Source organism: Fibrisoma montanum (assembly GCF_003583365.1).
Lineage (GTDB): Bacteria > Bacteroidota > Bacteroidia > Cytophagales > Spirosomataceae > Fibrisoma > Fibrisoma montanum.
Genome location: NZ_QXED01000019.1, coordinates 1 through 57,671, shown reverse-complemented (window position 1 = coordinate 57,671; position 57,671 = coordinate 1). Strand labels below are relative to the sequence as shown.

At 55.3% G+C, this 57,671-nt stretch carries 44 protein-coding genes (1 of these 44 running past the window's edge); 4 read left to right on the top strand and 40 right to left on the bottom strand.

All coding sequences use genetic code 11. The features are described 5' to 3' along the window. Both DYU11_RS32395 and DYU11_RS32390 read left to right on the top strand, forming a co-directional pair. A protein-coding gene (locus tag DYU11_RS32395) for a hypothetical protein (RefSeq protein ID WP_119671908.1) crosses the window boundary here: on the top strand, window positions 1-19 show its 3' end. It extends 683 nt beyond the left edge of the window; the window shows 19 of its 702 coding nt (coding positions 684-702); its start codon lies beyond the left edge, outside the window; the stop codon is at window positions 17-19. Between the two features lie 18 nt (window positions 20-37). Next, a complete protein-coding gene (locus DYU11_RS32390; RefSeq protein ID WP_119671907.1) occupies window positions 38-3,433 on the top strand; it encodes a VCBS repeat-containing protein in 3,396 nt (1,131 codons plus the stop codon). A 12-nt stretch (window positions 3,434-3,445) separates the two neighbouring features. Here the strand turns inward: DYU11_RS32390 and DYU11_RS32385 are convergent, their stop codons facing one another. The 9 genes from DYU11_RS32385 to DYU11_RS32345 all read right to left on the bottom strand — a co-directional run bounded on the left by DYU11_RS32385 (window position 3,446) and on the right by DYU11_RS32345 (window position 7,663). Beyond that, on the bottom strand, window positions 3,446-3,796 hold the full coding sequence (locus DYU11_RS32385) for a hypothetical protein (RefSeq protein ID WP_119671906.1): 351 nt from the start codon (window positions 3,794-3,796) through the stop codon (window positions 3,446-3,448). 6 nt (window positions 3,797-3,802) lie between these two features. Next, complete coding sequence (locus DYU11_RS32380) at window positions 3,803-4,156, bottom strand: hypothetical protein (protein WP_119671905.1); 354 nt, start codon at window positions 4,154-4,156, stop codon at window positions 3,803-3,805. Between the two features lie 4 nt (window positions 4,157-4,160). Then, window positions 4,161-4,508, bottom strand: a complete 348-nt coding sequence (locus tag DYU11_RS32375) for a hypothetical protein (RefSeq protein WP_119671904.1) — start codon at window positions 4,506-4,508, stop codon at window positions 4,161-4,163. Between the two features lie 145 nt (window positions 4,509-4,653). Beyond that, window positions 4,654-5,004, bottom strand: a complete 351-nt coding sequence (locus tag DYU11_RS32370) for a hypothetical protein (RefSeq protein WP_119671903.1) — start codon at window positions 5,002-5,004, stop codon at window positions 4,654-4,656. A gap of 43 nt (window positions 5,005-5,047) precedes the next feature. Beyond that, window positions 5,048-5,410, bottom strand: a complete 363-nt coding sequence (locus DYU11_RS32365; protein ID WP_229366171.1) for a hypothetical protein — start codon at window positions 5,408-5,410, stop codon at window positions 5,048-5,050. A gap of 115 nt (window positions 5,411-5,525) precedes the next feature. Then, window positions 5,526-6,290, bottom strand: a complete 765-nt coding sequence (locus DYU11_RS32360; protein WP_119671901.1) for a hypothetical protein — start codon at window positions 6,288-6,290, stop codon at window positions 5,526-5,528. A 54-nt stretch (window positions 6,291-6,344) separates the two neighbouring features. After that, on the bottom strand, window positions 6,345-6,731 hold the full coding sequence (locus DYU11_RS32355; RefSeq protein WP_119671900.1) for a hypothetical protein: 387 nt from the start codon (window positions 6,729-6,731) through the stop codon (window positions 6,345-6,347). Between the two features lie 143 nt (window positions 6,732-6,874). Next, complete coding sequence (locus DYU11_RS32350) at window positions 6,875-7,216, bottom strand: hypothetical protein (RefSeq protein ID WP_119671899.1); 342 nt, start codon at window positions 7,214-7,216, stop codon at window positions 6,875-6,877. Window positions 7,217-7,327: 111 nt separating this feature from the next. Next, entirely contained in the window at window positions 7,328-7,663 is a 336-nt protein-coding gene (locus DYU11_RS32345; RefSeq protein ID WP_147368096.1) for a hypothetical protein, read from the bottom strand. Between the two features lie 103 nt (window positions 7,664-7,766). Between DYU11_RS32345 and arfB the strand changes: the two genes are divergently transcribed. Then, entirely contained in the window at window positions 7,767-8,168 is a 402-nt protein-coding gene (arfB, locus tag DYU11_RS32340; RefSeq protein WP_119671897.1) for an alternative ribosome rescue aminoacyl-tRNA hydrolase ArfB, read from the top strand. Between the two features lie 91 nt (window positions 8,169-8,259). On the opposite strand, the gene DYU11_RS32335 is transcribed toward arfB, so the two are convergent. The 15 genes from DYU11_RS32335 to DYU11_RS32265 form a co-directional block, all read right to left on the bottom strand. Further along, a complete protein-coding gene (locus tag DYU11_RS32335; RefSeq protein WP_119671896.1) occupies window positions 8,260-8,943 on the bottom strand; it encodes a TlpA disulfide reductase family protein in 684 nt (227 codons plus the stop codon). Window positions 8,944-9,360: 417 nt separating this feature from the next. Continuing rightward, window positions 9,361-10,545 carry a carboxypeptidase-like regulatory domain-containing protein gene (locus tag DYU11_RS32330; protein ID WP_119671895.1) on the bottom strand — a complete coding sequence of 395 codons (1,185 nt, stop codon included), beginning with the start codon at window positions 10,543-10,545 and terminating at the stop codon, window positions 9,361-9,363. A 232-nt stretch (window positions 10,546-10,777) separates the two neighbouring features. Then, on the bottom strand, window positions 10,778-11,491 hold the full coding sequence (locus DYU11_RS32325; RefSeq protein ID WP_119671894.1) for a 3-keto-disaccharide hydrolase: 714 nt from the start codon (window positions 11,489-11,491) through the stop codon (window positions 10,778-10,780). A gap of 51 nt (window positions 11,492-11,542) precedes the next feature. Continuing rightward, a complete protein-coding gene (locus tag DYU11_RS32320; protein ID WP_119671893.1) occupies window positions 11,543-12,943 on the bottom strand; it encodes a Gfo/Idh/MocA family protein in 1,401 nt (466 codons plus the stop codon). A gap of 298 nt (window positions 12,944-13,241) precedes the next feature. Further along, entirely contained in the window at window positions 13,242-14,330 is a 1,089-nt protein-coding gene (locus tag DYU11_RS32315; protein WP_119671892.1) for a hypothetical protein, read from the bottom strand. A 96-nt stretch (window positions 14,331-14,426) separates the two neighbouring features. Next, a complete protein-coding gene (locus DYU11_RS32310) occupies window positions 14,427-17,510 on the bottom strand; it encodes an FAD-binding and (Fe-S)-binding domain-containing protein (protein ID WP_119671891.1) in 3,084 nt (1,027 codons plus the stop codon). Window positions 17,511-17,546: 36 nt separating this feature from the next. Further along, window positions 17,547-19,769 (bottom strand): xanthine dehydrogenase family protein molybdopterin-binding subunit, encoded by a 2,223-nt coding sequence (locus DYU11_RS32305; protein WP_119671890.1) that lies wholly within the window; start codon window positions 19,767-19,769, stop codon window positions 17,547-17,549. A gap of 8 nt (window positions 19,770-19,777) precedes the next feature. Then, a complete protein-coding gene (locus DYU11_RS32300; protein WP_119671889.1) occupies window positions 19,778-20,776 on the bottom strand; it encodes an FAD binding domain-containing protein in 999 nt (332 codons plus the stop codon). Next, window positions 20,773-21,420, bottom strand: a complete 648-nt coding sequence (locus DYU11_RS32295) for a (2Fe-2S)-binding protein (RefSeq protein ID WP_119671888.1) — start codon at window positions 21,418-21,420, stop codon at window positions 20,773-20,775. Before DYU11_RS32295 ends, DYU11_RS32300 begins: the two co-directional genes overlap by 4 nt. A gap of 116 nt (window positions 21,421-21,536) precedes the next feature. Continuing rightward, on the bottom strand, window positions 21,537-22,112 hold the full coding sequence (locus DYU11_RS32290; protein WP_119671887.1) for a LytR/AlgR family response regulator transcription factor: 576 nt from the start codon (window positions 22,110-22,112) through the stop codon (window positions 21,537-21,539). 356 nt (window positions 22,113-22,468) lie between these two features. Next, entirely contained in the window at window positions 22,469-23,548 is a 1,080-nt protein-coding gene (locus tag DYU11_RS32285) for a DUF4097 family beta strand repeat-containing protein (protein ID WP_119671886.1), read from the bottom strand. 206 nt (window positions 23,549-23,754) lie between these two features. Continuing rightward, complete coding sequence (locus tag DYU11_RS32280; protein ID WP_119671885.1) at window positions 23,755-25,512, bottom strand: S41 family peptidase; 1,758 nt, start codon at window positions 25,510-25,512, stop codon at window positions 23,755-23,757. A gap of 59 nt (window positions 25,513-25,571) precedes the next feature. Beyond that, a complete protein-coding gene (locus DYU11_RS32275) occupies window positions 25,572-26,699 on the bottom strand; it encodes a PA14 domain-containing protein (protein ID WP_119671884.1) in 1,128 nt (375 codons plus the stop codon). A gap of 129 nt (window positions 26,700-26,828) precedes the next feature. Next, window positions 26,829-27,926, bottom strand: coding sequence for a PA14 domain-containing protein (locus DYU11_RS32270; protein ID WP_119671883.1), 1,098 nt, complete (start codon window positions 27,924-27,926; stop codon window positions 26,829-26,831). A 135-nt stretch (window positions 27,927-28,061) separates the two neighbouring features. Further along, entirely contained in the window at window positions 28,062-29,813 is a 1,752-nt protein-coding gene (locus tag DYU11_RS32265) for a T9SS type B sorting domain-containing protein (protein WP_119671882.1), read from the bottom strand. A gap of 159 nt (window positions 29,814-29,972) precedes the next feature. On the opposite strand from DYU11_RS32265, the gene DYU11_RS32260 reads away from it, so the two are divergent. Next, window positions 29,973-30,461 carry a Uma2 family endonuclease gene (locus tag DYU11_RS32260; RefSeq protein ID WP_119671881.1) on the top strand — a complete coding sequence of 163 codons (489 nt, stop codon included), beginning with the start codon at window positions 29,973-29,975 and terminating at the stop codon, window positions 30,459-30,461. Here DYU11_RS32260 and DYU11_RS32255 read toward each other — a convergent pair whose 3' ends face one another. The 16 genes from DYU11_RS32255 to DYU11_RS32180 all read right to left on the bottom strand — a co-directional run bounded on the left by DYU11_RS32255 (window position 30,462) and on the right by DYU11_RS32180 (window position 57,549). Next, entirely contained in the window at window positions 30,462-32,846 is a 2,385-nt protein-coding gene (locus DYU11_RS32255) for an ABC transporter permease (RefSeq protein ID WP_119671880.1), read from the bottom strand. Window positions 32,847-32,891: 45 nt separating this feature from the next. Further along, window positions 32,892-33,647, bottom strand: a complete 756-nt coding sequence (locus tag DYU11_RS32250; protein WP_119671879.1) for a head GIN domain-containing protein — start codon at window positions 33,645-33,647, stop codon at window positions 32,892-32,894. A 36-nt stretch (window positions 33,648-33,683) separates the two neighbouring features. Further along, window positions 33,684-36,053, bottom strand: coding sequence for an ABC transporter permease (locus DYU11_RS32245; protein ID WP_119671878.1), 2,370 nt, complete (start codon window positions 36,051-36,053; stop codon window positions 33,684-33,686). Between the two features lie 180 nt (window positions 36,054-36,233). Then, entirely contained in the window at window positions 36,234-37,655 is a 1,422-nt protein-coding gene (locus tag DYU11_RS32240) for a SusD/RagB family nutrient-binding outer membrane lipoprotein (protein WP_119671877.1), read from the bottom strand. A gap of 23 nt (window positions 37,656-37,678) precedes the next feature. Further along, window positions 37,679-40,798: a SusC/RagA family TonB-linked outer membrane protein gene (locus tag DYU11_RS32235; RefSeq protein WP_119671876.1), complete on the bottom strand. Its 3,120-nt coding sequence runs from the start codon at window positions 40,796-40,798 to the stop codon at window positions 37,679-37,681. Window positions 40,799-40,948: 150 nt separating this feature from the next. Beyond that, window positions 40,949-43,330, bottom strand: coding sequence for an ABC transporter permease (locus DYU11_RS32230; protein ID WP_119671875.1), 2,382 nt, complete (start codon window positions 43,328-43,330; stop codon window positions 40,949-40,951). Between the two features lie 75 nt (window positions 43,331-43,405). Continuing rightward, window positions 43,406-44,299 (bottom strand): PD40 domain-containing protein, encoded by an 894-nt coding sequence (locus tag DYU11_RS32225; RefSeq protein ID WP_119671874.1) that lies wholly within the window; start codon window positions 44,297-44,299, stop codon window positions 43,406-43,408. Window positions 44,300-44,379: 80 nt separating this feature from the next. Beyond that, a complete protein-coding gene (locus tag DYU11_RS32220; RefSeq protein ID WP_119671873.1) occupies window positions 44,380-46,827 on the bottom strand; it encodes an ABC transporter permease in 2,448 nt (815 codons plus the stop codon). Between the two features lie 8 nt (window positions 46,828-46,835). Further along, window positions 46,836-47,480, bottom strand: coding sequence for a hypothetical protein (locus DYU11_RS32215; RefSeq protein ID WP_119671872.1), 645 nt, complete (start codon window positions 47,478-47,480; stop codon window positions 46,836-46,838). 35 nt (window positions 47,481-47,515) lie between these two features. Further along, window positions 47,516-47,980 carry a nuclear transport factor 2 family protein gene (locus DYU11_RS32210; RefSeq protein WP_119671871.1) on the bottom strand — a complete coding sequence of 155 codons (465 nt, stop codon included), beginning with the start codon at window positions 47,978-47,980 and terminating at the stop codon, window positions 47,516-47,518. A gap of 167 nt (window positions 47,981-48,147) precedes the next feature. Further along, the gene (locus tag DYU11_RS32205; RefSeq protein WP_119671870.1) at window positions 48,148-50,538 is read right to left on the bottom strand and encodes an ABC transporter permease; all 2,391 of its coding nucleotides are present in this window, start codon (window positions 50,536-50,538) and stop codon (window positions 48,148-48,150) included. Between the two features lie 116 nt (window positions 50,539-50,654). Beyond that, window positions 50,655-53,036, bottom strand: coding sequence for an ABC transporter permease (locus DYU11_RS32200; protein ID WP_119671869.1), 2,382 nt, complete (start codon window positions 53,034-53,036; stop codon window positions 50,655-50,657). Between the two features lie 117 nt (window positions 53,037-53,153). Beyond that, a complete protein-coding gene (locus DYU11_RS32195) occupies window positions 53,154-55,541 on the bottom strand; it encodes an ABC transporter permease (protein WP_119671868.1) in 2,388 nt (795 codons plus the stop codon). A gap of 173 nt (window positions 55,542-55,714) precedes the next feature. After that, window positions 55,715-56,644 carry a winged helix-turn-helix domain-containing protein gene (locus DYU11_RS32190; RefSeq protein ID WP_119671867.1) on the bottom strand — a complete coding sequence of 310 codons (930 nt, stop codon included), beginning with the start codon at window positions 56,642-56,644 and terminating at the stop codon, window positions 55,715-55,717. 42 nt (window positions 56,645-56,686) lie between these two features. Then, on the bottom strand, window positions 56,687-57,142 hold the full coding sequence (locus DYU11_RS32185; protein WP_119671866.1) for a hypothetical protein: 456 nt from the start codon (window positions 57,140-57,142) through the stop codon (window positions 56,687-56,689). Beyond that, on the bottom strand, window positions 57,139-57,549 hold the full coding sequence (locus tag DYU11_RS32180; protein WP_119671865.1) for a hypothetical protein: 411 nt from the start codon (window positions 57,547-57,549) through the stop codon (window positions 57,139-57,141). Before DYU11_RS32180 ends, DYU11_RS32185 begins: the two co-directional genes overlap by 4 nt. Window positions 57,550-57,671: the final 122 nt, after the last annotated feature.

The following is a 57,671-nucleotide window of genomic DNA, read 5'->3' as shown; positions in this document are numbered from 1 at the left end:
TTGTAGTAACTTGCTGTAGTTTCCGTTCGTATTTCTCATGAAATTTTTCGTTTTCGCTGTCTTTTCCTGCTTCCTTTTAGCCATGCTCTGGGCGCTGTCCGGCTGCGGCAATGCGTCGTCATCGACCGGGCAAACGGCCGCTTCGGATACCATTCCCCCGCTGTTTACGCTGCTTTCTCCCGACCAGACCCACATCGATTTCTCCAATAATCTGACCGAAGGCCCGAATACGAACGTTCTGATGTACGAGTACTTCTACAACGGCGGGGGCGTAGCCGTGGGCGACGTCAACGGCGATGGGCTGGAAGACCTGTATTTTACGGCCAACATGACGCCGAACCGCCTGTACCTGAACAAAGGGAATATGCAGTTTGCCGACGTGACGGCTGCCGCCGGGGTAGCCGGCCGCGAAAGCCCCTGGAAAACTGGGGTAACTATGGCCGACGTGAACGGCGACGGACGACTCGATATCTATGTAAGTTACTCCGGCACGATTCGGGCCGAGAACCGCATTCCCGAACTCTTTATCAACGACGGCCCCGATGCCAATGGGGTGCCGCACTTTACGAACCGCACGGCTGAGTACGGCCTTGATCGCCCGGCGCAGAGCACACAGACCGTCTTTTTTGACTACGACCTCGATGGGGACCTGGACCTGTTTCAGCTCAACCACAATCCGCGCCTGCTGCCCGTGCTCGAACCAGCCGCTACGGCCGCTCTGCTGAAGCAGACCAGCCCCGAAATTGGCGTCCGGCTGTTCAGAAACACCCGCAACCGCTTCGAAGACGTAACCGACCGCTCGGGCCTGAGCAGCTCCGTACTGACGTATGGTCTGGGCGTGGGCGTATCGGACCTGAACAACGACGGCTGGCCCGACCTCTACGTATCGAACGACTACGGCGTACCCGATTACCTGTACCTCAACAACCACAACGGTACGTTTACGGACGCCCTCAAACGCAGCGTTGGGCATACGTCGAACTTTTCGATGGGCAACACCGTGGCCGACCTGAATAACGACGCCCGGCCCGATATCCTGACGCTCGATATGCTGCCGGAAGACAACCGGCGGCAGAAACTGCTGCTGGCTCCCGACAACTACGAAAAATACGAGTTGGCAGTAGCATCGGGATTTCACCACCAGAACATGCGCAATATGCTGCAGATCAGCAACGGCGCGGACCGGGATGGCGTACCGTCATTCCGGGAAATTGGCCAGCTGGCGGGCATTTCCAATACCGACTGGAGCTGGGCACCCCTCGCGGCCGATTATGACAACGATGGCTGGAAAGATCTGTTCATCACGAACGGCTACGTCCGGGATTACACGAATCAGGACTTCCTGAAGTACATGAACGACTTCATGCAGAATCGCCCGACGAACCCGAGTCGGGAGGAGGTGCTGCAACTGGTGCATCAGATGCCGGCGTCGAACGTGATCAACTACATGTTCAGGAACCGGGGTGGCCGGGCTGACGAAGTGCGCTTCGACAATGTAGGCGCGGCCTGGGGACTAGCGCAGGCGTCGAACAGTACCGGCGCGGTCTACGCGGACCTCGACAACGACGGCGACCTGGATCTGGTGACCAACAACACGAATCAACCCGCGTTCATTTACCGCAACGACGTCGAAAACCGCCTGAAACATCACTACCTGACCGTGAGTCTGGCAGGCGCTGGTGCCAACACGCAGGGGCTGGGTGCCAAAGTGACGCTGTACCGGGCCGGTCGGCAGCAGTTTCGGGAGCAGATGCCGACGCAGGGCTATCAATCGAGCGTATCGCCCCGGCTGCACTTCGGGCTGGGTACGGATCCGGTCATTGATTCGCTGCGGGTGGTCTGGCCGGGCGGTAAACAGCAGGTGCTGACGAACGTAAAGGCCGATCAGGTGCTGACCCTGAAAGCCGCCGACGCCCGGTCAACGTACCGGCCGGTGGTTGCGGACCCCACGGTTTTCCGCGAGGTGAAATCGCCGGTTGTGCATACGTTTCCTGCCGCGCCGATCAATGATTTCAAACGGCAGCCACTGCTGGTTAATGCCGTCTCGCACAGTGGTCCGTGTATGGCCAAAGCCGATGTGAACGGCGACGGCCGTGAGGATGTGTTTGTAGGGGGCACCAGTGGACAGCCCGGAACGGTATACGTGCAACAGGCCGATGGGCAGTTCAGCCGGCAGCCGCAGCCGGGGTTTGAGGGCGACAAAGCCAGTGAGGATACCGACGCGGTCTTTTTCGATGCCAACGGCGATGGCTTCCCCGATCTGTACGTTTGCAGCGGGGGGTATCATAATTTTGACGCGGACAAATCCCCGGAGCTGCAGGACCGCCTGTATCTGAACAACGGCCAGGGGCAGTTTACCAGGAGCCCGAATGCCCTGCCGGTCATGCTGACGAGTACGAGCTGCGCGCGGGTAGGGGACCTGAACGGCGACGGTCGGCCCGATCTGTTCGTGGGCGGGCGTGTGATTCCTGGTCGATACCCCGAAACGCCCCGCAGCTACCTGCTTATCAACGCGGGCAATGGTACGTTTACTGACCAGACGGCGAAGCTGGCGCCAAATCTCGAACGGATCGGTATGGTGACCGACGCGGCCTGGACTGACCTCAACGGCGACCGCAAACCGGAACTGGTGGTAGTAGGGGAGTGGATGCCCATTACGGTGCTGGGCTGGCAATCGAACCAGTTGATGGATCGGACAAAAGACTTTCTGGAAAAAGAGTACCGGGGCTGGTGGAATAAACTGCTGGTCGATGACCTCAACGGCGATGGTCGGCCGGATCTGGTGGTGGGTAATCAGGGATTGAACACCCAATGCCGCGCCAGTGACAAGGAGCCGGCCGAACTGGTGTACAAAGATTTTGACAACAACGGAAAAATTGATCCGGTGCTGTGTCTGTACGTACAGGGCCGGAGCTACCCCCACGCCACCCGCGACGAACTGCTTGATCAGCTGGCGATGCTGCGCCCGCGGTTTACAACCTACGACAAATACGCCAATGCTACGTTGTCGGACGTATTCACCGCCGATGAACTTGACGGTGCTCAGCGACTGACGGCGAATCAGTTACAGACGACCTGTCTGCTGAGCAGCCCATCGGGTAAACTGGCCGAAAAAGCCCTTCCCCTGGCGGCTCAGGTAGCGCCGGTGTTCACGCTGACGCCCCTCGACTTCGACCAGGACGGCCACAAAGACCTGTTGCTGTGCGGCAATACGACACACGCCCGGCTGCGGTTCGGGCGGGCCGATGCCAACTATGGCGTTCTGCTGCGGGGCGACGGAAAAGGCGGTTTTGCACCCGTACCACAGGCACAGTCCGGCTTTCGGCTGACGGGCGATGTACGGACTGTGCTGCCGGTCGGCAATACGCTATTGTTCGGCATTAATCAGCAGCCAATCCGGGCGTACCAGCGCCAGGGCAAGGCGGTACAGTGAAGCCAGTCAGTCTCAGTGATTTCTGAGTTGGCCGGCAGCCGTTTGCAGGGCCGAAGACAGCGCCACAAGTCGGGTCACTACGTCGCCTTCCGGTCCCAGGCGGGTGCTTAGATTCTGCGTTTTTGTGGACAGATCCGTCAGCAGCTGCGCCAGTTTTCCGGTGTCAATCTGTCCGCTTTTCAGTTGGTTCTTCACCTGTTCGAGCAGATCCACAATGTCGACGGTGTTATCAGCCTGGCGAAGCTGCTCCAGCCATTCGTCGATGATGCCCGTGCCACTCTGGGGTGTCGCGTTGGCAATATCCCCTTCGAGGGTGCTCATCGTAGCGTCGAGCAGGTCGGTTGAACGTTCGTGTGAGGTCATAATTGGTTAAAATTGGCTACCGAGATTACGTAGGGAATCGACCAGTTGCTTGAGCTGACTACCCGTTTGCGGATCAACTGCCGGATCTTTGGTGATCCGGTCCGTATGGCCCGCCAGGTTCATCAGCAACTGACGGATGCGATCCTGATCGGGACGCTCCGACCGAAGGTGCGTCCGGAGTTCGGCGAGTTCGGCACTGATGGCACTCGTTGGCCCATCGCCACGCAGGGCGTTCAGCCAGCCTTCGATCAGCAACAGGCCCTGGTCGGGCGATTGGGTAAGGGCGCTGGCATCACGACCTGAGCCAAACAGCCCCAGCGTATCGGCCAGCATTCGTTTTTCCAGTGGGTACGTTTCCATTGTATTAAAGCTTTTCACTGAAGTTCCGTAATACTTTCGACAGACTGATCAGTTTACCCGTCCAGGTGCCTTCAGACGTAGGAGCCTGGGCGGCCTGCTCCGCCTGGTCGGCAAGGCCGGACAGCAGCTGCCGGATATGACCACCGTTGGGCTGGGCTGCCTGAAGCTCCGTACGGAGTTCGTTGAGGTGACTCTGGAGCTGGTCCAGATTCGGGTCGCCGTGCAGTGCCTGCAGCCAGCCATCGATAAGCATGACACCCTGCGCCGGCGATACGCCTGCCTGGTTGCCGTCGCGGAAAAGGCCGAGCGTATCTTCGAGCATCCGCTCTTCCAGAATATTTGATCCTAACATGAGGTTTGTGGTTTGACAGTTTTCGGGTTTCGGTTTTCAGTTTGTGGTTTACGGTTTTCGGAGTTGGTACCGGAGTGCTTCGCGGCCAAGCCCAAAAACCGTAAACTGAATACTACAAACCACAAACCGTAACCCGAAAACCGATTTAAAACTGACTGCTGAAGTTCTGCAAGCGCAGAGCCAGGTCAGCGAGTTTGTTGATCGTTGGCTCCTGCAAATCGGAACCCTGCGCGATCTGATTCGTATGCTCGGCCAGCGACATCAGCAGTTCCCGGACGCGGTCAGCATCTGGGTTAGTAAACTGCAGCTGACCGCGCAATTCTTTCAACTTCTCTTCAATGTTGACCGTCTTGCGGGAGTTGTCGGCTTCTAGAACCGTCAACCATTTATTGATGAGCTGGACGCCATCCGTGGGCGAGGCCGTAGCCGAACTACCTTCGCCGAACATCGTTTGCATTTGCTCGAATAAACGCTGATCCAATGCGTGTGAAGCCATGTTTTTGTCAGGGGTTTGGGGGTGTCAGTTAACCGTAAACCGTCTAAACGGCCGTTGAAAATTGACCCGCAAAGTTACGAAGTGCCGTTGCCAGGGTATTCAGGCGGGACGGGACATCGCCCTCCGTTTCGGCAGCCAGGCGCTCGGTTTGGTCGGCCAGCTGGTTGAGTAACTGCTTCATCCGCCCAGCATTCGGTGAGCCGGTTTGCAGCTCGTCGCGCAGTTCGGTGAGCGGCTGCATGATTTTGCCGGCTTCGTGGTTGTTTTTGACGGACGAGAACCAGTCGGTAATGAGTGAGATGCCTTCCTGAAGTGAAACGGCCTGGCCCTGGTCGAAGGCGCGAACGGTTTCGTCAATAAGCGTTGTTGCTTTCGATCCTTCCGTTTGAGAATGTTGATTTGCCATAAGTTGAGTCATTAATCGTTCTTCTAAAACCCGACCATCGCCGGTTTGTTTTGGCCGTAAAAAAAGAGATGCTTCCACTGGATGGAAGCATCTCGTTAACAGGTTTGTGTGGGGCCTAGCTCGAACGGCCGCCTGAGGAACCGGTCTCCGAATCGCTCTGACCACCGCTGATGGAACTGCCGCCTACTGAGCCGCTGTGCATGTCGCGGTCGGTACCTGAGTTGGAAGTACCCTTTTCGGCCGTCGAACCGGTTCCGTAGCCGGAGCCATAGGAGCCACCCCCCTGGGTGTTGCCGGCGTCGGGCACTCCCGACTGACCGTAGTTGTCGCCCCCAACGCTCTCCGACCCGGTCTGGCGGGCGCTGGTAGCGTCATTGGTGGTGTTGCGGGGTTCCATTCCACCGTCGCTGCCGGTCGGATCATCCATGTAGGATTGAGTTGATCCCGAGGTCGTAGTGCCGGCGCCACTGGTCGACGAGTTGCCGCCAACGGTGCTGGACATAGGGGCCTGTCCACCCGTATTGGCCGGACCGGCCTGGCCCGTGAGTTGCTGCTGGAAACTGCCCAGAGCGTCGACCAGGGCGTTTACCCGGGTTTGCACGCCCGTATCGGCAGAATTGGCAGCGTCGCGGGCCTGATCCGTAAGCGCCTTCAGAATTGTCGAAATCTCGGATGTGCTCGGATTGCCTTTCTGCAACTCCGTTTTCAGGGCGCTGAGGCTGTCCGAAATCGGATTCGCCTGTTCGTCCGTCGACCGGAATGCACTAATCCAACTGTCGATCAGCGTAATGCCATCCTGCGGAGAGACCGCCGTTACGTTGCCGTTGAATGCCTGAATGGTTTGGTCAATCAGACCAGATGCTTGTTGTTCGAATGCCATGGGTTTGTTGGTTTAGACTATCGTATTGAAATAGGGCGAAACAGAGCCGCCCGTTTACTGCTCATTGGCCGAGGTATCGGCAAGCTGCCGGTGCAGGCTTTCCAGCGTGGCAATAAGCTGCTGGAGCTCTACTTCTTCAGCGCTGGCTTCGGCCGAACGGGCTACCTGCTGCGTCTGGTCGATCAGGTCCTGCAGCAGCGACGTGATGCGGCCGGTATTGGGTTGTTCAACGGCCTGCGGATCAAGCTGCGCCCGCAGTTCTTCCAGAATATCAACGATCGCGTCGGTGCTGTCGAGTCCGTTGTTTTCCAGTACGTTGAGCCACTCGTCAATGAGTTGGACGCCCTCCTTGGGCGTGGTTTCGTGAATGTCGCTGTCGAGCACATCGTCCATGCGTTCGATCAGGGCTACCGTTTCCGGATTTTTTGATGTAAGTGCCATGTTGTTGTGAAATGTCTTTGGTTGATGGTTCGTGGTTAGTGGTTCGTGGTTTGTGGTTTGTGGTTTGTTCTTAAACTGTCGAACTACGAACTACAAACCACGAACCACTAACCACGAACCAACTACAAACCACGAACTACAAACTATTTAGCCATTCCCTGCGCGAAGTCCCGGAGGGCCGTAGCGAGGTTGCGCAGTTCCTGTTTGTTTTGTCCTTCGGCCGCATTGTTGGCCAGGTCTTCGGTCTGGCCGGCCAGATCGCGCATCACCCGTTCCACTTCGCGCATGTTGTTGGAGTCGAGCGCATCGCGTAGCTTCGCCAGCGGCTCGGCCACCCACTGCGTATTGACGTTCGTGCGGACGATCGCAATCCAGTCTTCTACCAGATTGACGCCGTGTTCGGGCGAGGTAGCCGGAGCGCCCCCGCCGAGGGTGTGCAGGGTGTCGTCAATCATGGTGGCTATTTTCTGATCGTGATGTGCCATGTTTCTAGTTGAGTTTGACGTTTGTTGAGTACTAGTTTTTAGGTTACGCCGGCCTTTGGCGTCAGTTTACCGGAGCGCCAATCGCCGTACGCCGAATAGAGAAAACCGGAACTAAAGTCGGTTAAGGTCGAGGGCGAACGAACGGAGCGATCCCGCGAGTTGATTAAGCGAGTCCGCGTAAGACGAGCCGACGGTGCGCGACAGGGATTCGGTTTGCTGAGCCACCTGATTGAGCAGGTCGCGGGTGCGGGCTGTGTCGGGCTGCGGGTTACTCAGTTCGTCGTAAAGTGCCTGCAAACTCTGGGCAGCAGGTTGGGCACCTTCCGTATGATTCAGTACGGAGAGCCAGTCTTTGATCAAGTCTGCGCCGGTGCTGGGTTCGAGATCGCGTTGCTGCAGGGTCTGCAGGGTGTCGTCCAGCATGTTAATTGGATGCGCGTGTGCCATAACGTTGAATGGTAATGTTTGTAGGGAACAAACTTGACCATTCAGCGATTGTTCGCATAGAGAATCTGTTTTTCCTGAAAACCTATTGAATGACTAGAGAGTAATGGATGCGACTCGTTTACAACCCGAATTGCAGTACCAGTTTGCCCGCAGTGGCGGCAAAGGCGGGCAGAACGTCAACAAAGTGGCGACGAAGGCCGAGCTGCGGTTCAGCGTTCGGGAGTCGGCCCTGCTGACGGAAGAGGAGCGGGCTATACTGCTGGAAAAGCTGGCTGCCAAGCTGACCACCGAGGGCGAACTGGTGCTGAGCCATCAGACCGAACGGACACAGCTGGCCAACAAAGAGAAGGTGACCAAGAAGTTTTACCGGCTCATCGAAAAGGCGTTCGAGCAGCAGAAACCCCGCAAGGCTACCAGGCCCACGAAGGCATCCGTAGCGGAGCGCCGGGCCGAGAAACAGCGCAAAGGCGAGGTGAAGGCAGGCAGGAAGAAAGTCGAGTATTAGCCCGTCAACGAGCAAAGTCGTGATCGGCTGGTTGACTTTGTTTGTTCATAAGCAATCGATCACTGGAACACCCCGCTGGGTAATTGTGGGCTCACTTACCATCGGCTCCCAGCAAGTTATCAATGGTCACTTTGGCTTTATAATAAGGGTCCAACTTGCTCACTCCCGTGTCTGAAAAGCCCATCCACGCCTGGCGAATAATCCCTTGCTGGTCGACAACGTAGGTAGTGGGATAGCCCATGACATAAAACGAGCGGGCGAGGCCACGAGCGTCGGCGACAATTTTAAAGTTGAAGGGAGATTTCTCAAAAAAAGCGGGTGTTAGCCGGTCTGCTTTGTCCGTTGAGAAACCAAGAAAAAGAACGTTTTTTCCCTTATACTTCTCTACCAGCTTATTGAGAGCGGGCATTTCAGCCACACAGGGTGCGCAGCCCATGAACCAGAAGTTTATTACGAGAATCTTTCCAGCTAACGAAGTGGTATCGTAGGTTTCTCCAGTCAGCGTTTTAAATGATGACAAAGGCGCTTTTTGGCCTTTCATACAGTCTGACCAATCCTGATAGCTTTGTTGAAGCGTCTGAGCAGCGGGGCTGAAGAGTGTAAACGATGCGGATTGATTGGCCCGTCTGCTATCGGATACTGCCTGCCTAGCTTTCTGAAACGTTTCAGAACAGAGCTTCAGCGAATGGATTTGAGCATAGAGGCTTTCTGCGTGAAGCAGGTAAATCAACGTAAATCCGTATACGAGTAAGGGCTTGACCGGTGAGGAGTTCATTGGTCGTGAGGTTCGGGGTAAACGTATCTGGATAACGACGTCTAAGGGGTATTCTTTTACTCAGGCCCGTGTATCTATTGACCGTATGGTTCATGGTGCTGAATAGCGTTAAGCGACTACGTATCAACCGGCTGACGCATTATAGCAAAGAACTAATTTTGTGTTCTGTAGTGCTTATCTCCTAAAACGTTAACCGTTTGTAAAACGACACGATTCGCTTGGTCGCCATGATAATCGGTATCAGGCGGCACTAATAACTCCCCGTTTTGATGATCCCGTAGAGAGAAAACAACCGGTAATATGTAATGTCCAACGTAGTTTGGGTTCAGCGGAGGAAGTCGATTAAGGGTTGATTGTACGACGGCATCATAGAATTTGTGGTGTGCCCCGTGAAGCCACTACACTCACGAAGGCAAGCTACTTTAACCGAGTAATGCCTTCTTTAGGGTCGTAATCGAACGGTAACTCATCCGCCATTAATTCCCAAGCCCAATATCCCTGATTACGAATACCGCGAGGAGGCCAGAACTGTCCATTCGCTTCCACAGTGACGTTGGACGCCAGCATTCGCATCAAGGTCTTTTGAAAAGCGTCAGGATTGTCATATAGCGTTGAACGGTGCGTTCGCTGATACTCATAGGGTTCTTTCTCTTTGGTATAGATCACTTGAATCAAATCACTGAAGGCCACAACGGACTGAAGAGCCGTTGACCGAACCGTGTCTAACAAGTGCCTGTAGGCGGCCATTGGTAAAGAAACCCATCGCTTCGGGTTCGTCAACGATTTGACAGATACGGTTGTATCACCGGCTACCCCAAGTAGTCCTATCTCCCCTTGCCTGCTCGTTCGTTCAATAACTTTTTGAATCGTAAATCCTTCCTGAGCTAACTGGCGTCGATACAAAGCCCGGCCAAAATGCATCAATGATCCAAAGTAAGCTTTTTGTCGGTTCGCCTGCCAACGTTTAGCTTCTGGCTCAGTAGCAGGGGTCAAGGGCTCAAAAACGGGATCGCCCTGGTAGGAAAGAAGAGCGGATGAATCCGTATAGGCGAAGTGCTCCAGCTGAAATTTAATCCGGTACCCCAACGCTCGATTTTCAACCAATAAAGGTTCCTGAGCGGAAGCTCTGAGCGTGTCACCTCGCTGAGAGAACGACAGTACCTGTGGATTGAGTAATTGGCAGTATCGCGCGTTTTGACTCCTTCCAATGAATAGTTCGGTAAACAGACTGAGCTGTTTAGCCCAGTTGGCATCTCTTCGACGGCGGGCTGTAATGGTAATGCCATCCAATTGATTAGCCAGCGGTTTGAGTATAAATCGATACTGCTTTTGTTCCTGCGTCTGAATCGTTGTTTTAAGGGTAGCGAAACCAACGTAGGAGACGATCAAGTCAAATTTGCCGGAAGGAACGTTAAGTAACGTGAATGAACCGTTTTGATCGGTCATTGTCCCTTTGGTCGTGCCGGAAAGAAAAACGTTGGCGAATGGTAATGCTTCCTGATTGTTACCATTTTGAACCTGCCCTCGAATCGTCGTTTGAGCCCAGTTAAACTGGGTCAATAGCAATGTGACAGAAATCGTCAGAACCGCTTTAAGCAGCATACTCTTATAAATGGGATGGGTTGTTGTACAAGTGCATTTCGGTTAGCTGACAGTAAAATAAAGGCGTATACGGCATTCAGCCAGTGCCCAAGAACAAGCAGTCATTGATGTATTCTACGACGTCGTCAAATAAAAAGAAAAAGTCAGCCGGGAGAATGAGTACCATGGCTCAACTGCTTTAAAACAAATAACCCAGCTCTTCACAAGCTGGGTCAAAACAGAAAAGAACTTTCTACAACTCCCGAATCCGGATGTTCCGGTACCAGACTTTCTCGTCCGGGCTGTGGTTCTGCAAGGCAATCTTACCTTTGGCGTGGGGCGTCGCGTAGGCCCAGTTGGCAAACTTGCTCTTAGCCACCATCGCTTTCCACTCGTCGGTGCCATACTGGTAATCGACCACTTTTTTGCCGTTCAGGTAGTGTTCGACGTGGTTGTTGTTGACCACAATCCGGCCTTTGTTCCACTCGCCGGCGGGTTTCACGGCGGTCGGGTCGTTGGGAGCTATCATGTCGTAATTAGCACCCGTCAACTGGCTGCCTTTTAGCTTGGTGCTGTTGCCCTGGGCGTCTTTGATCCGGTAGAACTCGTCGTCGATCACCTGGTATTCCGGCCCCGACATATACGTCGTTTTATTGTCGGGGCTTTCGATGATTTTGTACACAACTCCGCTGTTGCTGCCTTTCGGAATCTTGAACTCAAACTCCAGGTCAAAATTCTCGTAGTCCTTGTCGGTTACCAGGTCGCCACCCGTCCCGTCGGGCGTCAACGTACCGTCTTCCACGTTCCAGCCGATGGCGCGGTCTTTCAGGTAGCTGTGCCAGCCTTTTACTTCTTTGCCGTTGAACAGCGTGACCCACTTACCGGGGGCGTCGTAGGTGGTTCGGAAACCGGGCAGGGCAACGGCCCCGGCCAGTAAGCCGACCAGAATAAGGGTTGTCTTTTTCATGGTACAGAATGGTTTGCGTTGGTTTTGTCGTCGTTTACAAATATGTACTTCCTACGTTGCGTTCATAATCTTCATTGCGTTCGGATCCCAGCCGACAAGCTTCTTCTCAAAATAACTCATGTTGCCGCACTGAGTCGGTCCGCAGGCGCGCAGGCCGAACGTAGCGTCCTCGATGTTCGGTGTTTTGTCGCGGATCGAGTTGAAGAAGTTCACAAAGTGCTCGTAGCGGTCGCCTTTGTAGTCTTTCGGCACCATGTACTTGAACTCTTTCGGACCTTCCATCTCGGGCCGCTGCGGGTACAGTTTAGTGTACTCGGCAACAAACAGTTCTTTCTGATCCTTAGGAAAATTGTCGATCGACATGCCCGGGGCTTTTGGAAACTTGTTCCGCCGGACCGTCAGGCTATCCCAGCCGATGGACAGATCGCCCTCCGTGCCAACCAGCCGTACCAGGTAACCGCCCCCGCCCCCGTCGACGAAGTTTGAGCGGGTTGTCAGGTTAAACTCGGGGTGCTCGGCGGTTTTGGGGTAATCGTAGATACTCAACTGAATGTCGGGTACGTCGCGGCCGTCTTTCCAGTAGCGCAGCCCACCGCTCGAATACACCCGGTTAGGTCCCTTGGAGCCGGTGATGGTATGCAGCGTCGTCAGCAGGTGAACGTAGAGGTCGCCCGCGATCCCGGTACCGTAGTCCCGGTAGTTCCGCCAGCGGAAGAAACGGAGCGGGTCCCAGGGGCGTTTGGGCGCACTGCCCAGGTACGTATCCCAGTCGACGGTCTGCGGAGAGGCATCGGGCGGAATCGAATATTGCCAGGCACCCATGGCGCTGTGGCGGTCATACTGCGCTTCGGCAAACACCAGCTCGCCGATGTCGCCGGCTTTCAGCAGTTCTTTGGCTTTGGAGATAATGATCGAACTGGCAAACTGACTACCGACCTGAAACACCTTGCCTGTGTCTTTCGAAACCTTGATCAGCGTGTGGCCATCCTCGACTTTCTGAACCATCGGTTTTTCGCAGTACACGTGCTTGCCTTTCCGCATGGCGTCGGAGGATATTTTCTCGTGCCAGTGGTCGGTGGTGGCGTTGATCACCGCGTCGATATCGGAGCGGTCCAGCAGTTCGCGGTAATCGCGGGTGGTTGTCAACTGGTCTCCCCAGAGTTCCTTGGCCCGGCGCAGACGGCCGTCGTAGAGGTCGCAGGCGGCTACCATCTCGACACCGTCGACCATCAGGGCGGTCTGCGTATCGCCGATGCCCATGCCGCCCGTACCGATCAGCGCAATACGTACCTTGCTGTTGGCGGCCGTGCTGTTGTGACTTTTGATGAGGTTGAGATACTGGGCCGATGAACCCGTCGAAGCGGCCAGCGTTTCAGGGGCTGCCGCAGCCGCCGTACCGGCCAGGCCGAGGGTTTTCAGAAACGATCGGCGCGAAGAATTGTCATGCTGCATAGGTTGTTCGATTTACTATAACCCGAACGCTCGTTGACGTTGAGGATTGTATTCGTAAAAGGGTCGGAACCGCCGTAGCTACTGAATAGTATCAATTTCATTATTACCCCAAACCCCTGAAGGGGCTTAGCTCCGCTTACCATGGACTCTTGAAATTAGCAGCGCTAAGCCCCCTCAGGGCGGTCCGGCGTACCGGTTTGACTGATACGCCAACGCTATTCTGAAGTGGCACGAACGCAAAAAAGCCGGGGACTTTTGTCCCCGGCTGCGAACAGTCTGTTGATGGTTGGTAAGGTAATTAGATAACGTCCTGCCGTGCGGCTTCCGGATCGTTGTATTTCAGGTCCAGACCCTCGGTCGATTTCTGATCAGACCGATCAGAACCCGTAATCATATCGTCAGCCTTGACGCTGCTCTCGTCCATCGATGCGCGGGGTTGCTCGCGCATCTCCTCAGCTTCCTGAGGCCGTTCGCCGGGCTTGTACGTATCCGTGTCCTTCGCGTCAACGTCGTACGGACGCGCCGATTCACCGGTGTCGGGTTCGTCTTTCATGCCTTCTTCCGGCCCGGCCGACATCCCTTCGTACTGGTTGCCCGGCACGATCTCACCCGGGGTTACACCCGCAGGCGTTACTCCATCCGGTACTACGTCGTTCCGTTCGACCCCGTCGGCCGCAATTTTGCCCGGCATATCCGTACCAGCGGTCGGATCGGCCGAAAACGAGGACGTGAACGTAACAAAATTAGTTGCGTTGATGTCCGGCAGCGGTTCCGTACCCGGCTCCTGAATGGGCGGGTTTACGGGCGGTACTTCCGGCAACGGCGGATACTCCGGTACCGGGCCGTTCGGCGTTGGGGGCTGCGGGGTATCGGGCGCGGGAGGCACCGGGTTATTAGGATCGGGCGTTCCTGGGGTTGGCGGAATCATATCGCCTGTCGGAACCGCCCAGCCACCGAATGAACTGGTGGGCGTCGCGTTCGGGTCTGTTTCCGTCCGGTCGTTGGCCGCTTCGTTTTCCGAAGGCAGACCAGCGTTCACCGACGAACCTGCATCCGGATTACCCGTAATTTCGGCCGTGGCAATCGGATCATCAGGCACAGCATTGCTGTCCGTAACAAAACCGCCCGCCCGCAGAGCCGCTTCCGACGTTTCGTATTTTTTCTTGTCATCACCGGTTAGTGCCCGCTCTTCGTCGCTTCCCAGGCGAATACGCGGCATATCTTCGGAGACATCACCGGTGGTCTTCGCGGTTGGTTCGAGCTTGCCGTCTACCAGTTTGACCATATTTGTTTCGGCTTGATCAACCCCAAACATCGTTTCCGCGTCATCGCTGGATACCTGATTGGCTTCTCGTGCGCCATCAGAAAGATTTGCTGATTGTGCCATGGTTGTTCGTGTTAATGGTCTATAAACAACCACCGGCCGCGCAAAAGGTTTTACGTAGCCTGGATGCAAACGCTGGAACACCGGCCCGGTCCCGGGCTACCTGAGGGCGTCGAACAGAATCTCGGCCGGGTGCTGGGCGTGGCGACCGGTACCGTCTTTGATCTGATGGCGGCAGCTGGTGCCGGCTGCTGAGATGATAACGTCACTGGTCGTCTGTCGGATAGCCGGGAATAGCACCAGTTCGCCAATCTGCATCGAGATGTCGTAGTGTTCGGTTTCGTAGCCAAACGAGCCCGCCATCCCACAGCATCCCGACGGAATAAGCTGCACGCTGTAATTTGGCGGCAGGGACAGAATCTTTTTGACCGGTACCATCGACGACAGGGCCTTCTGATGACAATGGCCGTGGATTTTCACCTGTCGGGCTTCCGTCGTAAACTGGCTTCGGTCGATACGTTTGGCATCGGCCTCCCGGGCGAGCCACTCTTCAAACAGAAATGTATGCCGGGCGATGCGCTGGGCGTCGGCTTTCAGATCGGCCGGCACCAGATCCGGGTATTCGTCGCGGAACGTCAGGATGGCCGAGGGTTCCAGCCCAACCAGCGGGCTGTTTTCCTTGACCTTGTCTTTCAGCAGCGTAACGTTGCGGATGGCAATCGCCCGGGCGTCGTCCACCAGACCTTTCGATAGGTACGTCCGGCCGCTTTCGACATGCTCGGGAATGCTTACGTCATACCCTAAACGTTGCAGCAACTGAATGGCTTTCTGGCCTACTTCAACGTCGTTGTAGTTCGTAAACTCGTCGGCGAAGAGAAGGGGGCGGGGGGCCTGGGGCGAGGGGCGTGGAGCATGGATACCAGCATCCGCTCCCTGCCCTAAGCCCCCTGCCCCAAGCCCCCTGCTCTTCGCCCACTGACGTAGCGTCGTTCCCGCCAGCCGGGGCATGGTACGCTCGGGGTGAAAGCCGACGGTGCGGTTGGCAATCCGGCGCAGGGCCGGGCTGTCGTAGATGGCGTTGTAGGCCCAGGGAGCCAGGCTCGCCAGCGACATGAGCCGGGTGAAATTGCCCACCAGTCGGGCCCGCATCGGCACGCCTTTTTCGGCGTAATACTGCTGCGTAAACTCGGCTTTCATGCGGGTCATGTCCACGCTCGACGGGCACTCGGCTTTGCAGGCTTTACACGACAGGCACAGGTCCAGTACGTCCTTCACGGCTTCGTAGTCGTGCTGGGCCGGTTTGTCCTGACTGGTATAAAAATGCCGCAGGATGTTGGCCCGGGCGCGGGTGGTGTCGTGTTCGCTGCGGGTGGCCATGTAGCTCGGGCACATCGTTCCGCCCGAGATGTGGGTTTTGCGGCAGTCGCCGGAGCCGGAACATTTTTCGGCCAGTTCGAGCAGGCCACCGTCTTTCGAGAAATCAAAAATAGTTGTTGGCTGCGGAACGGGCTTGTCGGCTTCGTAGCGCAGAAACTCATTCATCGGGGGCGTATCGACCACCTTGCCGGGGTTGAAGAGCCGGTGCGGGTCCCAGAGCGCCTTAATGTCCTTGCACAACTGGTAGTTTTCGGGCCCGAGCATGAAAGCAATGCATTCGCCCCGCAGCCGCCCGTCGCCGTGTTCGCCCGAGAGCGATCCACCATAGCGTTTAACGAGCTGGGCCGTGTCCATCAGCAGCGACCGGAATTTCTGCCGCCCTTCCGACGATTTGAGGTTGATCAGGGGCAATACGTGCAGCTCACCGGCGCCGGCATGGGCCGAATACTCCAGCTTCAGGCCGTGATGCTCCCAGGCCATCCGGTCCAGTTCGTCGATGTAGTCGGGCAGGTCGCGGACGTCCACGGCCGTGTCCTCGATCACGTTCGCCGGTTTATCGTCGCCGGGAATGTTGTACATAATGCTCAGCCCGGCTTTGCGGAGCGCCCACGGTTTTTTGGTGTCGTCGCCGAAGAGAACGGGGTAGGCGTACCCCAGTCCTTTTGCCTGTAGTTCAGCTATAAAGTCGGTAGCTTTCTGGGCAACGCCCTCCGCCGTGTCGTCAAAAAACTCAACCATCAGAATGGCTTTTGGATCGCCTTCTGCGGGGTGGGGTTCCACGAACGTACGGTTGCGGGTTTGGTCGATGTTGGTTTTGGTCAGCTCCAGAATGTAGTCATCAACCAGTTCGGAAGCGGCACAGTGGTGGTCGAGGGCCACGAGGTTGGCTTCGAGCGATTGCCGGATGCTCAGGAAATGCCCGCAGACCAACGCCACTTCTTTAGGCGGCAGAGGGAGCAGGTTCAGCTTTGCTTCGGTGATGAAGCAGAGCGTCCCCTCCGAGCCGGCGATAAGATGGGCAAAGTTGAACGTAGAGGTTGGCGCGGACGGGTCGAAGAGTGTATTGCGTCCCTCAAAAAACGGCACCAGCGCATCGACCGCGTAGCCCGTGTTCCGGCGGGAAACGGTCGGTTTTGGGTAGCCTTCGTGGATGTGCTGCCGGGTGGCCGGGTTCGACAGCCACGTATTGACTTGCTGGTACAACTGCTGTTCCAGCGGGCTCACTGTAGATTCACCCGGTGTGGATTCACCCGGTGTGGACTCACCTCGGCATTTGGCGTCAAACTGCGCGTCAGTCAACGGGCCGAACGTCACCTCGGCCCCGTCGCTCAGCAGGGCTTTGACTTCGAGCAGATGGTCGCGGGTCGTGCCCCAGACGATGGAGTGCAGACCGCAGGAGTTGTTGCCGATCATCCCGCCGATCATGGCCCGGCTGGCGGTGGAGGTCTCCGGCCCGAACATCAGTCCGTAGGGTTTCAGATACGCATTGAGATCGTCGCGGATGACGCCCGGCTGTACTCGTACCCAGCGCTGTTCAGCGTTTACCTCCAGAATGTTGCCGAAATACTTTGAAATATCCACCACAATGCCGTTGCCCACGACCTGACCCGCCAGCGACGTACCGGCTGCACGGGGAATCAGCCCGATTGAGGCACCGTTGTGACCCTGCTGCGCAAACCGAATCAGTTGTTTAATATCGGCAACGGATTTTGGAATGGCCACGGCAACCGGCATCTCCTGATACACGGAGGCATCGGTCGCGTAGAGAATACGCTGGGCAGTATGTTCGGGGGATTCGTCAAAGTACAGTTCGCCCTCGAACGACGAGCGCAGGTCAGCAAATCGGGTAGGTGCTATTCGGAACATACCCTAAAGATACAACAAAACAGCCATTCGCGATGTCTACACCAGCTTATCGGGCGTAATGGGCAGCTCGCGGATGCGTTTGCCCGTGGCATGGAATACGGCATTGGCCACGGCCGCGGCAAAGCCCACCATACCGATCTCACCAATGCCTTTCGCACCGGTCGGGCTGACAATCGGATCGGGTTTGTCGATCAGAATTACGTCCATGTCGGGCGTGTCGGCGCAAACCGGTACGTGGTATTCGGCCAGGTCTTTATTCATGTAGCGGCCAAACCGGTGGTCGATTACGCCTTCTTCCATCAGGGCCATGCCAATGCCCCAGATCGTTGAACTGAGTATCTGGCTGCGGGCCGTTTTGAGGTTCATAATCCTGCCCGCATCGACGGCCGAGACCACCCGCCTGACCTGCACCATGCCCGTTACCGGATGGACGTGCACTTCGATGAACGTAGCGCAGAACGATTTGGTCGAAAATTTCTCTTTTTCCGGGCCGCTCTTCGATTCCTTCGTTACTTCCAGCTCCGGCAGGTTGTTCAGCTTCAGAATCTCGGTGTACGACAGCCCGTTCGACCGGCCCTTGAGCCGGATGGCGTTGTCGGCAAACACCAGATCGTCGGCGCTGGCCTGGTAAAGGGCCGACCCCTGTTTATTGACGGCCAGTTCCTGCAACCGCTGTTTCAGGGCGACGCACACATCATGCACCGCCGAGCCGACCGACGCCGTGGTGTGGGAGCCGTATTGCGGGGGAGCCTGCGGAAAAGACGAGTCGCCCAGCTCGAACCGGACCTTGCTGACGTCAAGGCCCATCGTATCGGCGGCAATCTGCGTCATGATCGTGTACGTACCGGGACCAACGTCGGCGGCTGCGCTCTGCACCACCAGCAACCCGTCGGACCGGAGTTTGGCGCGGGCTGAGGCTGTGGTACGTTCGGCTTTATAAATGCCGGCGCTCATGCCCATACCGACCAGCATGTCGCCGGACCGCATCGAGCGGGGTTTGGGATTCCGTTTCGACCAGCCGAATCGCTCGGCACCGCGTTCGTAGCAGGCCCGGAGGTAGTTGCTCGACCAGGGTTTGTCGTTTTCCGGGTCCTTGTCGGCGAAGTTTTTGAGCCGTAGCGCCAGCGGATCCATGTTCAGAGCATAGGCCAGTTCATCCATGGCCGATTCCAGCGCAAACGAACCGCTGCTTTCGCCGGGACCGCGGGTCCAGCAGGGGGTACTCAGATCCAGCGGAACGAGCTTGTACACCGCGTTGAGGTTCGGTGATCTGTACAGCGACTTGGTTGGGTGAACGATCCGTTCGGTAAACTGCTCGTAGGTCGAGGTCAGGCCCATCGCTTCGTGGGTGACGCCGATCAGTTTGCCGTCGGCCGTAGCGCCCAGCCCCACTTTCTGGATCGACCGGGGGCGGTAGCCGACCATGTTGAAGACCTGATCGCGTTTCAGCACAACCTTTACCGGCCGACCTACTTTTTTAGCCCCCAGAATGGCGGCCATTTCCTGCGGCCAGATGCGCGACGAACTCCCAAAGGCGCCCCCCACGAAGGGCGAATGAACCCGGACGTTTTCTTCCTTGAGATCGAACGACTTCATAATGTCTTTCTGCGCCAGTTTCACCCCCTGCGCCTTGTTGTAGATGATCACCTTGTCGTCGGCCTCCCAGACCGCCGTGGCTGCGTGGGGTTCCATCGGGTTGTGGACGTGAATGGGGGTGTGGTATTCCCGCTCGATCCGAACCGGCGCTGTTTTGTAGGCGTCTGCTTCGCCCCGGGCGTAGTCCTCCGGCCGTTCAGGTTTGAACGCTTTTTCGGTCTGCGTTTTGATGTTGGTCTGGTGCTTGTCCTCGTTGTAAGTCACGGATACGAGCGAAGCCGCGTACGTGGCCCGTTCCAGCGTATCGGCGATGACGAGCGCCACCGGCTGGTTGTTGTAGTAGATCCGGTCGTCGTAGAACACGCGGAACTCCTGCCCATGCACCCGCGACTGCGCATTGTCCGTCCCCGCTTCGTAGCCCGGAACTTTGGGTGAGTTTTTATGCGTCACCACGGCCAGTACGCCGGGCGCTTTTTCGGCGGCTTTGGTATCGATAGCCCGGATGCGGCCTTTCGTGATGGTGCTGGTGGTCAGAACGCCAAACGTAATGCCGGGCAGGTTATACTCGGCCGCGTAGCGGGCACCCCCCGTTACCTTCAGTCGGCCGTCGACCCGGTTGAGGGGGTCGCCAATCTGGCCGGTTTTTACTGCTGATTCTTCCATGGGTTGTTTCAGGCTGGGCGAGCCGCGGTTTTAAGAGCCTCTACGATGGCACCGGGAGACATTCTGAGTTTGAAGGCATTGTGCTCATAGGCTTTGGCACCCTGCATGGCCAGGTCGGCGGCCTGCCGGAACGTAGTCTCGGTAGCGGGTTTGCCAATCAGTGCTTTCTCGGCGTCCAGCAACCGCCAGGGCTTGTGAGCCACGCCCCCCATGGCCAGTCGTGCGTTGCGAATGGTGCCGTTGCTGAGGTCCAGCGCAGCCGCCACCGACACCAGCGCAAACGCATACGAATTCCGGTCGCGTACCTTCAGGTAGTGCACATGCCGGGCGAAGCCATTGTCAGGAATGTCGAGGGCCAGGATAAGCTCACCGCGTTCGAGGTTGGTATCCCGCTCGGGCGTGTTGCCCGGCAGCCGGTGAAAATCGATGAACGGGATCCGGCGTTCGCCGGTTGGGCCCGTTACCAGCACCGTGGCATCCAGAGCTACCAGTGCCACGCACATATCACTGGGATGTACGGCAATGCAGGCCTGCTTCGGATCGCGGTCGTTGGTGCCGAAAATGGCGTGGATGCGGTTGAAGCCCGCCAACGCCCCGCAGCCCGAGCCGGGTTCGCGTTTGTTGCAGGGCAGCGCCGTGTCGTAGAAGTAATGACAGCGGGTCCGTTGCAGCATGTTGCCGCCCATGGTCGCCATGTTCCGGATCTGCGCCGATGCCCCCGCGTTGAGCGCCTGCGTCAGCAACGGCTGTTGCCGGCGGATGAGCGGATGGTCGGCTACGGCGCTGTTCAGGGCCAGCGCCCCGATGCGGATACCGTTACCCTGCCTGTCAATGCTTCGGAGCGGCAGGGCGTTGATGTCGACTACCGTTTCGGGAGCCGTTACGCCCCGCTTCATCAGGTCGATGAGGTTCGTACCACCGGCGATGAACTGGGCAGTCGGGTTGCCAGTTAAGGCCGCTACGCTGGCCTGCTGGGTGGTCGGGCGGACGTACTGAAAATTGATCATACCTTCGCCCCGCCTTTTTTGACCTCCTCAATGGCCGCGATGATATTGGAATAGGCCCCGCACCGGCAGAGGTTACCGCTCATGTATTCGCGGATTTCCGCTGCGGAGTCGGCGTGTCCTTCGCGAATGCAACCCACCGCCGACATGATCTGACCGGGTGTGCAGTAGCCGCACTGAAACCCGTCGTGCCTGATAAATGCTTCCTGCATGGGGTGGAGCTGCTCAGGGTTTTCGGCCAGCCCTTCGATGGTCGTTACCTGCCTTCCCTGCATCATCACCGCCAGACTCAGGCAGGCCAGCACCCGCTGCCCGTCTACGTGGACCGTGCAGGCTCCGCACTGGCCGTAATCGCAGCCCTTTTTAGTGCCCGTCATGTCCAGTTGCTCCCGGAGCAGATCCAGCAGCGTAACGCGGGGTTCGACGGACAACGAACGCGACGTTCCGTTGATCTCGATGACCACCGGAATCGGTTCGGCGGCCGACGAAGCACGACCGCCGAATACGGTTTCGGCGGCTTGTACGACCGATGAGGGCGCGAGGGCCAGGGCGGTTAACAGCGACGACTGCTTCAGAAAATCGCGTCGGGCCGTATGCGGTGGTTCCTGCTCGTTGCCGAACAGGACGCTGAAGGTTCTATGTTTCATCCCCGTTGAGTTACTTGCCTGTATAACCGCAGAGCGGGCAGAAGGTTAGGTAAAAGAAAAAGACCAGTGGTGTACTGGTCCTGGCAAGCGGGGTGAACGAATCGCTGGTCGGCTAATCAGCAGTTGTGGAAATGCTCAAAGAAACTGGTTCTGTAGGTTCGGCCCAATGGTACCGCCTGGCCCTGGACCTGCACCTGATAATCACTGAATGATTCTACCCAGGCCAGATTGACCGCAAACGAGCGATGTACCCGAATGAGCGTCAGGCCCGTCAGGCGTTCGAGCAGCGTGCTGAGGGGAAGCCGCAGCACGAATTTGCGACCGGACGTAACTACCGTCGAATACTTGTCGTCAGCCTCCACGTAGATAACGTCGCTCAGATAAATTCGGACAAACTGGTAATTCTGCTTAATGAAAATGTAATCGCCTTTCTGCAGAATGGCTTCTCCCTGATGGCCCGGAGAGGAGGGCCGTTTGCCGGTTTTTTTCTGAACGACTATCGGTGGCGCAAACGGAATGGCGGGAATGTGGGTAGAAGCGGGCTCTTGGTAAAGTAATGCGGACGGCTGGCCAGTCAGCAACGGGTCGGCAAGGGAATAAACTTTGGCCTCAGACGAAGTGCTTAGTTCGGGCCCTACCTGTGGTGAACCAGACTCGTCCGGGGAAATTGATGATGTAGTGCGCGCAGACATGGGGTTGAAATAGTGGGTCTATGGGTAAATCAATGCAAGTAAACCGTCAATAATGCGCTGAGTATGGCAAAGCAGGGTAATGGTTTTTTAGTGAAAATACAGATCGATTACCTGGTGAAAAGCATCACCCGTTTTATGTCTTCTAGTCAAATAAATACTTGAATAATTAAAATTTCGAATTTTGTTAGTAAGCGTAGTCTTTTGACGGATTATCAATGCAATTCCCGGGTAACAGAGCATTTACGTACCGGTTGGTGAGGGAAAGGAATCGAACAAAGAAGGCCGGCCAGTGTACACTGGCCGGCCTCACACCTGTTCACCCGTCTGATACGTAGAATTCAGTAAATGCTTTTAAGTCAGCGATTCAGATAGACGCTGCCACTGCTGGCTGCAATCTCGACCGGAACCCCACCTCCGTTAATCTTGCCGCGCACACGGTCTTTCTCGTGCGATCCGCTGAAGTTAGTCAACGTACCCACTTCAACGCGGTTGCCGCTCAGATCGAGGTCGAGCCCTTTGTTCATCGGCATTTTGACGCGCACACTTCCGGCCGTGGTGCTCAGCCGGACGTAGTCGCCCAGTTTGGTCAGGCTTACCTCGATGCTGCCGGCGCTGGTGCTGGCGTCGAGACTGCCCGATACGTTGGCCAGCCGAACCGACCCGCCCGACGTACCGGCCTTGAGCGTACCGGCGATGTCGCTGCCGCGAACACTGCCTCCGCTCGTCCGGGCGTCGATGGTGCCCTGCAGGTCATTCAGTTCGATGCTGCCGCCCGAGGTGTGCAGCCGCATTTTTCCTTCCGACGCCTGGGCGTGGATGGAGCCCCCGGACGTTTGCAGGTCGATGCGCCCATCCCGGTCGTTCCTGCAGCGGTCGAGGTGGATGCTGCCGCCCGATGTCTGGCCGCTGATGTCGCCCTCGACTTTGGTCAGGTGCAGGCTGCCCCCGCTGGTCCGGAAATCCTGGTTGCCGGCGATGTCGCTGAGCCGGATGCTGCCGCCCGACGTGCGCAGGGTCGTCGATACGGTACGGGGCGTGTAGATTTTAAAACCGATGCTGAGCGAGCGTTTCCAGTTGTTGTCGTTTGACCGGCGTTTGGCCGTGGCGATGATCGTGCTGCCTTCCTGACGGATGTTGACATCGTACTCTTTCAGGCGCTCTTCAATCTCGGCTTTATCCAGTTCGTTGCGGCCGTTCCAGTTGTTGGGCCGGACGTACAGTTCGACTTTGGCACCACTGCCGGAGGTGCCTTCGACCGTCAGGCTACCTCCCGAGGTTTCGGCGCGTACGGCGCTGATGGTACCCGTGAATGTTTTGGTGTCGTAGGGCTTCGTATCGTCGTCCAGGCGTAGCGTCAGGCTGGGGTCAGTAGTAAAAGCGCTGAACGTAATGGCGCCGGCGCCGAGGAGGGAAAGGATAAACTGGTTGCGTTTCATGGCGTATTTAGTAAGTACACGACTTGGTTTGGTTGAAAGATGCAAAAGCAGGACAGTTCGTTGCGTCCTTACCCCTATGCGTCCTGCATTATTTTGGTACAAGGGGCATGCCAGCTCCCGAAAACCCTGTTATTGAACAGCATGGCGCTATCTGTCAACCCCTGTTGTTCAAAAATGGACATGTTGTGTACGCTTTCGAACAGCCGTTATCGCGATGATTTTGTTTTTCTGGCCGGTTTGGTGGCCACCGGAGGAGCCAGCTCGCGGAGAGCCGCGTCAAGCGCCGGGTCGCGACCGGCCAGTACGTCGGCTGCGGTCGGGCGGATCAGGATGTCGGGCTGAATGCCTTTGCCGACCCACTCGGTGCCGTCGGGGAAGGCGTCTCGTTTAGTGCAGACCCGGGCCATGATGCCGCCCGGCAGCGAAAAGCCCAGCGGCTGACCGGTACTGCCACCGGTTGGTTCGCCAATCAGCTTACCGCGTTTCATAGCGGCAAACGCCACTGTGAAGTCTTCGGCGGCCGAGAAGGTCATGCCGCCGATGAGGACCGCCACCGGTTTGCTGAACAGCTTTTCGCGATTGGCCGCCCACGTATTGCCCGTGTCGACCGGTTCGAACAGGACGTTTTCGCCCCGGGCCCGCCGAACCGGGCTGTACACACGCGAACGGTAGCTACCCGTAGCGAAGGGTTTATCCGTCAGGTAGCTGAGGATATTCCAGCCGTTGCCCGAATCACCACCGCCATTTTGCCGAACGTCCAGAATCAGCGCGTTGGCAGCCGCAATCGTGTCGAAAGCCGCCACGAAGCGTTTAAATCCCCTGTTACTTTCAAACTCGTTGAGCTGGACGTAGGCGACGTTCCCCGGCAGGTACTTAATGATCACCGATTCGACCGGGGTTAGTGTTGAATAGCCACTACGGGGTAACGCGCGACTGAACGTCTTTCCCCTGGCGTCGCGGAACATTACCGTCACCGGCCGATCTTTAGGACCTCGCAGCAGCTGATAGCCGTACGTCTGTACATCGATGTTCTGGGGTGTTGAGCCGCTCTGATACGGCCGAACGTAGCGGTCGGCATAGTCACGAACCGGTAAGCCGTCGATCTGCACAATCTCCAGACCCGGAATAATGCCGGAACGCATCAGGCTGTCGTGCCGGACCTGCTGCACAAATACCCGGCCTTCGACCAACTGAGCCACTACGGGTGGCCGGAACGCCACCGAGTCGGCCAGTGGACCGCTTGGCGCCCAGACATCCGTATGGCCGTCGCGGAGTTGGGCGTAGAACTGCTTCAGCACCCGGTAGTAGGCCACCGTATTAGGCGTGGCGCGCACTTTGGGCAGGTATTCCAGATATAGCCTGTCCCAGTCAACATCGGGGATATGATCGAAATACGCGAAGTTGTACTTGGCTTCCGCCCACATCTTTGACAGCCCGGCTACCTTCTCGTCGTCGCTGAGGTTGGGTTGATAGGGTGTTGTCAGCGCTTTCGACCGGAACGTGTTGATCCCAGCAGCGGCCTTGTCCAGAATTGGTTTAAGGGCTGGGTCCTGCCGAACTGAAGTTAGGTAAGAGTCGTCGAGAATCCAGGGGGCGTACACATCGGCAAACTCCGGTGTCAGCAACTGCTGGAGTGAAGCCACTGCCGCCGGTTGATCGTTGAGCCGACTCTGTATGCGTGATAAGTCGTACAGGATGTCGGTCTTACGGTAATACAACGATTTGTTAGTTTTGGTCAGCGCCAGAATATCGGGGCGTTGGTAGTAAGCCAGGGCTTCCTGCAACACCTGAGCCCCCTTTTTGAGGCTGTCGGTTAGGGGTGTGGTACTGGTACCGATGATCTGGCGAACCCGGGCCCGTTCGTTCTGAAGGTACTGATACGCCTGATTGGCCGTTGGGGTGGTCTGAGCGGTGCTTACCAGCGGCCATAACAGCAGCAGGCAGGCGCATCGACATAAAAACATTGAGTAAAGGAGGTTTAGGTTTTAGGCAGGTGAAAATACGGCTTTTTTCGACCTACGTATCAATGCACATGAATTTCCACGCGCCGGTTTTTCGACCGATCAGATTCGGTGTCGTTGCCCGCTACCGGTCGGGTGCAGCCGTAGCCTTTGGCACTCAGCCGACTCTCCTCGATGCCGTGCCGAACCAGGTAGCTCATCACCACTTTGGCCCGGTACTCCGACAGCGACTGGTTGAGCCGCGGATCGCCTACGTTGTCGGTATGCCCACTGATCACAAGCTGCACCGCTGGATGGCTGCGCAGGGCCTGCACCAGTTTGTTCAGTTCGAGGTACGATTCGGGCAGCAGGATGTAGCTGCTCTGCTGGAACATGACGTTCTGAAGAACGAGCGTCTGCCCCGACTCCAGCCGGGTGAACGTAACGGGCGGTTGTTCGGCTACGGCGGGCGGATCTGCCTGAGCGGTGGTCGTCGGGATTGGTTTACTGGTAACTACCGCTGGTGTACTCGCCGGCGATACGTTGGGTTTGGGCGTTGGGGGCGTCGTCTTGCCGGCTGCCGATACGGCTGGTTTAGTCGGGGTTAGCTTCTTCGTGGTAGGCCGGGGCGTGGTAGCGGTCACCGTCGGCGTAGTGGTCACTGGCTGCGGTTTGGGGGTCGGTCTGGCGGCTACGGCCGGCTTGGGTCGGGGCGGCATGATCAGATATTGGGTAGCAATCAGTTGTTTGGGGCCGATGGGTGTATTGTCGGCTCCGATCATTTGCCAGTACAGTTTGATTTCACCCTCCAGAATATCGTTGTAATAGTCAATGCGCAGGTCGTACAGACCACCCCCTCTCAGCTTCACCTTACCCGTAAACGTCACGTTGTCGTGCAGCCCCCAGGCATCGATGATGGTCCGGTTGCCTACCCACAGCCGGATGCCGTCGTCGACTTCGGCTGTAAACTGATACGTCGCGTCGGTGGGGGGGCGAAGCAGACCCGTCCAGCGAATCGAGTAAAATTCCGTGCCGATGCCCCGACCGGGACTCGTGCCCCGCCAGTTGAAGTTGATCTGCCGGTCGTTGCGGATAAACACCTTCCGGTTAAAGTTCGGGCCGTCGTAGTATTCACCCCGCAGCCCCTGCTGCTGGGCGTTGACGCCGTGAACCAGCAGGGCCAGCAGCGCCATCAGGGTAAAGGTTTTCATAACAGGAGGAAGCATTTGACCAGAAGAAGGTAGGCAGAAAAACGACGCGGCCGGCTGGATTTACACCGGTGGTAAAAGTGCCACCCTGAGCTGCCTGACGGGTGTCCGGTCGGTTAACGGCCCGACGGTCTACCGGACCTGAATTTCGACCCGTCGGTTTCTGGCCCGGTCCGATTCGGTGTTGTTGCCGGCCACCGGACGGGTACCGCCGAAGCCTTTCGCGTCGAGCCGGTCTTCGGCAATGCCGCGACGGATCAGGTAGTTCGCTACAACTTTGGCCCGGTTCTCCGACAGGGCGAGATTGAGCCGCGGGTCGCCTACGTTGTCGGTATGGCCGCTGATGTCAAGCCGGGCTGCCGGGTGTTTTTGAAGCGCCTTCAGCAGCCGGTTCAATTCCGCGTAGGATTCGGGTCGCAGTACGTAGCTGCTCTGCTCAAACAGGACCTGCTGCAACACCACCGTCGTACCGGCGGTCAGCGTTTCGAACGTATTGATGGGGTTGCTGCTTTCGGCCGTAGGTGTGTTGAGCGTTTTGGCTGCCACCGGTTGACCAACACCGGCTGTTTTGGGGGGAGTGGGGCGCAGCGACCGCGTAGCCGTCGCCACGGATTTGCTGGTCTTGGCCGCTACGTTGTTTTTGGCCGCAACGGGTTTAGGTGCCGCTACCGCCGGACTGGCTTTAGGTTTAGCCGGTAATGACGGAACAAGAAAATTGGCTGGAATAATATCCGGAAACGCCGTCGATGCAATTCGCTTGTCTACAGGTAATTTCCAGAACAGGTTGATGATGCTGCCTTTCCAGTCATTGTAGTACTCAACTTTCAGATCATAGTAGTTGCCGGCTTTGAGGATGATTTCACCCACGAATTGAGTGTCATCCTGCTTGCGCCACTCATCGATTACCTTTTTGCCGCCAACCCAGACCCGTACGCCATCGTCGACCGTCGCGCTGAACTGGTATTTGCCCGACCGCGGGGCGTAGAGCTTACCGGTCCAGCGCACCGAAAAATACTCGCGTGGCACGCCCGGGCCGGGCATCTGCCAGTTCCAGTCAAAACTTACCTGCGGATCAATTCGGGTGAGCACTTTTCGCTCAAAGTTTGGTCCGTTGAAATACTCACCTTTCAGGCCGTGCGTAGCCGCCTGTCGGTTGGATGGCGACTGTGCTGAACTACTTCCCGAAACCACAACCCAAAGCACAACCAGAAAACCACAAGCGCGACACATAGCAAGGCTGTTTACGTGATACCTGAAAGGTAACGATCCTGATGCTGAACTCCTTCCCGGTGGCTAAGTTGTGTTGCCTTCTGCGGGAAGTATCCTTGGCGCGAAGTATATGATTAAAGAAATCAAGGGTGTGCATCACCGAAGCAGTAACAACGCTCCACTATGTTTACGAACACCGCCCACCGGCGATTCGAAAAGGATTTGATATGGATAGACGCCAACGTCGGCCGCTTCGCCCCGAAAGGTTCCGTCCCAGCTTACCGAGGAGTTCTGGTTTGACTCGTTAGTTCCGTAAAAGATAACCTGACCCCATCGGTTGTATACGATCAACAGCCTGACTTGCTTTACGCAGGGGCTTGATAAGATGGTAAACTGGTCATTGATACCATCGCCGTTCGGTGAAAAAGAATTGGGGACATTAATAGTGCACGGAACTACCTGAACACGCATGGTTTGAGACGCTTCGCAGCCTGAGTCAGCTATTCGGGCAGTCAGCCGGTATTGAGTTGTTTGGCCGGGCTTTGCCCAGGTGACAGCACAAGTGGGGCAGGATAGGCCATCGGTAGGCGACCAACTGTACGCATAATTGGCTCCGCCCGGAACAAGAGCTTTTAACTGAATACTATCGCCCTGTACAACCAGTGTGTCCTGAAAGGAGCCCAGATCAACCTGCTGAACCACGAGATGGGTGGTCACTACGCTGTCGCAGAGGGGAGCCGCCCGACGAAAGCGGGTCTGGTACGTGCCAGTGGTTGTGTAGGTGCTGTCGCCTACAACTAAGGTATTGCCGATGCAGATGGTTTTACTTTGAGTGGAATTCACCGGAGGCAGCACCGTCAGTTTTGTTACGATCACGCTGTCACAAAGGGGTGCTGGTCGTTTGATGACGGTTCGGTATGTACCCGAACGTGTATATACAGAGTCACCAACTTGGTACGATTCTCCGGCGCATAGGCTAATGGTTTGGCTGGTAGGTACGAGTTCCTCTTTAACTTCGTAGGGGAGCATAAGCTCAACAGAGCAATCCGATCTGAGCGTAGACTGAGACCGGACTTTCACCCAATAACGATCACCTATCCGTGGAACGACTGTAATAGTTGCCGTGGTGTCTCCTGTACTCCATTGATACTGATCGAAGCCTGTTGGAGCCGACAAGGTTGTAGTAGTGTCTTGTTGCGAACAAAATGAAGCGGCCGTTACAGCGGCTTCGAGACACCGGGCGTCAAAATAAGCATATCCGAAATGTGCGCCGTCTGTACAACCATGAGCAGTCACCTCAATCGTTAGTTGTTGGCCGATGTAAGGACGCAGATCAACTATGCAGTTGGTCCAGTTCAGATATATCAAACCGCCTTGCTTAGTAAACCCAGCAGTCTGATTGCTTGCAGAAGCTTGGTAATAGCCGCATGGAATTGTATCACCCTGTGGTGTACGTATCAGTAAACGAAAGGCTGGCTGTTGGTAAGGTTTATGATTAGGGTTTTGTAATACCACCGCAAACCGATAAAGTAATAAAGGTGCATCGGCACTTACTCGCAGCGTTGAGCGGAGTTGATCAGCGGTACTACCAATTGCTGACGTTCCAAGTCGAACAGAATGCTGGCTTCCTGGGGCTACTACCGGTATCTGCTCATTGATAAATGGATCATAGCCATCGGTAATTTTGGTAATCGTATGCCCGAAAAGGCCGGTGCCCAGATGTTCGCTGCCTGATCGTAAACTGATGAAAAATACTTTTTGGGCTGAATCTGCAGGATAGCCTATCCACCGCTCCCAGCCTCTGAAGGTACCTTCTTCAAAGCCAATATTGCTACAGTCAACGGGCTGGCTATAACCGACTACGCCAGCGAACAGGTATACCCAACCAAGTACCAGGAGCCGGATCATACTTCCGAGTTTTCTGGAGAACGGCGGTAAGCAAAACTTAGTATACCGGTTGTGTTAAGAAATGTACTTAGTGTAAGGTGATCTAATTCTGCTGCGCAGGGCGATTTTGAGGCAGAGCGAAGCATGATGAACTTCATCCCTGGAAAAACTGATCGTGTTATGGAAGCAGCCGTTGAACAGTTATCCGATTACGAACGCGAGCCGCACCGGCGGACCGTGGGTAAGCCCAAGCCTGATACTATTCATGCAGCTATTAAAGCTAATTTGTCCTTTGAACTAAAACTGCGTTACCGTCAGACATATCGTATAATGAGTGAGGTGTCGTTGGCGACACAACCAGATGGGTCTACGCCCGATGTTGCTGTTTACCCTGGCTTTGAGTTAGATTACGCAAATCGTTCTGCTAAACGCAATGATCCTCTTATCTGTATCGAAATTCAATCACCTTCGCAGAGTCTTGAACATATGGTTGATAAAACTAATGTTTACTTCGACTTTGGCGTCAAATCCTGCTGGATTGTGCTGCCAAGTATCAAAGCCATTATGGTGTACACCGAACCGGATCGTTATGTTTTCTTTCACCATGAGGATACGTTGACCGATCCAAATACGGGTATTGAACTGCCGCTGGCGGCTGTCTTCGCCTGATTACTCCGTTCGCAGGCTGTCCGTTGGATTGGCCTGCGCAGCCCGGTACGTTCGGAGGCCAATCGTCAGGCCGCCTATTACCAGCAATACGCCCACGCACAGTCCAAACGTTTCGAAACCGACCGTAACCCGATAAGGGAAATAAGACAGCAGCGCTGTACCGGCTAAATAACCCAGCGGGTAAGAAACGAGTCCGGCAATGAGCAGCAATTTCACGAAACTCCACGATAGGAGCGCAACAATCTGCGCCACCGTAGCCCCCATCACCTTCCGGATCCCTACCTCCTTGATCCGCATCTGGGTGTTATACGTCACAATGCCCAACAAGCCAAGGCAAGCAATGGACAGCGCCATCCCGATGAGTAATGACAGCAGGTTTAGGGTTTCTCTGTTGTCGTATTTTCGGGACAGCTGGTCGTCGTACCATTCGCCCGTGAAGGGTTCGTAGGGCAGCAGACGCTTCCAGATGCGCTTTGTTTCGGCCAGTACCGTTTGTTCGGCACCCTGCGCTACGGCAACGCTAACGTAGCGAAACTGGCGCGGTTGATGAACCAATAGGAGCGGCTTGATCGGTTGAGTTAGCCAGCCAAATCTGAAACTTTTCAGTACACCCGTAATCTGTACCTCGGTGCTGTCGTTCAACCACAAGGAACGACCGACAGCCTCGACTGGATTGCCCAATCGAAACGTTCGTACGGCTTCTTCGTTAAGTAACGCGAACCGAGATGGCTGTCCGCGTAATGCCGCTCCATCAGGGGTAGGTAGATTCCGGCCGGCCAGGAGCGTCAGGTCCATGGTCTGGAGAAAGTTGGAATCAACGGCCACCAGAGCGGCTTGTGCGGAATCACGACCGTTACGTTCGCGACGTATGTACTGCGAGTCGTTCAGTTCGCTCAGCAGGTCTGAGGTGGCCGTTACCCGCTCTACGCCCGCTAACTGATTCAACGCACTGATCATCCGCTGCGCGGACTGGTCGTCGATGCGAATGGTCAGGAGTCGGTCGCGCCGAAAGCCATAGTCGGCCGTGGAGAAGAAGTGGAACTGTCGGACTATACTCACTAAGACGATCATAGCGACGAGTGAGATGGTAAATTGAACGACAATCAGCGTTTTGCGAAACGACAGGCCTCGTATCACGCGCAGGCCGGTATAGCTCCTGAACACCTGGGCCGGCTCGAAGCCGGAGAGTATCCGCGCCGGAGCCAAGCCGGCCAGTAAACCGACGATCAGCGTAAAGCCGATTAAGAGCAGCCACAGGTGGAAGTCCCACTTCAGTCTGATCATAAACTGATACTGCGGCAGCGGCATGGTGCGGATAACTTCAGCCATGCCGTACGCTAACCCCAGCGCCAACAGCGCCAGTATAACGGATTCGGCCATGAACTGCCCCATCACCTGCCAGCGCAAAGCCCCGACCACTTTTCGGATGCCGACTTCACGGGCCCGACCAATGGAGCGGGCCAGGGTCAGGTTAACGTAATTAAAACCCGCCAGAAGCAACGTAATCAAACCTATGAAGAACTCGCCCACTAAATCTTCGTACGTGCATTCGTTGATCAATGACCGGCTTAGCCGCTCACGCGAGGGCGAGATCCGGGTAAGTGCCTGGGTCCTTAGGCTGTAGCGGGATCCGTTGGGCGAACGCAGGTCTCGGTTTGCCCGTCCCGAAATAGAAGATAGCACCCTTTCCAGGTTGTTGGCCGAAGCTGAAGGGTTCAGCAAGACATACGTATAGCCATTGTCGTACTGTTGCCAGCCCCAGAATGGATCTTGTGGATCAGGGTTTTGATAAATCGTGAGGGAGATGAGCGCGTCAAACCTGAAATGGGTATTCAACGGCAAATCGGCTAAGACGCCCGTGATGGTTAATGGGCCTAAACTTCTGTGAGTAAGTACGTTGCCGACAACATCTGATGAGCCAAAGAAGCGTACGGCGGTTTTGTGAGTAAGTACAATCGTACGGGGTTCGGTGGCCGGGCGACCTTTTTCCAGCGGGAAATTGAAAAGCCTGAAAAAGCCGGGGTCAACGGCAAAGTTATCAACGTTGAGTCGTTTGTTGTTCCCCGTCATCTCTTCATCCGGCACTTCCATGACGCGGACAGCCTCGTCGACGAAGCTGTAATCGCGCTTCAGAGCCGGAGCCAGCGCCAATGGTGAGGTGGCATACACCGCCCGGCCGCTGGTTCGGTTCGTTACGTCGGTGATGACGCGGTACGTGCGGTCGCGGTTTGGGTGAAAATTGTCGTAGTCGAATACACCCTTGATGTGCGCGACGGCCAGAAAACACACGACCAACCCCGATGCCAGGCCGAACACATTGATTGCCGAAAACAGCTTGTGTTTCCACAGGTTGCGCAACGCAACAAGGCAGTACGACCGTAGCATGGAGTGGGTGGTTCAGGTTGAATTGAGCAATATACGGTCGAAACACTACTCCGGCCGTACTTTCCGAATGGTTACGTCGCCGATGACCAGGCCTTTATCGACATGCGCGTCACCAGTGTATTTTACGTCCGATTCGCCGAAAGCCGTGACGCCGATCCGGTTCGATGCGTACAGCCTCAGTTTACTATCGCCGTAGAGGCTGGTCGAAACGTTCTGCCCGATCAGGTTTTCGGCGTCTATCTCGCTTTCGCCGTACACGCGATACGTCTGTTCAGTAGCCTGCCCGGACTGGATGGTAATCCGGTTTTCGCCGTATACCGAAGCGATCAGCCGGTCGGTTTTCAGCGACGATAACGTAACGTTGGCCTGGCCGTAAACGCGCAGCCGGAACACATCGGCCTTGATTTCGCTCTGGCAGGTAGCCTCTTCCTCCCCCCGAATTTCCAGTTCGTTCAGTTGCCGGTACGTAACGTAAGCGGTTACTTTCACGCTCTTGTCGTAGATCGGTTCTTTATACGAGCTATGGCCGTCGTCGTACCTGCGCTGTTTGACGGTAATCTTGGCATCGTCGAGGAAGATACGCAGGGTGTTGCCGTCAACGTAGCAGTTTACCTTGTCGGGTGCAATGTTTTCGTACTCCAGCCGGGCGCTTTCTGCGTCACCGGCCACCAGAACCAGACGAACCATAGGGCTGACAATGACTTTGTCGAACGAGGGCAGTGACTTGACGGCTGGCGTTTGCGCCAGGGCTGTTGTTGCGATGACGCAAACGAGGGCAATTGTTTTCAGTAAAGCGTTCATAGATAGTATTCTGATTTGGTTGATCGTGACCGGAATCTACTCCGCCCGCAGGCTGTCGGCTGGGTTGGCCAGGGCAGCGCGGTACGTCCGGATTCCGATGGTTAAGACACCTAACACGAGCAGTACCCCTACGCACAATCCTAAAGTTTCTGCACCGATGGCAACGTGGTAGGCAAAATTGATAAGGAACGCATAACCAGCCAGATACCCCAACGGCATAGCAATAGTGGCCGCAATGAGTAAGAGCTTCACAAAATCGCGGGACAACAGCCAGACGATCTGGCGAACCTCAGCCCCCATCACCTTACGCACACCCACCTCCTTGACGCGGGTCTGGGTGTTGTAGGTGACCATGCCCAGCAGCCCTAAACAGGCGATGGAGAAGGCGAGTGCAATGAGCAGGCCCATGAATTCAATATCTTCTGCGTGGGAATGTCGCTGGCGTAAAAAATCGTCGTACCACCACCCCATAAACGGCTCATAAGGAGCAAGTTGCTTCCAGATACGTTTCACATCGGCCAGTACGGCGTCTTCTGAACCGGCCGCTACGCTAACGGTCAGATAGCGGAACTGGCTCGGTTGGCTACGAAGCACCAACGGTTTGATGGACCACGCAAACGTGGTAAACCGAAAGTCTTTCAGAACACCCGCTATCGACACTTCGGTGCTGTCATTCAGCCAGAGCGACTGCCCAACGGCTTGCTGCGGACTGCCGAGCCGAAACGCTTTCACGGCTTCTTCATTGATAAGCACCAGGCGGCCGGACGTATCGGCGGTGGCGACTGGTACGTTCTGGCCGGCTAATAGGGTCAGGCCCATTGTAGGCACAAACTGGTCATTGATTGACCAGCTAAACGCCATGGACGAGTCCTGTCCGGATCTTTGGCGCTTTATCATTTGTGTATCACCGAATGAGCCGAACAGCTCTGACGTGGCCGCGACCCGTTCAACCCCGGCCAGCCGGTTCAGTTCATTGGCTAACCGTTGCGGTGGTACGTCGTTGAGCGGAAGCGTAAGGACCCGCTCGCGTCGGAAGCCGTAATCGCCCGTTGCCATGTATTGCTGCTGACGCGTCATTGTAAGCAGGCTAATCATGCAGATCATCGAAATGGTGAACTGGATCACAATAAGCGATTTGCGAAGCGACAGCCCGCGAATGATCCGCAGCCCGGTCTGACTGCGTAACACCTGGGCTGGTTCAAAACCGGATAAAACCCGGGCTGGGACAACCCCGGCCAGCAGTCCCGCCACGATGCTGAACAGCACAAAAGCCGTCCATAAAGGCCAGTCCCATGTAACGCCCCCGATAAGCCATTGCTGCACAAAGGCCATTGGTTTCACCAGCTCCAGCATCAGCACCGACAAGCCCAGCGCCAGCAGGGATAGCACGACCGATTCCGCCATGAATTGGCCCACAACCTGCCAGCGAACGGCGCCGGCTACTTTCCGGATGCCCACCTCGCGGGCGCGGCTCAGTGAGCGAGCCAGCGTCAGGTTGATGTAGTTGAAAGCGGCCATCAGCAGGGTAATCAGGCCCACGCCCATCTCGACCAGCAGCCCGCCGACTTGCTTCTCGTACGTCGAGTGCATAAGCTCTTCGCGCGAAGGCGACAACTGCGTCAGGGCCTGCACACGAAGGCTGTAGCTTTTCTCCTGCCTGAAAGACAGTTTATCCGTTGCTCGTTTCGTAAGGGCGGGCAATACGTTCCTGAGTTGGTCGGCAGCTATTCCCGGCTTGAGCAGAACATACGTGTACCCATTCTGGTACTGTTTCCAGTCCTGAAAGACACCCGGCAACATCGTCTTGCCCGACGTAGCCAGCGAGAACAGCAAATCGAACTTCAGATGTGAATTAGCGGGGGTATCGGCCAGGACGCCGGTGATGGTCAGCGGTCCTATGCCTTCCTGCTCGACAACCTGTCCGACGGGATTGGCCGTGCCGAAGAAGCGCTCGGCGGTCTTGCGGGTCACTACGGCGGTGCCGGGTTCGGTAGCCGGGCGTCCTTCGGCCAGCTGGTAATTAAAGATGGTGAAGAAGTCGGGATCAACCGCAAACGAAAGGATGTCGCTGAACCGCTTATGGTTGCCGCTGAATTCGCCATAGGTACGCACAATCCGGGAGGTGGCCTCCACGAAATCGTAGTCCCGTTTGAGGGCGATTCCCAACGGCATGGGCGACGTAGCAAACGCCACCCGGTTGTTGTCCTTATACACCACATCGGTCAGGATGCGGTAGATGCGGGCGCGGTTTGGGTGAAAGTTATCGTAGTCAAACGTGCCTTTGATGTGCGCAATGGCCAGCAGACACACCGTCAGCCCCGACGCCAGACCGAAGACGTTGATAAACGAAAACAGCTTGTGTTTCCACAGGTTACGGATGGCGATTTTGAGGTAGTTCTGAAGCATGGGATACCTGGGGGATGGCTGAGCGGATAACCGTATCGCTCAAATCGCATACCATAATGGACAAGTCGCTCAAAATCAAGATAATAGCTGATATGTAAACTAAAAAATGTCCGCAACTGGACATCATATACGTTCAGTTGCGGACAGCTTCAGAGGGTATACTCCAGCTAAGCAGCTAGCCTACGGTTTATCCCACCAGAGGGGTGTCGACAGTGGGACATCGTCCGGGACGTTTACGCCATTTTTCGACGTTTCGCCATTCGGGTAGGCCACCCGACGAATGAACGTAGGCAGGGCTGCGTTGAGAGGCAGCGTAAACCCTTTATAGCGGTAATCGTACCGGCGGGCGTCATTCCACGCTTCTGGATTCAGGTACGTGGTGACGTATTTCTCCTTGAAAATCAAATCGAGTGTGAGTCCATTCGCGCCAACCCCAACCGCCGGATTGGCCAGGTACGCATCACGGGCGGCTGCCGCTACGCCAAGTTTATCCATATTGGCCCGAATGCCCGCCAGATAAGCAGCATAGGCCCGTGCCCGGTCGCCCGCCCGGAGAGCAGCTTCTGCCTCCACAAACTTCATCTCCGAGTAAGTCACAATCAGCAGCGGGGAGGCATCACCGCTCAGGGGCGAATTCAGCGAAATATAGACTTCATCTTTAGTCGTGTTGTTGCCGCCCACGTTGCCCTGACCGTTTCGGGTGCCGACGTAGGTGTTATTAACCGTTCTGTCCGTAATCTTCTCGATGCGGGGGTCAACAATGCCGTAGGTCGTGCCGTTCAGGTGGTTAACCAACTGCGTCGACAACCAGCCGTCCAGCAACAGGTTTGCATTGTTGCGGGCTACCTGCGCCCACGGATTCCGCAGCTGGAAAGAAGCCATCTGGGCGTCATCTGCATTCGATGTATACGATTTGGAAACCGCGTCGAGAACAGCCGCCGGATCGTAGCTGCTCTTCTTTGAAATCTTATTCAGCATCCTGGCTCTGAGCGCGTGGGCCGTTTTAATCCAGGCGGCCGTGTTGCCTTTGTGGATCAGATCATTAGCCGCCACCAGCTTGATCCGCGAATCAGTTTTTGCCAGTTCCGTAAGGCTCTCGTTGAGCAGGTTCAGCGCGGTCGTGTACAGCATCTCTTCCGAATCGTACGTCGGTGTGAGCGTTGTGCCATCGAAGGCATTCGAAAAGGGGGCTGCCCCGAACGTATCAGCGATCAGATTAAGGTGATACGCCAGCATGACATCCGCCACACCCACGTATTCCGAAGCGCCCTGTTCCCGGGCCTGTAACTTCATGTCGCGCAGATCGGCGAGGGCAAAATAAATGTAATCCCAGGTGGCGGTGTAATCCGTAACCTGGTACGTGTCAGTTGACCCGCCGGCAGTCGGATTTGCCAGATGCTGGACAAAATAAGACGTGAAGTTTGCCACCCGCTGCGAACTGAACGCGGTTTTCTGCGTTGTGGTCGACAGCAACGCGCTCAGGGGTGGGTTAGAAATCAGACTTGGGTTGGTGTCCAGTTTAAAATAATTCTGACAGCCGCTTGTTCCGCCAAGCAGCAGAACCGCCAGCGCGAACGTTGTATATCGAGTATGAAATTTCATGAGTTGCGTTGTGAAAGAAGTGATTAAAAACCGGCATTCAGGGTGAACAGGACGCTCCGGACAGCCGGGTAAGTGAACCCGGTGAAGCCGTCGACGTTGCTGCCGCTGTTGAACGAACTGGTTTCGGGGTCGTAGCCGCTGTATTTGGTCCACAAGGCGAGATTGTTGCCTGTTACGCTCAGCGTCACATTTTTGACGAACGAGTTTCGGAATAGGGACGTAGGGAGCGCATACGTAATTCCTGCCGAGCGCAGCCGTACCCACGATGCGTCTTCGATGAAGTTTTCGGATACCCCCCGGTGGATGTTCCGGTAGAAACCGTTCGTATAATCGACGCCGTCCGGGCCTCTGCCCTGACCGAGCCAGACGGCCTTGGTGTTCGGTGTTCCGTCGGCCAGAACGCCCTCAAACACCTTGGTCGTGTTGCGGTCTTCGGTGTATTCGGCGATGCCGAACGCGGAGAAGAAGTTGCCCAGCTGGTTGTAGCGATCCTGACCCACGCGGGCGTCGAAGAGAGCTGTCAGCGTGAAATTGCCGTAGCGCAGGGTGTTGTTCAACCCACCGATCCAGTCGGGCTGCGAGTTGCCCAGAATCTTCTGGGTCGTGTTGATCACCGGAAAACCATTCGCACCAATCACGATCGGGCGGCCGCGATCCAGTTCGGGCGAGGCATTGGCTTCGGCTGCGTTGGGGTAGTAGCGCTGGTAGCTGCGACCGTAGAGGTTGCCGTACGGATAGCCCGGTACGAGCCGCATGGTGACGCTTGAACTCAGATAGCCGAATTGGTTGGCGTAATTGATCTCGGTCAGGCCTTCGCGAAGGCTCAGGATTTTGTTCCGGTTGGCCGAAAAATTCAGGTTAACGTCCCAGCTCAACTTACCCGTCTGAACCGGCGTTGCCCGCAGAATCAGTTCAATACCCCGGTTCCGCATGGAGCCGGAGTTGATTGCGGCCTGCACGTAGCCCGTCCCCGACGATACGTCTACCCGGATGATCTGGTCCCGGCTGAGGGAGTTGTAATACGTCAGATCCAGCCCAAGCCGGTTGTTGAAAAAGCCCATTTCCAGCCCGGCTTCGAACGTATCAGTGAACTCAGGGCGCAGATTCGGATCGCCCAGCAGCGAACCCCGCGTGAAACCGGTCAGGCCGGAAGGCAGTGTGGTGTAAGCCGCATACCCCGTAACGGTCGAGTAGGGGGCCGCGTCCTTGCCGATCTGTGCGTATGAGGCCCGCAGCTTTCCCAGACTGATGAATTCAGGCATTTTGAACTGCTGCGAGAAAAGGTAGGAAAGGCTGGCCGACGGGTAGAAGAACGAATTATTGGGGGCCAGCAGCGACGAGGTGATGTCGTTCCGGCCGGTCAGGGTCAGAAACAGGTAATCACGGTAATCCAGGGTCAGTTCGCCAAATACACCCATCAGGCGGTAATCCTCGTCGTTCTGAACCGTCCGGACTGTCTTGGCATTGCGCAGGTCGAAATAGTCGTACACGGTCAGCTCATTCCCTTCCGCACCGAAACTCCGGATGCGCCGGTCGTACAGGTCATGACCCAGACGAAAGGTAGTGTTGACATACTGGCCCAGTTTGGTGCTGGCGCTGGCCGTGAACGTCGACGTAATGGCCCGAAAGTTAGTATTGTATTGATACACAAAGCCCAGACCATTGTCCTCAAAGACCCGCTCACCCGCCAGGCCAGTCGGCCCCGGGGCTGTACGAAGACGATCTTCTGAATACGTATCCAGACCGACCCGGTAGTTCAGCGAAAGCCACTTAAAGGGACTGTAGAGGAAGTTCAGACCACCTACGAGCCGGTTTACGTTGTCGCGGAGTTTGTTGGTGTAAGCGCCGTAGATCGGGTTACCATTACCGTAGCTGTTCTGCGTGCCGTCCGGCTTGATATAATCCCGTACGTCGTAGCGCGGAGACCAGTAGCTCAGGCTCTCGTTGAACCGGTCGGCGTTGTAGCGGTCGCCACCCGAGTTGATGTAGTTCAAGGAGGTGTTGACCCCGAATTTTTCGCTCAGTTTGACGTTCGTGTTTAGCCGAACCGACAATTTATTGAAGTTCGTAAACGGAATTACGCCTTCGTGGCGCAGATGGCCGATGGACGACAAAAACGTGATCTTGTCCGTGCCACCGGTAAACGACAGGTTGTTCTGGTATTGTTTCCCCGTCTGATAAGCGTCCCGGAAGTGATTGTACAGCCGCTGCGGGTGCGTCGGATCAATCCGGATGGCTTCTTCCACGGTTGGTCCCCAGGAAGGAAAGAAGTCTTGTGGATTATATACACCCGCGTAGCCAATCGTGTACTGATCCTGTACTTCCGGGTATTTGTTAACGTTCTCGATGCCGAACGTGCTGTTCAGATTCGCCCGGAACGCACCGGCTTTTCCTGATTTGGTGGTGATCACCACCACCCCGTTCGCTCCCCGCAGACCGTACAGCGCCGTTGCTGCCCCGCCTTTCAGAATGTTAATCGTTTCAATGTCATCCGGGTTAATATCGGCCGCCCGGTTGGTAGCGCCCCGCAGTTCGGCACCTGAGCCAAAAGTCGACGTAGTATTGTCCAGCAGAATCCCGTCGACCACAAACAAAGGCTGGTTATCGCGGCTGGCATCGAGCGAGTTGATGCCCCGAATGAGGATACGGGCACCTTGTCCGGGTGCGCCACCCGTGTTGGTAATGGTCACGCCGGCGACTTTTCCCTGGAGCGCACTAACGACGTTGGTCTGCCTGTTTTGGCTGATTTCGGCCGCATCGACGCTTTGAGTAGCGTAGCCCAAATCTTTTTTCTGGCGGCTGATGCCCAGGGCCGTAACTACCACTTCGTTGAGTTGCTGATTGTCCTGCTTCAGCACAAGATTGATGCTGGTCCGGTTCCCGACGGTAATCTCCTGAGTTTGAAAGCCGATGTAGCTGAAGACCAGTACGGCATCGGTCGAATTGACCCGCAGCCGGTACTGGCCACTCGCGTTGGTTTGCGTACCCGTAGACGTACCTTTTACGGATACGTTTACGCCGGGCAGGGGAGCGTTATCCCCTTCGGCCGTCACAATACCGCTTACGTCGATCGGCTGCGCCATGACCTCCAGAAAACAGAGAGAAAAGGCAATAGCCATACAGACTCGTAATAAGTTTTTCATGTTGATTAGTAAAGATTAAGAATAAAGTAAAAGCCAATAGTACGTAAAAATAAGGCCTTCGTTAAGTATTGCAAGTATATCGAAAAGGCAAAGAATATTTGGGCCCTGAGTTGCAGGGATATAGAGTATAATGACAAAATGGGGGCTCTTTTACTCCGTTCGCAAACTCTTCACGGGATTCATCAGCGCGGCCTTGATACTCTGAACGCTCACCGTTATCAAGGCAACCAATATAGCCAGAAGCCCCGCCAGGGCAAATACTGACCACTCGATATCAATCTTGTACGTATATGCTTCCAGAAACCGGCTCATCGCGTAATAACCAATGGGTACAGCAAGGATAAAGGCAAGAAGAATAAGCCGAAGGAGGTCCGTTGATAACAGCGTTATAATATTGACAACCGTAGCGCCCAGCACTTTCCGCACGCCAATCTCCTTGGTACGCTGCGTTACTACGAACGATACCAGACCGAACAGGCCCAGGCAGCCGATGAAGATGCCGACAATGGCGAGCAGTGTCAGGAAGTTGATGAGTTTTCGTTCGTCTTCGTAAAACGTTCGGAGGGTATCGTCCAGGAATTTTGGATCGTAGTAGTGGTTCGGAAACAGTGCTTTCCAGTGCTGACCGATATGCGCAAGAGCGGCCGTTTTCTGCTTTGGATCAATGCGGATACTGGCTTCCTGGAAATTCCAGTCAGCGTACAGAAACACGTGCGGCACAATACTCGACTTCAGGCTCTGCGAATGATAATCTTTCACGACACCCATGATGGTAAAGGGTTTGTCGTAGTAGAGATTAATACGTTCACCGATTGCGTTTTCGGGCGTTCTAAACCCCAGATCACGCGCGGCTTTTTCATTGATAATTGCTACGGTGTTCGTATCGGCGCGTGTCCAGGACCGACCCGCCACCAGCGGTATCCCGAAAAAGCGGAAGTAGTTTGTATCGACGTACTGAGTCCGGAACTCGTACTCGCCGTTGGGCAGGTTCCGGTGACGTACCGTACCCCACCACCAGTTACGGTTGCTCGACGGCGTCGTTAAGGCAAAAGCTACGTCTTTGATTGCCGGATGCTGCTGCAGTTGCCGGCGGAGCCGCTCCCGCAGAACCGCGTTCCCTTTGTCCGGCATGCGGACGGTCACGACGGCTTCTTTACTGAACCCCAGATCGGTCTGGTAGAAGTAGCGAATTTGTTTTGTGCCGATCAGCGTGCAAATGACCAGTACCTGAGCAATAACAAACTGCGTAACGACCAGCACCTGACGTAGCGAAATCCGGCCGCGATCCGGCGTACTTAACCGGCTCCGAAATACCCGTACCGGCTGGAAGCCCGATAACACCAGAGCCGGATAACTACCCGCCAGCAGGGTTACGATACTACCAAGCAGTACCAGGAATAGCAGGGTGTTCTGGTCCCAGACGGTTGATTGCGCTACCTGCGTCGTCAGTAAGCGATCGGCGTAGGGGAGCAACTGCATAGCCAGCATCCCGCCTGAACTGATGGACAGGAAAACCAGAAAAGCGGTCTCGCCAAAAAACTGCGTAATCAACTGGGTCCGGCTGCTGCCCAGCACTTTCCGAACAGCGATTTCGCGGCTACGCCGTACGGCCTGCACCGTGGCCAGGTTTACGAAATTAATGCCCGCAATGACGATCAGGAACAAGCCGATGCTGGTCAGGGTATACAGCATCCACTGCGGTATGACGTAGTTATATGGATCCGCATCACTCTGTGTGTCGCGGTGTACGTCGACCAGCGGGAGCAGTTCGTAGCCGCTGCGTTTTGATTCGTTCTGGTGCTGAGCCGCCAGCTTTGCCAGCGTGGCTTCTACGGCCGATTTGGATGCTCCCGGTTTCAGTAATACGTAGCCGTGGTGCATCGAATCACCCCCGCCCCAATAGTTTTCATTGGCATACTCTGGCTCAATCCGTTTCAACGTTTCGCGGGAGGCCAGCACCTGAAACTGAAACTCCGAGTTAACCGGCATTTGATGGATGATGCCCGATACGGTCAGGTCGATGTTACCCCGAACGCGAAGGGTCTTACCGACCGCATCGCCATTCTTGAAAAGCCGTTGGGCGGTCGGTTCATCGAGCACCACCTGATACGGCTGGCTAAGCGACTGTCCAGGGGAGCCGCTGATCCACTCGGCATCAATCATGTCGAAGAACTCGGGTGGCGCAAAGAACACATGCTTTATGTTGTAGACCGCCTGGCCAACCTTTAAGCCATCTGAGTCGATAGCGCGCGTGTTTGCCGCTTGCTCAACGCCAGGAACTTGTTCTTTCAACGCCTTGATAACGCCCTGTGGAACGTGCGAGCCTTTATCGCCGTACGGAGCTTTATAAATGAGCCGGTAGAGCCGGTCGGCGTTCCGATGGTAGCGGTCGAAACTATACTCAAACCGCACAATCCAGAAGAGCACGATAGCCACACCAAGACCGAGCGTCAGGCCGGTCAGGTTGATCAGCGCGTAGCTTCGGTCACGGAGCAGCGTGCGCCAGGTGGTTTTGATATAGTTGGTTAACATGGTTTTTTTAAGGGCTTGGGGCAAAGGGCGTGGGGCATGGAGGGCACTACCAATCCCGCGTCCTTTGCAAAAAAATTAGTTAAGCGTATGAATCAGCTCAGCACTTATCCAGAAAATATCTCCATCGCGGCTAAAGAACAAGTATTTGCCATCGCTGGAAACAAACGGGCAGAACTCGTATTTATCCGTATTGATGGCTTTGCCCATGTTTTTGGCCTTCTGCCACTGGCCTTGCTCGTCTTTGAAACTGATGTACAAGTCGCCCTGGCCCATACCGTCAGGCCGTTCTGCGCAGAAGATAACGTATTGCTCGTCGGGCGAAACGAAGACATCCGCTTCGTAATACTCCGAATTCACCGAGTCGCCTAACTTCTGCGACGGTTGAAACTGACCGCCCGAAAACTTCGCAAAGCGGATATTATAGTTTTTGTTGGCAGGCGACTCGCCTTCGCCGTTGGATGAGAAGTACATCGTGCCATCGGTTGTGAACGACATGTAGTATTCGTTCTTGTCGGTGTTGATGGCGGGTCCTGAGCTGATCGGTTCAGACCAGCCGTTGTCCTTCCGCTCTACGTACCAGATGTCAAAATCCTTCTTGTCGCCTTGTCCGTCCAGGGCTCGGTCCGAGATGAAAAACAGCCGCTTACCGTCGGGCGACAGAAACGGGTCATTGTACTCGTACTTGTCGCTGGCCAGCACGACTTCCGGATCAGTCCACCTAGTATCTTCCAGGCGCGAAACCCAAATCTGGGGCTTTCCATTGATGATGACGGCGTAGTAAAACTCCTTGCCATCGTTGGAAAAGTAGGAGCCATATTCGTAGCGACCCTCCTTGGAAACGACTCCCGGCGCAAATAACTTGGCCTCCCTGCCGGGTGACTCCTGACCCATATAAGGTCCGGTTTGTTGCCTGCAGGTCATGGTCGAAATAGCAACGAAGAGTAGGCAAATGGGCGGGGTGATCTTCATGAATAAGGGTTTTAGGGCATGGAGATAAGGGCAAGGGGCGTAAGGTAGTCAACCCCATTCCCCCGGCCCCTTGCCCAACGCTACTCAGTACGCAAACTCTTCACAGGATTCATCAGAGCGGTTTTCACGGTATGGAAACTAACGGCTAATGCCGCTGTCAGCAGACCCGCGACACCGGATAGGGCGAAGATGTCCCAGCCAATGTCGACTTTGTAGGCGAAGTCCTGTAACCACTTCGACATCAGCCACCAGGCGGCCGGTACACCCAGTACAAAAGCCAGCGCTGCGAGCCGGAATGTCTCGCGGTTGAGCAGCATGAACAACTGCGAGACGGTGGCGCCCAATACCTTGCGAATACCAATCTCTTTGGTGCGGTTGGCCGCGTTCAAACCTGACAAACCGAACAGGCCCAGGCAAGCTACCAGAATAGCGAACAACGTAGCCGATGCCATGATGTTCATCCAGCGGCTGTATGACTCGTACTGTTTGGCAATGTCCTGATCCATAAACGTATAGTTGAAGGGCTGGCCGTCCGAGACACGCTTCCAGTCACTTCCCAAACGGGCGACGGTTTCTGGTGTGGCTCCCGCACGGAGTTTGAGCAGAAACTGCCCGGCGCTTTTTGGATCGACGCGTAACATCATTGGCTCAATCTTCGATTCGAGCGTTGAGAAGTGGTAGTCTTTCACAACGCCGATAACGACTGCGTCGCCCAGGGCTTTGATTGGGCGATTAAGGGCAAACTGTTTACCAATTCGTTTGGCCAATGTTTCATTGATGATGATTGCCTTTCGGCCACCTTCGACGGTGTCGCTGGGGAACCTGGTAGAGAAATTGCGCCCCTGAGTCAGTTTGAGATTGAGCAAGGACAGGTAATCGTAATCAACCCCGAACGTGTATACCCACGTATCCTCGTCGTTGATCGTATAAAAATACATGTTCGTGCCACGACCCAGTGAACTGGACGTGCCGCTCACGGCTACCAGGTCAGGATTGGTCAGCTTGAGATTGGTCAGTCGCTCACGCAATAGCTGCACCTTCTCAGGGCTTTTTTCGTAGTTGTTGACCACCAGTACGTGTTCTTTGTCAAAGCCGAGGTCTTTCTGTGCCACAAACCGCATCTGCCGATTCATCACCAGGGCGGCCGTCATCAGAAACAGGCAAATGCCATACTGCACAACGACCAGTGACCGCGACAGAACAGGATTTACCCGATACGTCTGATTGCCCCGCAGTAATTTGATGGGTCGGTAGCCAGACAGTACGAGAGCCGGATAACCGCCGGCCAGTAAGCCAATGATGACGACCAGCGCAGCACTGCCCCCAACAAGCCACCAATCCGACCAGTCAAGCTGCAGGTCGCGGCCGGTGAACTGGTTAAAGGTCGGCAGAAAAGCGGCTGTTAGTACGTAGGTTAAACCGAAGGCACCGAGCGTCAGGAGCTGCGTTTCAGTCCACAACTGGAGCCAGACCTGACCTTTGCCGGCACCAACCACCTTCCGAACGCCAACTTCCTGCGTGCGTGTGGCGGCATTGGCCAACGTCAGCGATACGTAATTGACGCAGGCTACAAACAGCATCAGAACGGCAATGCTCACTAAAATAGAGGCATACAGCGGATTGGTGACTTCGGGGAAGTATACGGCGCTGTCGAAATGCAAATCGGCCAGAGCTTTGGCTTTTAGCTCCAAACCCGGTTTGTCTTTCGGCAACCGGTTGTTTTTCTTCCAGTCGCTGATCATGCCTTTGAAGTAGTTGTTGGCAAAGACGTTCAGCTTTCGGCGAAAAGCTACCGGATCAACGCCGGCTTTCACCTCAACCATTGTGGTTGTGCAGAAGCAGTTATCCACTGTGTTGGCGTATTCGTTGTACGCCGGATTACGCTCGATGCGCACCAGCATATCGGGTTTCAGACTGGAGTTCGACGGAATTTCATCCATGACGCCCCGCACCGTAAACGGCTGCATCCCATCAATGTCCAGCTTGATCGCTCTACCGACCGGATTGCTGGTGCCAAAATATTTCTCGGCCAGTTTCTTCGACAGCACTACGTCGTTTGGCTCGCGGAGCGCCGATGGGCGGTCGCCGTGTACGAGCGCAAACGAGAACATATCCAGAAAGGCCTGGTCGACGAAATACAGTTTTTCGCTGGCCATCTGCTCACCAACGCGCATCAGCGCCTGACTTTCGGTGAAGCGTACGGCGTTCTGGACGTCTGGTAACTGTTGTTTGATGGCTGGGGCAATGGGGTAGGGCAAACGTACCAGCCGCTTGTTATCCTTCGGACTGAGTGAGCTGAGGAACCCCGTTGACCAGTTCATGGACGCATTGACATTGTCGATGTAGTCAAGGCGGTAGATGCGGTCCGCTTTGGCGTGGAAACGGTCGAAACTGTACTCGTGCCGGATGTACAGGTAGATCAGCAGACAGAACGCCATCGCAATGGCCAGACCTGCCAGATTGATGGTCGTGTAGACGCGGCTCTTCCACAGGGTACGGAGCGCGATTTTAACGTAGTTCCGGAGCATGGTTGGTGTTAGTTTTGGTAAGCCTGATACGTTTTGTTGGCGATTTCTTTATCGGCAGTCAACAATAAGCGCCCCGATACCTGGTTGCCCTTACCGCTCATCAATAGGTCACCTTCCTGTTCGGTCAGTAGGTACAACTGTGTGCCGTTAGCCACCTGATATTCGTAAACTTCGGCTGGCTGATACGTCCGCGCCCGTACCGTTTCCTTGCCACCCAGCAAGGTTCTGACGATGATTCGCTGGGTTGTATTTCGATTGTTGGCTAACCGGATGGTAATGGTTTGCGGCTCGGAGGCAGAAGCCGCAACGGGCGACTTATCGACCAGCAACGAAAAGTTAGCGTTCAGATCCTTACCGGCCCGGCCAACGTCCCAGCCCTGCAACGGTGGTTCGGCAGTAGCCGCGTTCGTGCCGAAATAGTTGTTTTGCTTGTCATCCTCAATCATCCACACGCTGGCCTTGCCGTCGCGTCGGCAGAAGATTGTGTAAGTCGTTTGGCCAACCGTTTTGGTGTAACGGGGGCGGTCGTTGAGTGTGCCCGCTAACTGGTAATCACCATCTAAATCAGGCAGGCCTGTACCGGTCAGTTTGACGGTTTGTGCGTTGATTAAATTCGATGTGAGCAGAAGTATGAGAATAGGGAGAAGTCTCATAGTGGTTTGGAATTTAGGTTTGTGGTATAGGTCTGCTACTTCATTGCCTGCAACGATTTCGGCGGAGACTGCCACAGTACGTTGACAATCATCCAGCGACCGTTGTCCTTCATCAGGTGAATGTAGTCAATGCCCCAGACGGCCGTCACTTTGGCCGTTGCGGTTTTGTCGGCGACTTCGAATACGTCTACAACTCTGGGCGAATCAGCGTTGGCTCGTTTGCCGTCTTTGTTCCAGGTGCTGGCCAGCCGGATCAGGGCCGGGAAAGGCATTTCCAGTTGCTTTGAATAGGAACTCGTTTTCTCGCTGTAGGAGAAGCCACGCTTTTGCAGACTGGGATGAATGCTCTGGTAGGCCAGCGTTGTATCGGCTTTGTAGAACGTATCGATGTAGTTGAAACACGCCTGTTTGACGCCCGCTACGTCGTCGGTCGGAGTGGTTTGGGCCAATGCGCTGACTGTCGAAACGGTCAGCAGAACGGATGCGATTGCTTTCTTCATGAGTATTGAGTTTGGGGGTTGGACGCTGGGTCTATGGTCTGACGGTACGTCTGACCGCCACTACCTGGCACCAGCGGTTTTAAACGGTTAATTTTCACAGGTTTGGGCTAAGGGCGCTGGGCTGGGGGAGGGTTTGTTACCCCACGCCCTTAGCCCCTGGCCCTACGCTATTCGGTACGTAATGAGTTCACGGGGTTTGTTATGGCTGCTTTGATGCTTTGAACGCTGATCGTTAAGACAGCGACCGCAACCGCCGTAACGCCCGCCAGCACAAACATCCACCAGTCAATGGCAATCTTGTAGGCAAAGTTTTGCAGCCACTGATGCATGGCGTACCAGGCAAGGGGCGTCGCCAGTACGATGGCGATGAAAACCAGCTTCATAAAGTCTTTGGATAACAGGGTTACAATGCTGGTAACCGATGCCCCCAGCACTTTCCGCACACCGATCTCTTTAGTGCGCTGCTCAGCGGTGAACGTAGCCAGACCAAACAAACCCAGGTAGGCAATGAAAATGGCTATGCCGGAGAAGCCCAGAAATAAGCCGCCCTTTCGCTCGTCGGAGCGGTACTGTTCGGCAAAGATCTGGTCCAGGAAAGCGTATTCGAACGGCTGACCGGGATTCACCGCTTCGTACGTTTCTCTTACGTAATCCAATGCCGCCGGTACGTTCCGGGGCGCTACCCGAATCAGTAAGTTATCGCCCCGATCCGGGTGGAGAACCAGTACCAACGGTTCGATCTGGTTGTGTAGCGAGCGCAGGTGGAAATCGCTGATAACGCCGGCAATCGGTATTTTTCGGGTATCGAGCTCGATCAGACCAGCGGTACGGTTTTTCCAGCCTAATCGCCTGAGCATCGCTTCGTTAACGAGTACGGCACCCGCCGAATCACTGGCAAAGTCAGGCGAAAAGTTACGCCCCGCTTTCAACTTGATTTGTAAGACATCCAGGAAGTCGTGATCAACCGAGAAGTACTCGGTACTAACTGGATGCTCCCGGCCGCCTGCGTAAAAGCTGAACGTTGTTTTGTTGTTCATTTCACCGCCTACCGAGCCGTTCGTCAGACTTACCCCGTTGATGATCGGGTTTTGCAGAAGCTTGGTTTTCAGCACCCTGGCGGCTTGCTGAACGGAAGGCGATTTGAGCGGAACGGTAAGCACCTGTTCCTGATTGAAGCCTAATTGCGTATGCCGCATATACTGCAGCTGCTGATACACGATGATCGTACCAACCATCATGATTATCGAGATCGTAAACTGCAGGACCACCAATGATTGTCGGAGCAAAGCACCTTTTTTGCCGGCTGTGAACGCGCCCTTAAGGATGACAATCGGTTTCAGACGGGATAGGATAAGGGCGGGATATAAGCCGCTGATCAGGCCAACCAACAACGTAAACGCGATCAACACCATGGCTGTCTGCGTATCCGTTACGTCGATGGTCAGCGTCTTAGCCGAAACGTCGTTGAAGAACGGCAACAGGGCATACAGGAGGAGTAAACTCACCGAAAGGGCTACGACCGATAACAAGGTCGATTCGGCCAGGAATTGTTTTACTAGCTGAAAACGTAACGAACCGATGGCTTTCCGAATGCCGATTTCCTTGGCTCGTCCTGCCGAACGGGCTGTGGCGAGGTTGACGTAATTGACAATGGCGATCAGAAGAATAAACAAGCCTATGGCCGAGAACGTGTAGACGTAGGCCATATTGCCGCCGTTCTCTTCACCCATCAGGTGCGTTGAGCGCAGGTGCATGTCTACCAGCGGCTGGAAAGTAATAGTAAACGTAACCTCCTTTCCGTTATCATCCCCGATGGCCTGGGCTATGTATTTTTGGTAGAAGGCAGCCATTTTTCCTTCCAGCTTCCCGCGGTCGCTGGCCTTATTCAACAGGAGGTAAACCATCGAGTTGAAGCTATCCCATTTACTCAGATTGACCCCGCTGATTTTCTGATTGGAATACGGTAAAATGGCCTCAAATTTCAGATGATGATTGGCAGGAACATGGCTAATGACGCCAGCTACTGTAAGCGGCTGATCGTCTCCCACCGTAACGATGCGGCCCACTACGCCATCGGTTTTCCCGAACAGGTTCAGGGCTAACTGTTGCGTTAATATGATGCTGTTTGGACTGGCAAGCGCTGTATGCGGACTGCCGGAGACGAAGTCATAATCAAAGAAGGTAAACAGTGTCGAGTCGGCGTAGATAACGTCTTTCGCATACAGCGCTTTATCACCTACCCGGAACAGCGTTTCGCTGCCGGTCTTCACTCGCAGTACGTGCCTAACCTCAGGATAGTCCTGTTGTAAGGCAGGTCCCATGGGGGCAGACGCGATGCCGAGCTTGTATTCATTGTCCGACCATTTGATGTGCAGATTGACGCGAACTATTCGCTCCGCGTTTGCATGATACCGGTCGAAACTTAACTCGTCTCCGACATAAAGTCCCAGCAGAATGGCACAGGTCATGCCACTGGCCAATCCCAGCAGGGTCAGTATGCTGTAAGTTCTGTTGCGAATCAGGTTCCGCCAGGCGATTTTCAGGTAGTTGAGCAGCATAGGATTTTAAGGGAGGAAAGGAGGAAGGGGAGGAAAGGGAGGAAAGGGAGGAGGAGAGGAATTATATACGCTCATCCCTTTTCTCCCTTTCCTCCTTCCTCCCTTTCCTCCTTTTTTCATTCCGTTCTAAGTGATTTCACCGGGTTCATCAGGGCGGCTTTCACACTCTGGTAACTGACCGTCAGCAGGGCAATACTTACGGTCAGAACGCCCGCCAGAGCAACGTACCACCACTGGGCCTCGGCCCGATACGCGAAATAACTCAGTAGCGTATTCCCCAGCCACCAGGCTATCGGCGAGCCGATCAGGAAGGCCAGCAAGACCAGCTTCAGAAAATCTCTGGAGAGCAACGCTGTGATGTTCAGAACGCTGGCCCCAAGAACCTTACGGACGCCGATTTCCTTGGTCCGTCGCTTCGTTACGAGCGAGATGAGTCCGAAGATTCCGGCGCAGGCCGTCAGGATGGCGATCATGGCCACGAAGCCAATCATGCGCCAGATGTTGTCGATGGGGCGGTAGGCCTTATCAACTTCATCGCTCAGGTAAAAGTAGCTAAGGGCACGCCGGGCCGGAATTTTTTTGAACTGCGCTTCCAGCTTCTGTACCAACGCTGACGCTTTGGACTCGTCGGTGAGCCGAACGCTGAGGTAACTGTTAAGCGTTTGCGGCCCACCGGCCCAGTGGAGCAGCGGCTCAATGTGCTCTTTGAGGCTCTGGTAGTGAAAATCTTTGGTGACACCAATGACGGTATAGCTTTTGTCGTCGTTTAGCTGACGTAGTTTTTTACCGACCGCCGTGGTCCACCCAAGCGCCTTCATGGCCGTTTCGTTGATCACTACGGCATTGATAACTGAATCGGCGGTGGGAATGTCGGAAAACGATCGCCCTTCAACCAGCGGGATCCCGTACGTTTCAAAATAGTTGATCGCTCCCGTTACATGCCGGAATTTGACTTGTCTGGCTTCGTTGCCTTCCGGAAAATATGAATTATAGTTGCTCCAATATTGCACCGGCGTCACCTCCGACGAGGTGAACGCGGCTACGGAAGCATCCCGGCGCAGACCGTCCAGAATGTCTCGACCCTGCGAAATAGCCGTTTGTTCGTCTTTATACGCCAGATCGGTTCGGAACACGAGGACATTCTGTTTGTTGAAACCCAGGTCCGCCTGTTTCATGTACTGAATCTGCTGACGCATGCCGATGGTGCCAATGATAAAGATGATGGACAGGGCAAACTGCACGATAATAAGGGCATTCTGACGGAGCTGCCCCCGGTGCGGATCGGCCGAGATTTTGCCCTTGACAGCCTCCGTCGTTTTGAGGCCAAGCAAATATAGCGCGGGATAGGTACCCGCCACCCCCGCAACCAGGAGGGCAACGCCGAGAATTGTCAGTATGGTTGGGTAATCATTGGCCCAGGTGATGTCCAGCTGCATGTTCCCGTCGCGGAGTTGGTTGAAGCCGGGAATGAGGTAATGGATCGCAAAAAGGACCGATAACACAACCGAGACCATAACGACCAGGCCCGATTCGACCCAGAACTGCCCTACTACGAGTTTGCGCGTGGCTCCTACGACCTGTCGCATCGCTATCTCTTTGGCCCTTGGCAAAGCAGAAGCCATGTTGAGGTTTATGAGATTGATGCTGATGATGAGCAGCAGAAACAGCGCAATAACAATAGCGCCGTAAATCAGCCCGGAGAACGTAGGGTTCTCATCGTGAATGTATTCGCGGTAAGCGCCCAGCAGAACCGTACGGTCTTTGGCTTCGGGAGAAAAATGGGCGTTTACCAGCTGCGGAAATTTAGCTTCCAGCCGGGCTTTGTCGGCACCGGGCCTGAGCAGTACAAACACCGAAGCAAAGCTGTTATACCAGTCGGCATTCTCCTTAAAACCCGGACTGTCCAGGAGGATAGCCGTTGGCAGGATTACGTCAAACTGCTGGGACGAATTAGCCGGAATTTTGTCCAGTACGCCCGTGACGGTACATTGAGACGTATCGTTGATCGTAACAATCTTCCCAACGGGGTTTGTGTCGCCGAACAGATTCAGCGCAATTTTCTCACTCAGGATAATCGACTGCTTGTCGCGCAGAGCGGTGCTGCGGTCGCCATACTTAAACGCGAAGCTAAAAATCCTGAAGAATGCCGGGTCGACGTAGGCCGTTCGCTCCTGTACGTTTTTAGTGCCGTAGTGAATCCAGGGGTTGCTCCAGGTCTGTATGTGTGTGCCGGCCTCGATTTCCGGATAGTTCCTGAGCAGCTGATCCAGAATGGGATAGACCGTCTGGTTGTAGGTTTGCTCGTTGGTTTGCGTCTTAACGTAGTAGATGCGGTCAATCTGGGTATGGAAGCGATCCCAGGTCAGGCACTTCTGCGCGAACAGAATCAACACGACAACGCACGCCAGACCCACCGAAAGGCCCATGCAATTAATGATGGTGAACAGGCGGTTCTTCCACAGATTTCGAATGGCGATTTTCAGGTAATTTTTCAGCATAGGATTTGAGGGAGGAAAGGGAGGAAAGGGAGGAGAGGAGGAAGGAGGAAGGAGGAGAGGAATTATGTAAGCTCATCCCTATTCTCCCTTTCCTCCTTCCTCCCTTTCCTCCTTTTTTCATTCCGTTCTAAGTGATTTTACCGGGTTCATCAGGGCGGCCTTCAGGCTTTGGAAGCCGACGGTCAGCAGGGCGATCGCAACGGCCTGAATGCCCGCCAGGGCAAACATCCACCATTCGAGGTCGATCTTATAAGCAAATTCATTTAACCATTGATGCATAGCGTACCAGGCAAGGGGTGAGGCAATGAGGATTGCAATCAGCACCAGTTTCAAAAAGTCTTCAGAAAGCAGCGCAACAATGCTGGTGACGGACGCACCCAGCACCTTCCGCACCCCAATTTCCTTGGTGCGTTGCTCAGCCGTGAAGGCGGCTAACCCAAACAGACCCAGGCTGGCAATGAAGATCGCAAGGACGGTAAAGGCAAGCAGCACCTGGCTCTGTTTCTCTTCCGTTTTGTATTGCTGGGCAAAGTTTTCGTCCAGGAAATGAAAGGTCGGCGTACTGGCCTGATCAAACTTTCGATACACCTGACTGATGGCAGCGAGGGCTTCTTTGGTTTTCTCGGGCCGGATGCGGACGTAGAGATTATCCTTTTCGGATGGCGCGGGCATTTGGAGCACCAGCGGCTCAATCTTGTGCTGAAGCGAGTAGATATGAAAATCGTTGACTACGCCCACCACCCGGGCTTCTTCAACCTGATCTTTACCCAGAAAGTACCGGACTCGTTTGCCGATGGGTTGCTGCCAGCCCATTTTTTTCACCAGCGCTTCATTCACCAATACCGCCCCTAAGGCATCACTGGGAAACGATTCGGAGAAGTTACGGCCCTTCAGGAGCTTAATTTCCAGGGTGCTTAAATAATCTGGATCGACGGAGAACTTCTGAACAATTTGCGTGGCCGTAGGCATGGTGCCGTTTTGTTCGAAAAACATGCCGTTGGTGCCGATGTTGTTGCCCCCAATTGGGTTGCTGGCGGCCGCTACCTGTTCAATAAATGGGCTTTTGCGGAGTTCTTCTTTCAACGCCCGTACCTGCTGGCGCGATGCCTCATTCTCCAGGTGAAAGGTCAACACCTGCGTTTTGTTGAAACCCAGTTCTTTCGTAAGCATGAAGTTCAGCTGCCGGAAAATGACACCGGAGCCCGCAATCAGACCAATGGCTATGATGAACTGGAACACAACCAGCGACTGGCGTAACCGGACTTTTCCGGTCAGGCTGCCAACCTGGCCCTTCAGGGCAATAACGGGCCGGAAGCCAGACAGGAACAGGGCCGGGTAAAGACCGCTGCCAAATCCAAGCAGTACCGTGAATACCAACACGATGACTACTGGGGTGAACAGACCGTACTGCGCAACGGAAAGCGACCGATCGGCCAGTTGGTTAAACCAGGGCAACGCCGTTTCCATCAGGATAACGCCGATTATACTTGCCAGAAAAGCCATCAGGATTGACTCCGTTAAAAACTGCCCCACAAGCTGATCCCGACGCGAACCGATGGCTTTGCGAACGCCAACCTCGCGGGTCCGGGTAATGGCCCGGGCGGTGTACAGATTTACGTAGTTAATACCCGCGATAAATAGGACCAGAGCGGCTATAATGACAAACACAGAAATCGTTTTGGCATTACCATTTGGACTGATTTCGTAGTCAAGGTGGGAGTGGAGGTGGATAGACGGCAGCGGCTGAAGCTCCATCCGGTAGGTGAGTTCGCCTACTTCCTTTTTAAGATGCTTGGGATAGAACCCGGCGAGTTTCGCTTCCAGTGCCTTATGGTCGGTGCCTTTTGTCAGCAACAGGTACGTGTAGAGTTCAAAGTTCTGCCAGTCGCTTGTATAGTCGGCCGGGAACGAGCGTATGGCGCTGAAGCGTAAGTGCGAATTGTTCGGTACGTCGTCGATAACCCCCGTTACGGTATTGATGAAGTTGTTGCTGAACGCGATCGGCTTACCAACGGCCTTTGCCGCATCGCCGAACAGATTCTCGGCTAACCGCTTCGTCAGGACGATACTCTGCGGCTGTTCCAGGGCGGTGGCGGGATTGCCATACAGGAACGGAAACGAAAATATGTCGAACAGGGTCTTGTCGGCAAAATAGATGTCGTTCGCTTCAAGGGTTTTATCCCGGTACGTAATCATGCCACCACCCTCGGGGTGAATCCGGACGGTTTTTTCAATATCGGGATAATCGGTCTGGAGGGCTTTCGCGTAGGGCGCCGACGTTGGGGCGATCTGCAGATTTCCAGTGGGCCAGCTTGCATAATGCACAACGCGAACGATTCGGTCGGCGTTGGCATGAAACCGGTCGTAGCTCAGCTCATGAGCAATATAAAGCGTCATCAGGCCAACAGCCGCAATGCCAATGCCCATGCCGACTAAATTCAGCGCACTGAAGACCCGGTTTTTCCAAAGACTTCGAACGGCAATTTTGAGGTAATTCAGCAGCATGGTCGTTTAGCGTTAAGAAAGGTTGAACAAGGTGTACCACTATCTACCCAAATGGCGTACCACAAAAGACAATTGGTTGATAGTTAAATATTTACGGTTATTCTACAAATGAAAATGTCCGCAAACGGACGCCTTTACGTTCAGTTGCGGACAGAAAGAAGGGGAGTAATCGGCTAGTCTGCAGGCGCCTGCTCTACCACGAATCGATACCCTACACCGTGCACCGAAGTGATACGTACCGTTGGGTCATGCTGGAGTAGCTTACGCAGCCGGGACACGAACACGTCGGCGCTCCGGCCAACGATGATGCCTTCGTCTTCCCAGACAGACTTGAGAATGAAGTCGCGTTCGAGCACCTGGTTTTGATGGTCTGCAAAAAGACGGAGTAGTTTGGCTTCCCGGTACGTTAACGTGTGGTGGCTACCGGCTACATCCAGCGATAGATCGGCGGGGTTGAACACCGTTTGCCCAAACCGGATTTGGTCGCGGGGGGCTTGGGGCTGGGGGCCAGGGGGCGAAGGGTGTAGGGCGGGAGAGGCAGGGTCCAGCTTTTCGGGTTTAGTAACCCGGTACCAGACAAAACCACCCAGCCCGGCGAGTACAAAACCCAGCATCCCGGCCCACCAGAGGCTGATTGGCCGGGATGCGGTTTCGGCAGCTGCGAACGTGACCTGAAGTGTGTAGCAGCCGCGCTTCTGGTCCCGCCCACCGCAGGGGACTTCGTGATGGTCGGTATAATCCAGGAAGTTATAGCCCAGCTGGAGTTCGCCGTTCGTGCAGTCCAGCACGGCAACATCGTAGTTGGTGCCGATCTGATGAAGGGCCAGCGACTGCTGGAGAATAGCCGGCAGGTGACCATACTCAAACGGTCGTTCGAGCCGGATGGTGAACGTAGTGGCACTCATTTGCTCTACCGGTGGAATCCGGGAGGTAGAGTCGCCCTGTTCGACCAGGAGGTGGTGGGCCGTCCGACGCAGGGCGAGGTTGACTTTCCGCGCAAACGAACGGTTGTCGGTTTGGTCTACCGCGGGCGCTAGTCCCGTAAACTGCGTGAACAGCAATCCTGCCAGCAAAAGTCCGATAATGGCCGCAGCTTTTCCCATGTTTCCCCAAAGGCTTTTAACAAAGATACAAAAGCCTTACTATCAGCAGCCATCCGTTGCGTTCTTTGGCCGGTAGAGCCAGTTGAAGATGGGCATGGTGATGTAGTTGACCACCCGAAATGTGCGCTTGCTTTTGGCTTCGCTTTGATGAACGGGTTCAATAATCAGGTTATCGCCGTGCCTGGCTACTGCCAGTACGTTCGCAATTTCCACCTCCGTAACCGCCCGGTTCGGGTTTGACTCCGTGCTATTAATGACGGTGCCGCCCCGCTTCAGGTAGATTCTGAACGGAAGCTGCGTTGCATCGGGGCTGATCGTTATAAGGGCCAGCTTCCCCCGGCTGCCGATGGTGAACGTACTGTACTCCATCGGTTTGCCATTCAGCAGAATCAGACTGTGGTCGGCGTCGGCAGCGCCACTGCGGGCGAACGTACCCAGACAGCCGAGGACCAGTGCTCCCAGCACAATCCCCGGGTAGTGAATAGATCGACGGTTCATTGGACCAGGATTTCGTTGTGAGGGAGTGCATACTGATTATCGATCGTCAGCAGGACGATGTGATCGCCTTTCCGGCATTTAGCCAGCACGTTCTGAACGCTAACCTGCTTGTACTCGTCCCTCGAAAACATCACCAGCGTTTTTGTATCCTTATCGCGAATAGCCACCTTAAACGCAATCTTGTCAAGGGCTTTGGTGGAGGTCGGTGATAAGTCGACGGTCTGGACGCTAAGTTCGCCGGTGGTCGTTGAGGGCAATACGCTTTTGCCGGTTGTGGTGTACTGGTCCACTACCATCTTGTTCCCGACGAACGCAGCCGTGCAGTGCTGGAAGGCGTTCTGCCCGAAACTAACGGTCGATACCGCGCTGAGCGCAACTGCAAACGTGAGCCAATGTGCTTTTTTCATGTCTAAGTCCGATTAAAATAAAGACCAGACAAATGTATCGGCTCCTTGTGGGGACCTTGAAAAACACGGGTAAAAGATTGTAAAGGAAATGTAAAAGTTTGGTGGGGTGGGGCGTGGGGCAG

Bases quoted from the DNA above. Each gene is read 5' to 3' on its own strand.
- DYU11_RS32390 (WP_119671907.1), top strand. From the start codon at position 38: ATGAAATTTTTCGTTTTCGCTGTCTTTTCCTGCTTCCTTTTAGCCATG.
- DYU11_RS32385 (WP_119671906.1), bottom strand. From the start codon at position 3,796: ATGACCTCACACGAACGTTCAACCGACCTGCTCGACGCTACGATGAGC.
- DYU11_RS32380 (WP_119671905.1), bottom strand. From the start codon at position 4,156: ATGGAAACGTACCCACTGGAAAAACGAATGCTGGCCGATACGCTGGGG.
- DYU11_RS32375 (WP_119671904.1), bottom strand. From the start codon at position 4,508: ATGTTAGGATCAAATATTCTGGAAGAGCGGATGCTCGAAGATACGCTC.
- DYU11_RS32370 (WP_119671903.1), bottom strand. From the start codon at position 5,004: ATGGCTTCACACGCATTGGATCAGCGTTTATTCGAGCAAATGCAAACG.
- DYU11_RS32365 (WP_229366171.1), bottom strand. From the start codon at position 5,410: ATGGCAAATCAACATTCTCAAACGGAAGGATCGAAAGCAACAACGCTT.
- DYU11_RS32360 (WP_119671901.1), bottom strand. From the start codon at position 6,290: ATGGCATTCGAACAACAAGCATCTGGTCTGATTGACCAAACCATTCAG.
- DYU11_RS32355 (WP_119671900.1), bottom strand. From the start codon at position 6,731: ATGGCACTTACATCAAAAAATCCGGAAACGGTAGCCCTGATCGAACGC.
- DYU11_RS32350 (WP_119671899.1), bottom strand. From the start codon at position 7,216: ATGGCACATCACGATCAGAAAATAGCCACCATGATTGACGACACCCTG.
- DYU11_RS32345 (WP_147368096.1), bottom strand. From the start codon at position 7,663: ATGGCACACGCGCATCCAATTAACATGCTGGACGACACCCTGCAGACC.
- arfB (WP_119671897.1), top strand. From the start codon at position 7,767: ATGGATGCGACTCGTTTACAACCCGAATTGCAGTACCAGTTTGCCCGC.
- DYU11_RS32335 (WP_119671896.1), bottom strand. From the start codon at position 8,943: ATGAACTCCTCACCGGTCAAGCCCTTACTCGTATACGGATTTACGTTG.
- DYU11_RS32330 (WP_119671895.1), bottom strand. From the start codon at position 10,545: ATGCTGCTTAAAGCGGTTCTGACGATTTCTGTCACATTGCTATTGACC.
- DYU11_RS32325 (WP_119671894.1), bottom strand. From the start codon at position 11,491: ATGAAAAAGACAACCCTTATTCTGGTCGGCTTACTGGCCGGGGCCGTT.
- DYU11_RS32320 (WP_119671893.1), bottom strand. From the start codon at position 12,943: ATGCAGCATGACAATTCTTCGCGCCGATCGTTTCTGAAAACCCTCGGC.
- DYU11_RS32315 (WP_119671892.1), bottom strand. From the start codon at position 14,330: ATGGCACAATCAGCAAATCTTTCTGATGGCGCACGAGAAGCCAATCAG.
- DYU11_RS32310 (WP_119671891.1), bottom strand. From the start codon at position 17,510: ATGTTCCGAATAGCACCTACCCGATTTGCTGACCTGCGCTCGTCGTTC.
- DYU11_RS32305 (WP_119671890.1), bottom strand. From the start codon at position 19,769: ATGGAAGAATCAGCAGTAAAAACCGGCCAGATTGGCGACCCCCTCAAC.
- DYU11_RS32300 (WP_119671889.1), bottom strand. From the start codon at position 20,776: ATGATCAATTTTCAGTACGTCCGCCCGACCACCCAGCAGGCCAGCGTA.
- DYU11_RS32295 (WP_119671888.1), bottom strand. From the start codon at position 21,420: ATGAAACATAGAACCTTCAGCGTCCTGTTCGGCAACGAGCAGGAACCA.
- DYU11_RS32290 (WP_119671887.1), bottom strand. From the start codon at position 22,112: ATGTCTGCGCGCACTACATCATCAATTTCCCCGGACGAGTCTGGTTCA.
- DYU11_RS32285 (WP_119671886.1), bottom strand. From the start codon at position 23,548: ATGAAACGCAACCAGTTTATCCTTTCCCTCCTCGGCGCCGGCGCCATT.
- DYU11_RS32280 (WP_119671885.1), bottom strand. From the start codon at position 25,512: ATGTTTTTATGTCGATGCGCCTGCCTGCTGCTGTTATGGCCGCTGGTA.
- DYU11_RS32275 (WP_119671884.1), bottom strand. From the start codon at position 26,699: ATGAAAACCTTTACCCTGATGGCGCTGCTGGCCCTGCTGGTTCACGGC.
- DYU11_RS32270 (WP_119671883.1), bottom strand. From the start codon at position 27,926: ATGTGTCGCGCTTGTGGTTTTCTGGTTGTGCTTTGGGTTGTGGTTTCG.
- DYU11_RS32265 (WP_119671882.1), bottom strand. From the start codon at position 29,813: ATGATCCGGCTCCTGGTACTTGGTTGGGTATACCTGTTCGCTGGCGTA.
- DYU11_RS32260 (WP_119671881.1), top strand. From the start codon at position 29,973: ATGGAAGCAGCCGTTGAACAGTTATCCGATTACGAACGCGAGCCGCAC.
- DYU11_RS32255 (WP_119671880.1), bottom strand. From the start codon at position 32,846: ATGCTACGGTCGTACTGCCTTGTTGCGTTGCGCAACCTGTGGAAACAC.
- DYU11_RS32250 (WP_119671879.1), bottom strand. From the start codon at position 33,647: ATGAACGCTTTACTGAAAACAATTGCCCTCGTTTGCGTCATCGCAACA.
- DYU11_RS32245 (WP_119671878.1), bottom strand. From the start codon at position 36,053: ATGCTTCAGAACTACCTCAAAATCGCCATCCGTAACCTGTGGAAACAC.
- DYU11_RS32240 (WP_119671877.1), bottom strand. From the start codon at position 37,655: ATGAAATTTCATACTCGATATACAACGTTCGCGCTGGCGGTTCTGCTG.
- DYU11_RS32235 (WP_119671876.1), bottom strand. From the start codon at position 40,798: ATGAAAAACTTATTACGAGTCTGTATGGCTATTGCCTTTTCTCTCTGT.
- DYU11_RS32230 (WP_119671875.1), bottom strand. From the start codon at position 43,330: ATGTTAACCAACTATATCAAAACCACCTGGCGCACGCTGCTCCGTGAC.
- DYU11_RS32225 (WP_119671874.1), bottom strand. From the start codon at position 44,299: ATGAAGATCACCCCGCCCATTTGCCTACTCTTCGTTGCTATTTCGACC.
- DYU11_RS32220 (WP_119671873.1), bottom strand. From the start codon at position 46,827: ATGCTCCGGAACTACGTTAAAATCGCGCTCCGTACCCTGTGGAAGAGC.
- DYU11_RS32215 (WP_119671872.1), bottom strand. From the start codon at position 47,480: ATGAGACTTCTCCCTATTCTCATACTTCTGCTCACATCGAATTTAATC.
- DYU11_RS32210 (WP_119671871.1), bottom strand. From the start codon at position 47,980: ATGAAGAAAGCAATCGCATCCGTTCTGCTGACCGTTTCGACAGTCAGC.
- DYU11_RS32205 (WP_119671870.1), bottom strand. From the start codon at position 50,538: ATGCTGCTCAACTACCTGAAAATCGCCTGGCGGAACCTGATTCGCAAC.
- DYU11_RS32200 (WP_119671869.1), bottom strand. From the start codon at position 53,036: ATGCTGAAAAATTACCTGAAAATCGCCATTCGAAATCTGTGGAAGAAC.
- DYU11_RS32195 (WP_119671868.1), bottom strand. From the start codon at position 55,541: ATGCTGCTGAATTACCTCAAAATTGCCGTTCGAAGTCTTTGGAAAAAC.
- DYU11_RS32190 (WP_119671867.1), bottom strand. From the start codon at position 56,644: ATGGGAAAAGCTGCGGCCATTATCGGACTTTTGCTGGCAGGATTGCTG.
- DYU11_RS32185 (WP_119671866.1), bottom strand. From the start codon at position 57,142: ATGAACCGTCGATCTATTCACTACCCGGGGATTGTGCTGGGAGCACTG.
- DYU11_RS32180 (WP_119671865.1), bottom strand. From the start codon at position 57,549: ATGAAAAAAGCACATTGGCTCACGTTTGCAGTTGCGCTCAGCGCGGTA.